This window comes from Enterobacter hormaechei ATCC 49162 (assembly GCF_001875655.1).
GTDB classification, from domain to species: Bacteria; Pseudomonadota; Gammaproteobacteria; order Enterobacterales; family Enterobacteriaceae; genus Enterobacter; species Enterobacter hormaechei.
The window spans coordinates 2807043-2864713 of the sequence record NZ_MKEQ01000001.1; the positions used below are offsets into that span (position 1 = coordinate 2807043).

58 protein-coding genes and 1 tRNA gene (2 of these 59 cut by a window edge) are annotated in these 57671 nt (G+C 52.9%); 30 read left to right on the forward strand and 29 right to left on the reverse strand.

Annotation, left to right across the window (positions count from 1 at the left end):
- Positions 1-1348: the 3' portion of an AsmA family protein gene (locus BH712_RS13990; RefSeq protein WP_006812440.1), read on the forward strand. The gene continues 347 nt to the left of window position 1, outside the view; only the last 1348 of its 1695 coding nucleotides appear in the window; the start codon falls outside the window, past its left edge; it ends in the stop codon at positions 1346-1348.
- Positions 1349-1432: 84 nt separating this feature from the next.
- Here BH712_RS13990 and yicI read toward each other — a convergent pair whose 3' ends face one another.
- Both yicI and BH712_RS14000 read right to left on the reverse strand, forming a co-directional pair.
- Entirely contained in the window at positions 1433-3751 is a 2319-nt protein-coding gene (yicI, locus tag BH712_RS13995; protein WP_006812441.1) for an alpha-xylosidase, read from the reverse strand.
- Positions 3752-3763: 12 nt separating this feature from the next.
- A complete protein-coding gene (locus BH712_RS14000) occupies positions 3764-5155 on the reverse strand; it encodes a glycoside-pentoside-hexuronide family transporter (RefSeq protein ID WP_006812442.1) in 1392 nt (463 codons plus the stop codon).
- Between the two features lie 287 nt (positions 5156-5442).
- Here BH712_RS14000 and BH712_RS14005 point away from each other — a divergent pair.
- The 3 genes from BH712_RS14005 to drt3b all read left to right on the forward strand — a co-directional run bounded on the left by BH712_RS14005 (position 5443) and on the right by drt3b (position 8868).
- A tRNA-Sec gene (locus BH712_RS14005) sits at positions 5443-5537 on the forward strand.
- A gap of 109 nt (positions 5538-5646) precedes the next feature.
- Positions 5647-6900 (forward strand): antiviral reverse transcriptase Drt3a, encoded by a 1254-nt coding sequence (gene drt3a, locus BH712_RS14010; RefSeq protein WP_071850051.1) that lies wholly within the window; start codon positions 5647-5649, stop codon positions 6898-6900.
- Positions 6901-8868: an antiviral reverse transcriptase Drt3b gene (gene drt3b, locus BH712_RS14015; RefSeq protein ID WP_006812444.1), complete on the forward strand. Its 1968-nt coding sequence runs from the start codon at positions 6901-6903 to the stop codon at positions 8866-8868. It abuts the gene before it with no gap.
- A gap of 275 nt (positions 8869-9143) precedes the next feature.
- Here drt3b and BH712_RS14020 read toward each other — a convergent pair whose 3' ends face one another.
- Positions 9144-9326, reverse strand: a complete 183-nt coding sequence (locus BH712_RS14020) for a toxin-antitoxin system HicB family antitoxin (protein WP_006812445.1) — start codon at positions 9324-9326, stop codon at positions 9144-9146.
- Between the two features lie 136 nt (positions 9327-9462).
- On the opposite strand from BH712_RS14020, the gene BH712_RS14025 reads away from it, so the two are divergent.
- A complete protein-coding gene (locus tag BH712_RS14025; protein ID WP_006812446.1) occupies positions 9463-9804 on the forward strand; it encodes a SymE family type I addiction module toxin in 342 nt (113 codons plus the stop codon).
- Between the two features lie 58 nt (positions 9805-9862).
- A complete protein-coding gene (locus tag BH712_RS14030; RefSeq protein ID WP_006812447.1) occupies positions 9863-10891 on the forward strand; it encodes a virulence RhuM family protein in 1029 nt (342 codons plus the stop codon).
- Here the strand turns inward: BH712_RS14030 and BH712_RS14035 are convergent.
- The 4 genes from BH712_RS14035 to BH712_RS14050 form a co-directional block, all read right to left on the reverse strand.
- Positions 10881-11336 (reverse strand): GNAT family N-acetyltransferase, encoded by a 456-nt coding sequence (locus tag BH712_RS14035; RefSeq protein WP_006812448.1) that lies wholly within the window; start codon positions 11334-11336, stop codon positions 10881-10883. The genes BH712_RS14030 and BH712_RS14035 overlap by 11 nt on opposite strands.
- 48 nt (positions 11337-11384) lie before the next feature.
- Positions 11385-12266 (reverse strand): GlxA family transcriptional regulator, encoded by an 882-nt coding sequence (locus BH712_RS14040; protein ID WP_032674171.1) that lies wholly within the window; start codon positions 12264-12266, stop codon positions 11385-11387.
- A 242-nt stretch (positions 12267-12508) separates the two neighbouring features.
- Positions 12509-12988, reverse strand: a complete 480-nt coding sequence (locus BH712_RS14045; protein ID WP_006812450.1) for a hypothetical protein — start codon at positions 12986-12988, stop codon at positions 12509-12511.
- Between the two features lies 1 nt (position 12989).
- Positions 12990-13778, reverse strand: coding sequence for a winged helix-turn-helix domain-containing protein (locus BH712_RS14050; RefSeq protein WP_006812451.1), 789 nt, complete (start codon positions 13776-13778; stop codon positions 12990-12992).
- An 835-nt stretch (positions 13779-14613) separates the two neighbouring features.
- Between BH712_RS14050 and BH712_RS14055 the strand changes: the two genes are divergently transcribed.
- Genes BH712_RS14055 through BH712_RS14080 form a run of 6 tightly spaced genes read left to right on the forward strand, consistent with a single transcriptional unit; the run spans position 14614 to position 20650 of the window.
- Entirely contained in the window at positions 14614-15216 is a 603-nt protein-coding gene (locus BH712_RS14055; RefSeq protein ID WP_032674172.1) for a helix-turn-helix domain-containing protein, read from the forward strand.
- Positions 15217-15269: 53 nt separating this feature from the next.
- Positions 15270-15854: a fimbrial protein gene (locus BH712_RS14060; RefSeq protein ID WP_006812453.1), complete on the forward strand. Its 585-nt coding sequence runs from the start codon at positions 15270-15272 to the stop codon at positions 15852-15854.
- A gap of 53 nt (positions 15855-15907) precedes the next feature.
- Positions 15908-16585 carry a fimbrial biogenesis chaperone gene (locus BH712_RS14065; RefSeq protein ID WP_006812454.1) on the forward strand — a complete coding sequence of 226 codons (678 nt, stop codon included), beginning with the start codon at positions 15908-15910 and terminating at the stop codon, positions 16583-16585.
- Between the two features lie 23 nt (positions 16586-16608).
- Complete coding sequence (locus tag BH712_RS14070; protein WP_006812455.1) at positions 16609-19134, forward strand: fimbria/pilus outer membrane usher protein; 2526 nt, start codon at positions 16609-16611, stop codon at positions 19132-19134.
- Positions 19125-19643, forward strand: coding sequence for a fimbrial protein (locus BH712_RS14075; RefSeq protein WP_006812456.1), 519 nt, complete (start codon positions 19125-19127; stop codon positions 19641-19643). Before BH712_RS14070 ends, BH712_RS14075 begins: the two co-directional genes overlap by 10 nt.
- Complete coding sequence (locus tag BH712_RS14080; protein WP_006812457.1) at positions 19643-20650, forward strand: fimbrial protein; 1008 nt, start codon at positions 19643-19645, stop codon at positions 20648-20650. Before BH712_RS14075 ends, BH712_RS14080 begins: the two co-directional genes overlap by 1 nt.
- Before the next feature lies 1 nt (position 20651).
- On the opposite strand, the gene BH712_RS14085 is transcribed toward BH712_RS14080, so the two are convergent.
- Positions 20652-21176, reverse strand: coding sequence for a lipocalin family protein (locus tag BH712_RS14085; RefSeq protein ID WP_003860954.1), 525 nt, complete (start codon positions 21174-21176; stop codon positions 20652-20654).
- A gap of 117 nt (positions 21177-21293) precedes the next feature.
- On the opposite strand from BH712_RS14085, the gene BH712_RS14090 reads away from it, so the two are divergent.
- From BH712_RS14090 to BH712_RS14105, 4 genes are all read left to right on the forward strand, one after another.
- Positions 21294-22019: a MerR family transcriptional regulator gene (locus BH712_RS14090; protein ID WP_006812459.1), complete on the forward strand. Its 726-nt coding sequence runs from the start codon at positions 21294-21296 to the stop codon at positions 22017-22019.
- A gap of 99 nt (positions 22020-22118) precedes the next feature.
- A complete protein-coding gene (gene uraH / locus BH712_RS14095; protein ID WP_006812460.1) occupies positions 22119-22529 on the forward strand; it encodes a hydroxyisourate hydrolase in 411 nt (136 codons plus the stop codon).
- Positions 22530-22631: 102 nt separating this feature from the next.
- Complete coding sequence (locus tag BH712_RS14100; protein WP_006812461.1) at positions 22632-23591, forward strand: YbgA family protein; 960 nt, start codon at positions 22632-22634, stop codon at positions 23589-23591.
- 146 nt (positions 23592-23737) lie between these two features.
- Positions 23738-24826, forward strand: coding sequence for an AAA family ATPase (locus BH712_RS14105; RefSeq protein ID WP_006812462.1), 1089 nt, complete (start codon positions 23738-23740; stop codon positions 24824-24826).
- A gap of 28 nt (positions 24827-24854) precedes the next feature.
- Here the strand turns inward: BH712_RS14105 and BH712_RS14110 are convergent, their stop codons facing one another.
- The 14 genes from BH712_RS14110 to BH712_RS14175 all read right to left on the reverse strand — a co-directional run bounded on the left by BH712_RS14110 (position 24855) and on the right by BH712_RS14175 (position 39059).
- Positions 24855-25808 (reverse strand): GlxA family transcriptional regulator, encoded by a 954-nt coding sequence (locus tag BH712_RS14110; RefSeq protein ID WP_006812463.1) that lies wholly within the window; start codon positions 25806-25808, stop codon positions 24855-24857.
- A 25-nt stretch (positions 25809-25833) separates the two neighbouring features.
- On the reverse strand, positions 25834-26613 hold the full coding sequence (locus tag BH712_RS14115) for an MBL fold metallo-hydrolase (RefSeq protein WP_006812464.1): 780 nt from the start codon (positions 26611-26613) through the stop codon (positions 25834-25836).
- Positions 26614-26702: 89 nt separating this feature from the next.
- Positions 26703-27953 carry an HlyD family secretion protein gene (locus tag BH712_RS14120; RefSeq protein ID WP_006812465.1) on the reverse strand — a complete coding sequence of 417 codons (1251 nt, stop codon included), beginning with the start codon at positions 27951-27953 and terminating at the stop codon, positions 26703-26705.
- A gap of 6 nt (positions 27954-27959) precedes the next feature.
- On the reverse strand, positions 27960-28709 hold the full coding sequence (locus BH712_RS14125; RefSeq protein WP_006812466.1) for a hypothetical protein: 750 nt from the start codon (positions 28707-28709) through the stop codon (positions 27960-27962).
- Positions 28706-30802 (reverse strand): peptidase domain-containing ABC transporter, encoded by a 2097-nt coding sequence (locus tag BH712_RS14130; protein ID WP_006812467.1) that lies wholly within the window; start codon positions 30800-30802, stop codon positions 28706-28708. Before BH712_RS14130 ends, BH712_RS14125 begins: the two co-directional genes overlap by 4 nt.
- 67 nt (positions 30803-30869) lie before the next feature.
- Positions 30870-31055 (reverse strand): hypothetical protein, encoded by a 186-nt coding sequence (locus tag BH712_RS14135; RefSeq protein ID WP_001196016.1) that lies wholly within the window; start codon positions 31053-31055, stop codon positions 30870-30872.
- Positions 31056-31078: 23 nt separating this feature from the next.
- Positions 31079-31273 carry a hypothetical protein gene (locus BH712_RS14140; protein WP_000644465.1) on the reverse strand — a complete coding sequence of 65 codons (195 nt, stop codon included), beginning with the start codon at positions 31271-31273 and terminating at the stop codon, positions 31079-31081.
- 73 nt (positions 31274-31346) lie between these two features.
- The gene (locus BH712_RS14145; protein ID WP_006812468.1) at positions 31347-32000 is read right to left on the reverse strand and encodes a hypothetical protein; all 654 of its coding nucleotides are present in this window, start codon (positions 31998-32000) and stop codon (positions 31347-31349) included.
- A gap of 6 nt (positions 32001-32006) precedes the next feature.
- Positions 32007-33605 carry a hypothetical protein gene (locus BH712_RS14150; protein WP_006812469.1) on the reverse strand — a complete coding sequence of 533 codons (1599 nt, stop codon included), beginning with the start codon at positions 33603-33605 and terminating at the stop codon, positions 32007-32009.
- A complete protein-coding gene (locus BH712_RS14155) occupies positions 33583-36177 on the reverse strand; it encodes a CS1-pili formation C-terminal domain-containing protein (protein WP_006812470.1) in 2595 nt (864 codons plus the stop codon). The genes BH712_RS14150 and BH712_RS14155 overlap by 23 nt, the downstream gene beginning before the upstream one ends.
- Before the next feature lie 6 nt (positions 36178-36183).
- A complete protein-coding gene (locus tag BH712_RS14160) occupies positions 36184-36861 on the reverse strand; it encodes an EcpB family pilus assembly chaperone (protein ID WP_006812471.1) in 678 nt (225 codons plus the stop codon).
- 45 nt (positions 36862-36906) lie between these two features.
- On the reverse strand, positions 36907-37530 hold the full coding sequence (locus BH712_RS14165; protein WP_006812472.1) for a common pilus major fimbrillin subunit EcpA: 624 nt from the start codon (positions 37528-37530) through the stop codon (positions 36907-36909).
- Positions 37531-37757: 227 nt separating this feature from the next.
- Positions 37758-38243, reverse strand: coding sequence for a hypothetical protein (locus BH712_RS14170; RefSeq protein ID WP_234450150.1), 486 nt, complete (start codon positions 38241-38243; stop codon positions 37758-37760).
- 3 nt (positions 38244-38246) lie between these two features.
- Positions 38247-39059: a winged helix-turn-helix domain-containing protein gene (locus BH712_RS14175; RefSeq protein WP_006812474.1), complete on the reverse strand. Its 813-nt coding sequence runs from the start codon at positions 39057-39059 to the stop codon at positions 38247-38249.
- A gap of 374 nt (positions 39060-39433) precedes the next feature.
- On the opposite strand from BH712_RS14175, the gene BH712_RS14180 reads away from it, so the two are divergent.
- Genes BH712_RS14180 through BH712_RS14195 form a run of 4 tightly spaced genes read left to right on the forward strand, consistent with a single transcriptional unit; the run spans position 39434 to position 44351 of the window.
- Entirely contained in the window at positions 39434-40018 is a 585-nt protein-coding gene (locus tag BH712_RS14180) for a fimbrial protein (RefSeq protein ID WP_032674173.1), read from the forward strand.
- 52 nt (positions 40019-40070) lie between these two features.
- Positions 40071-40763, forward strand: a complete 693-nt coding sequence (locus tag BH712_RS14185) for a fimbrial biogenesis chaperone (protein ID WP_006812476.1) — start codon at positions 40071-40073, stop codon at positions 40761-40763.
- Between the two features lie 15 nt (positions 40764-40778).
- Positions 40779-43271 (forward strand): fimbria/pilus outer membrane usher protein, encoded by a 2493-nt coding sequence (locus BH712_RS14190; protein ID WP_006812477.1) that lies wholly within the window; start codon positions 40779-40781, stop codon positions 43269-43271.
- A gap of 15 nt (positions 43272-43286) precedes the next feature.
- A complete protein-coding gene (locus BH712_RS14195; protein WP_006812478.1) occupies positions 43287-44351 on the forward strand; it encodes a fimbrial protein in 1065 nt (354 codons plus the stop codon).
- A gap of 6 nt (positions 44352-44357) precedes the next feature.
- Here BH712_RS14195 and BH712_RS14200 read toward each other — a convergent pair whose 3' ends face one another.
- Positions 44358-44993, reverse strand: coding sequence for a LuxR C-terminal-related transcriptional regulator (locus tag BH712_RS14200; RefSeq protein ID WP_032674174.1), 636 nt, complete (start codon positions 44991-44993; stop codon positions 44358-44360).
- Positions 44994-45563: 570 nt separating this feature from the next.
- Here BH712_RS14200 and BH712_RS14205 point away from each other — a divergent pair.
- A complete protein-coding gene (locus BH712_RS14205; RefSeq protein WP_006812480.1) occupies positions 45564-46184 on the forward strand; it encodes a LuxR C-terminal-related transcriptional regulator in 621 nt (206 codons plus the stop codon).
- A gap of 75 nt (positions 46185-46259) precedes the next feature.
- Positions 46260-46940 carry an EAL domain-containing protein gene (locus BH712_RS14210; RefSeq protein ID WP_000288876.1) on the forward strand — a complete coding sequence of 227 codons (681 nt, stop codon included), beginning with the start codon at positions 46260-46262 and terminating at the stop codon, positions 46938-46940.
- Between the two features lie 33 nt (positions 46941-46973).
- Here the strand turns inward: BH712_RS14210 and nlpA are convergent, their stop codons facing one another.
- Entirely contained in the window at positions 46974-47774 is an 801-nt protein-coding gene (nlpA, locus tag BH712_RS14215) for a lipoprotein NlpA (RefSeq protein ID WP_032674175.1), read from the reverse strand.
- Positions 47775-48155: 381 nt separating this feature from the next.
- Between nlpA and BH712_RS14220 the strand changes: the two genes are divergently transcribed.
- Positions 48156-48629, forward strand: a complete 474-nt coding sequence (locus tag BH712_RS14220) for a hypothetical protein (protein ID WP_032674176.1) — start codon at positions 48156-48158, stop codon at positions 48627-48629.
- A gap of 68 nt (positions 48630-48697) precedes the next feature.
- Here the strand turns inward: BH712_RS14220 and BH712_RS14225 are convergent, their stop codons facing one another.
- The 3 genes from BH712_RS14225 to BH712_RS14235 all read right to left on the reverse strand — a co-directional run bounded on the left by BH712_RS14225 (position 48698) and on the right by BH712_RS14235 (position 50971).
- Entirely contained in the window at positions 48698-49090 is a 393-nt protein-coding gene (locus BH712_RS14225) for a type II toxin-antitoxin system VapC family toxin (protein WP_006812483.1), read from the reverse strand.
- A gap of 3 nt (positions 49091-49093) precedes the next feature.
- Complete coding sequence (locus tag BH712_RS14230) at positions 49094-49354, reverse strand: antitoxin (protein WP_006812484.1); 261 nt, start codon at positions 49352-49354, stop codon at positions 49094-49096.
- A 117-nt stretch (positions 49355-49471) separates the two neighbouring features.
- Positions 49472-50971, reverse strand: coding sequence for an MDR family MFS transporter (locus tag BH712_RS14235; protein WP_006812485.1), 1500 nt, complete (start codon positions 50969-50971; stop codon positions 49472-49474).
- A 78-nt stretch (positions 50972-51049) separates the two neighbouring features.
- On the opposite strand from BH712_RS14235, the gene BH712_RS14240 reads away from it, so the two are divergent.
- Complete coding sequence (locus tag BH712_RS14240) at positions 51050-51697, forward strand: TetR/AcrR family transcriptional regulator (protein ID WP_006812486.1); 648 nt, start codon at positions 51050-51052, stop codon at positions 51695-51697.
- On the opposite strand, the gene BH712_RS14245 is transcribed toward BH712_RS14240, so the two are convergent.
- Positions 51694-52113, reverse strand: coding sequence for a GNAT family N-acetyltransferase (locus tag BH712_RS14245; RefSeq protein ID WP_006812487.1), 420 nt, complete (start codon positions 52111-52113; stop codon positions 51694-51696). The two genes, BH712_RS14240 and BH712_RS14245, sit on opposite strands and share 4 nt — an antisense overlap.
- A gap of 137 nt (positions 52114-52250) precedes the next feature.
- Here BH712_RS14245 and BH712_RS14250 point away from each other — a divergent pair, with 137 nt between their 5' ends.
- Complete coding sequence (locus BH712_RS14250; RefSeq protein ID WP_003861030.1) at positions 52251-52547, forward strand: YicS family protein; 297 nt, start codon at positions 52251-52253, stop codon at positions 52545-52547.
- A 47-nt stretch (positions 52548-52594) separates the two neighbouring features.
- Here BH712_RS14250 and BH712_RS14255 read toward each other — a convergent pair whose 3' ends face one another.
- Entirely contained in the window at positions 52595-53545 is a 951-nt protein-coding gene (locus BH712_RS14255; protein WP_006812489.1) for a LacI family DNA-binding transcriptional regulator, read from the reverse strand.
- 293 nt (positions 53546-53838) lie between these two features.
- Here BH712_RS14255 and BH712_RS14260 point away from each other — a divergent pair, with 293 nt between their 5' ends.
- The 5 genes from BH712_RS14260 to BH712_RS14280 form a co-directional block, all read left to right on the forward strand.
- Positions 53839-54153 (forward strand): PTS sugar transporter subunit IIB, encoded by a 315-nt coding sequence (locus BH712_RS14260; protein WP_006812490.1) that lies wholly within the window; start codon positions 53839-53841, stop codon positions 54151-54153.
- 11 nt (positions 54154-54164) lie between these two features.
- Positions 54165-55490 carry a PTS cellobiose transporter subunit IIC gene (locus tag BH712_RS14265; protein ID WP_006812491.1) on the forward strand — a complete coding sequence of 442 codons (1326 nt, stop codon included), beginning with the start codon at positions 54165-54167 and terminating at the stop codon, positions 55488-55490.
- Positions 55491-55507: 17 nt separating this feature from the next.
- Positions 55508-56884, forward strand: a complete 1377-nt coding sequence (locus BH712_RS14270; protein ID WP_032674177.1) for a glycoside hydrolase family 1 protein — start codon at positions 55508-55510, stop codon at positions 56882-56884.
- A gap of 5 nt (positions 56885-56889) precedes the next feature.
- The gene (locus BH712_RS14275; protein ID WP_074166029.1) at positions 56890-57192 is read left to right on the forward strand and encodes a PTS lactose/cellobiose transporter subunit IIA; all 303 of its coding nucleotides are present in this window, start codon (positions 56890-56892) and stop codon (positions 57190-57192) included.
- Positions 57193-57328: 136 nt separating this feature from the next.
- On the forward strand, positions 57329-57671 hold the start of the coding sequence (locus BH712_RS14280) for a carbohydrate porin (protein WP_006812494.1). Its footprint extends 1037 nt past the window's final position; 343 of the gene's 1380 nt are visible here — the first part of the coding sequence; it begins with the start codon at positions 57329-57331; its stop codon lies off the right edge, out of view.

Below are 57671 nucleotides of genomic sequence, written 5' to 3' on the forward strand. Positions count from 1 at the left end.
GCTGCCGTTCCAGGCCGACCGTCTGCAACTCAATAACATGGCCTTTAACAGCCCGAACACGGCGTGGGATCTCAGTGCGCAAAAGGTGACCGGCGGCGTCAGCCCGTGGCAGCCCGAGGCGGGGAACGTGCTGGGGAAAAATGCGCAAATCCAGATGAGCGCCGGGTCGCTCACGCTCAACGGCATACCGGCCAACAACGTGCTGATTCAGGGACAACTCAACGGCAAAGAGGTGGTGCTGAACACCATCGGTGCCGATATGGCGCGCGGCTCGCTTACGGGTTCGGCCCTGCGTAATGCCGACGGTGGCTGGGTTATCGACACCCTGCGGCTGAATGAGATCCGCCTGCAAAGCGACAAATCGCTGCTGGATTTCTTCGCCCCTCTCTCCACGCTGCCTTCGTTACAGATTGGGCGGCTGGAAGTGACCGATGCCCGTCTACAGGGGCCAGACTGGGCGGTAACCGACCTTGATCTCAGCCTGCGTAACCTCACCCTGAGTAAAGGTGACTGGCAAAGCCAGGAGGGACGGTTATCCATGAACGCCAGCGAGTTTATCTACGGCTCGCTGCATCTGTTTGACCCTATCCTGAATGCGGAATTCTCCCCACAGGGCATTGCGCTGCGTCAGTTCACCTCCCGCTGGGAAGGGGGCATGGTGCGCACCTCCGGCAACTGGCTGCGCGAGGGTCAGGCACTGGTGCTGGACGACGTTGCCATTGCCGGGCTGGAATATACGCTTCCGGAAAACTGGAAAACGCTGTGGATGGATCCGCTCCCGGCATGGCTGAACAGTGTGACGCTGAAAAAATTCGGCCTGAGCCGCAACCTGGTGATCGACATCGATCCTGCTTTCCCGTGGCAGATCACCTCCCTCGACGGTTATGGCGCTAATCTGCGGCTGGCGCAAGACCACAAGTGGGGCGTGTGGGGCGGTAACGCAACCCTGAACGGGGCGGCAGCAACCTTTAACCGCGTCGACGTGCGACGCCCGTCGCTGGCGCTGAATGCCAACGCCGCGACGGTAAATATTACCGATCTGAGCGCCTTTACCGAGAAAGGGATCCTGGAAGCGACCGCCACCGTTTCGCAACTGCCACAGCGACAAACCACCGTGAGCCTGAACGGGCGCGGCGTACCGCTCAACGTCTTGCAGCAGTGGGGCTGGCCAGCGCTGCCGATTGCGGGCGACGGCAATATTCAGCTCACCGCCAGCGGCAGCGTACAGGCGAATGCCCCGTTGAAGCCAACGGTGAACGGCAAGCTGAGCGCGGTGAATATGGATAAACAGCAGGTACAGCAGACCATGACGGGCGGAGTGGTGTCGACGATGGCTCCGGCACAGTAAACAGCCGGGTGGCGGCTATGCCTTACCCGGCCTACGATCCCCTGTAGGCCCGGTAAGCGAAGCGCCACCGGGCATTTTTCCAGCTCAGAGGTGAACCACCACCTCACCCCCCTGCGCTTTCACCACCACGCCCCACTCACTGCCCGTATGTGAACCGCCTTTTACGCCGCTCACCTTCTGCACGTTGCGCAAGCAGACGGACCAGTTACGTGCTTCCCCGTCGCCGGTAAGGGTCACGATGTCGCCCTGACGTGACGCTTTCAGCGTAAACACAACGGAACCGTCCGCCGCAGGCACTTCGCTCACCGCCGTTGCGCCGTCGTCCAGGTTAAATAGCTGGAAGGCTGTCCCCTCGTGCCACGCGTAGTCCGGCTTCTGGTTGTTGTTGCCCAACGCCAGCAGGGTGTTGTCGCGCACGTAGACCGGCAGGCTCATGAAATCGTGCTGCTGCTTATGCCAGCGGCTGCCCTCGATTTCGTCGTTGTGCCACAGATGCGTCCAGCGCCCTTCCGGCAGGTAGAACTGCACGTCGCCCGCCTCGGAGAACACCGGGGCCACCATCACTGAATCCCCGAGCATGTACTGGCGGTCGAGATAATCGCACGCCGGATCGTCCGGGAACTCCAGCATCATCGCGCGCAGCATCGGCGTACCGAACTCGCGGGCCAGCGCCGCCTGACGATACAGGTACGGCATCAGCTGACATTTCAACTGAGTGAAGTGGCGCACCACGTCGCAGGACTCATCATCGTACGCCCACGGCACGCGGTAGGATTTGCTGCCGTGCAGACGGCTGTGGCTTGAGAACAGCCCGAACGCGCACCAGCGCTTGTAGACGTGCGCCGGGGCGGTGTTTTCGAACCCGCCGATATCGTGGCTCCAGAACCCGAAGCCGGACAGCCCAATCGACAGCCCACCGCGCAGGCTTTCGGCCATCGACTCATAGTTGGCGTAGCAGTCGCCGCCCCAGTGCACCGGGAACTGTTGCGCCCCCACGGAGGCAGAACGGGCAAACAGCACCGCCTCTTCTTCCCCCACCGTCTCTTTCAGCACGTTCCACACCAGCTCGTTATAGATGTAGGCATAGTGGTTGTGCATCTTCTGCGGATCGGACCCGTCGAACCACTGAACGTCGGTCGGGATACGCTCGCCAAAGTCAGTCTTGAAGCAGTCCACCCCGATCTCCACCAGGCCTTTCAGCTTGTCGGCATACCACCGACACGCGTCCGGGTTGGTGAAGTCGTAGATCGCCAGCCCCGGCTGCCATTTGTCCCACTGCCACAGGGAGCCGTCCGGGCGTTTGAGCAGGTAGCCCTTCTCTTTCAGTTCCCGGAAGATCGGCGATTTCTGGCCGATGTACGGGTTGATCCACACGCAGACCTTCAGCCCTTTTTCCTTCAGGCGGCGGATCATCCCTTCCGGATCCGGGAAGGTCACCGGGTCCCACTCAAAATCGCACCACTGGAAGGCCTTCATCCAGAAGCAGTCGAAGTGGAATACGTGCAGCGGCAGGTCGCGCTCGGCCATGCCGTCGATAAAGCTGTTTACCGTGGCTTCGTCGTAGTTGGTGGTGAACGAGGTGGTCAGCCACAGACCGAATGACCACGCAGGCGGCAGCGCCGGACGCCCGGTAAACTGCGTATAGCGGTTCAGCACGTCTTTCGGCGTCGGGCCGTCGATCACAAAGTACTCGAGATATTCCCCTTCCACGCTGAACTGCACTTTGGAGACTTTCTCGGAACCCACTTCAAACGAGACGTTCTCCGGGTGATTCACCAGCACGCCGTAGCCGCGGTTGGTCAGGTAGAACGGGATGTTTTTGTAGGACTGCTCGGTGCTGGTGCCCCCGTCGCGGTTCCAGGTTTCGACCGTCTGGCCGTTGCGCACCAGCGCGGTAAAGCGCTCGCCCAGACCGTAGACCGTTTCCCCCACGCCCAGATCCAGACGTTCAAACACATAGTTGCGATCGGTATTGCTGTCCTGCACGTAGCCGTTGTTTTTCAGCTGGCTGCCGGTAATACGCTGGCCGTTGCGCAGGAAATCCAGCGCCCAGAACTCGCCTTTGGTGACACGCACGCTGACGCTGCCGCTTTTCAGCTCGGCAAATTCGGCGTTGTTTTCAATCTCTACCTTCACGTCTTTCAGAACGTTCAGCGGATAGTGCGGGCCGTTATTCAGCGCGCCCTGGAAGTGCTCAATGCGCACCCCGATAATCCCCTCCTGCGGAGCAAACAGGCGCACCGTGAACATCAACGTGTCAAGCTGCCAGGTGCGTTCGCGCACGTCACGCGGCGCCACATACACCACCAGGTCATTGCCCTGCTGCTCCACGTCGAACACCTGCACCGGATACGTCACGTTAAGGCCCGGTTGGATAAGCCAGTTTCCATCACTGATTTTCATGCTTACGTCCTCTTAGTTCTGCAATTCTTTGCTGACTGGCAGGTTTTCAAACTCCTGCTGATTGCGGCGCGCGCCCTGCGCCAGCTCGCCCAGGATTTTGGTCAGGAAGGGGGTTTTCAGCGTGTAGTAGCGTTTGGCGATGATGGCGCTCAGCACGTAGCAGACCGCCGGTGCCAGGGTAAACAGGCCGATAATGATGCTGATGGTCGCGCTGTTCTGGGTTTTGGCTGCCGCGTCGTAGCCGCCGCCAGCCAGCATCCAGCCGATCATCGCCCCGCCCAGCGCGAGGCCGAGTTTCAGCACGAACAGCGTGCCCGCGAAGCTGATGCCGGTCAGACGTTTGCCGTTGGTCCATTCACCGTAGTCGACGGTATCGGACATCATCACCCACTGGATCGGCGTCACCAGCTGGTGCAGCACGCCGATCACGAAAATAAAGCCGAACATCAGTACGGTGGCATGCATCGGCACGAAGAACATCGCCACGCTAACCACCGCCAGCGCGGCGTTGGTCCACCAGAAGATGCTGACCTTGCACTTCCAGTCGGTGAGCGGTTTCGCCAGCGCGGAGCCAATCAGGTTGCCGACGCAGTAGGTGGTGAGGAACGCGACGAACACCTCCGGCGAGCCCATGATCCAGGTGCAGTAGTACATCATCGCCCCGCCGCGCACGCAGACGGCGAGAATGTTGAGGATGGTCAGCACGCCGACGATGCGCCACTGGTCGTTTTGCCAGATATCACGCAGATCTTCACGCATGGAGGTGGTGCTCGGCGGCACCTGGATGCGCTCTTTGGTGGTGAAGAAGCAGAATGCCAGCATCAGGAACGCGACCACCGACAGCACGGCGATCCCGCCCTGGAAGCCGAACGCTTTGTCGTCGCCGCCAATCAGGTTTACCAGCGGCATCATCAGCACCGTGGAGAGCATGCCGCCCGCCGTCGCCAGCACAAAGCGCCAGGACTGAAGAGAGATACGCTGCGTCGGGTCGTTGGTGATCACGCCGCCCAGCGCGCAGTAAGGGATGTTGACCACGGTATAGAGCAGGGTCAGCAGGGTGTAGGTAACGGCGGCGTAAACCATTTTGCCGTTGAGGCTGAGGTCCGGCGTGGTGTAGGCCAGCACGCAGACGATGCCGAACGGGATCGCACCGAACAAAATCCACGGGCGGAACTTGCCCCAGCGGCTGCGGGTGCGGTCGGCAATCAGCCCCATGCACGGGTCGGAGATCGCATCCAGCGCGCGGGCCAGCAGGAACATAGTGCCGACAAACCCGGCGGGAATACCAAAAATATCGGTGTAGAAAAACATCATGTACAACATGACGTTATCAAAAATGATATGGCTGGCGGCGTCTCCCATGCCGTAGCCAATCTTCTCTTTTACTGACAGGACTTCGCTCATATTTTTATCCTTCACGCTGTAGGGGGCGCTGAGACCGGTTACCGTTTTTTAAACCATTGTTTCAGGAGCGGGTATTGCGTTTTCTGGTTAAGAGATTACGTTTCTTGTTTTTTGTGATCGGGATAAAAGTTGGTGAGCACGAAATGCTAACCTGAGGATTTTCTTAAGAATTAACTGAAACAGGGGGATTCAGGTCAAAAGAGAGGTGAAAAAAGTGGTGTGGGGTATGTGGTAAATGCCTGAAAGTAGCTATAATGCGCCCCGCCTCCATGTAGCAATGCAGGCGCGGAAGATCGTCATCTCCGGTGAGGTGGCTGGACTTCAAATCCAGTTGGGGGCGCCAGCGTTCCCGGGCAGGTTCGACTCCTGTGATCTTCCGCCAAAATCATTCCACCCTATGTTATTTCTGACCGATAAAAGTAATTTAGATTGATTTAAGTGTCATTTTTTAGTACACAACATTTAATTAAGAATGTACTGAGATTAATGAAATGAATAAGCAATCATTTAGCGAAAAAAATTTAAAGAAAACTTTGCAAACAAGGCAGAGAAAAGCTCGTTCGTTAAAATCAAAACCCACAAAGAACTCTCTTTCTGTACTTTCAAAATCAATTACAGATAAATCATTCACTCTAAATGACTTCAATCATTATAATTTAAATAATAAAAAAATATATACAACTGCTATAGTTGATGATGACATAGTATTAGCCAAACTAAATTCCAACATCGCTAAAGCATATAATTTAAGGCAAAGTGATAGACATAGTATTGTAAAGCAAGTTATTTCTTTATTAAAGGAAGAAACACCGAAATACATATATAAATTCGACATTAGCGATTTTTATGAAAGCATAAACCCAGTCATTCACTGCTCAAAAATATTAGAAAATAATTTTTTATCCGCTGAGTCAAACTTTGTATTAACAGAGTACATCAGGGTTCTAGAAAAAATGATAATTAATGGAATGCCCAGAGGCATAGGACTAAGTTCTACAATTTCAGAATTAGTCATGAATTCTTTTGATAAAAAAATGAAAAGTAATCAAAAAATATATTTTTACACACGCTTTGTTGACGACATATTAATATTTTCAACAGAACGAATAAATATAAAAAATGAAATTATAAAATTCCTGCCAAATGGTCTAAAACTTAACTGGAAGAAGAATAAAGTAATTGCAGTCACACCTTGTAGATGCTATGAAAAATGCATCTGCTCAAAAGAAAAATGTGATTGCTTTAATAAATGCAAATGTAAAGCGGTTAACGCCCAGATACAAAACTTTGACTTCCTTGGTTACAACTTTGAATTCCCTGAGCTATCTTTTAGTAAATCAAGCGATAAATTGAAAGTGGGCTTATCTAGCAAAAAAACCTTAAAAATAAAAAATAGATTATACAAAAGCTTCAGAGATTATCATAATAATGGCAATTATAATTTACTAGAAAACAGAATCAAATTCTTAACGGGAAATCATTTCATTTCCAATGGAAAACATAAATCTGATAGAATGAAATCAGGTGTTTATTATAATTACATCCATTTAACATCATTAACCAGATATGAAGAACTTGATTTATACTTAAAAAAAATGATCCATACTAAAGTTTCCACTAAAATATCCCTAAATAACACGCATAAAAATTCACTAAATAAATATTCCTTTATTTCAGGTTTTAAATGTAAATTCACACAGACATTCAACGGAAACCAAATAAACAAAATAAAAGGATGCTGGTAAATGGATAAAATAATCATAAAAAAACATGACACCCTTCGTACATTGTTAACAGAAACACTACCATATGAGGTACCATTAATCTTTTCCAACATTGGTTTCTATAAATTCCTCAAAAAAAGGGACAAGGCTAACTATTTCTTTAAGGACCTTTTAATAGAAAACAAATCACCGATGATTCCATTCAACTACTTTATTACTAAAAATGAAAAATCAACAAGAAAAATCAGTATCCCACATCCAATAGTACAATATGAGATTGGCAATTTAATACATTCTAATGCAGAGTATATTACATATTTATGTTCTAAATCTAATTTTAGTATAAGAAAACCTACAGCAGTGGCAGCATATTATTACGAGTCTTCGCCATTCGATTCTCAATATCATTCAGAACTAAAGGATGACGATGTCGCTCAGCAAGACACAAATGAAGAGGAAAAATATTCATCTTCGTATTTCTCTTATGATGGTTACACTCTCCTTTATAAGTTTTTTAATTCATTAAAATTTCAATCTATAGAGAAAAAATTCTCATATTCTTTGCGCTTTGACATTGCTAAATGTTTTAGCAGTATTTATACACATAGTATAAGCTGGGCAATTAAAGGAAAGGGTTTCTCTAAGGAAAATATTTCTTCAAATTCTTTTGACAGCAAATTTGATCATTTGTTGATGAAGATGAATGATAACGAAACAAATGGAATATTAATTGGGCCGGAATTTTCTAGAGTTTTTGCAGAAATAATTTTACAAGCTATTGATGTAGCTGTTGAGCGAGATTTAGAAGAAAAAGGATATAGAAACAACCTTGATTATGTTGTAAAGAGGTATGTTGATGATTATTTTGTTTTTACAAAAAGTGAAAATATTGCCGATATAATTTATGAGTTATTTATTCATGAAATGTCTAAATTTAAGTTATATATTAATGAGTCTAAGGAACAGAGAGAAAGAAGACCATTCATTACTAAACTTACTATTGCGAAAACGCATGTATTAAGTGAGATCAGCGATTTTTTTAAATCAATTAAACGAGATAAAAACCATTTACCTAAAAATGAGTGGAAAACAATCCCAAGCATTGTATTTATCTACAAACCGTATACTCGCTCCAACACTCTAATTACAAAATTCAAATCCATTGTCAAGCAAAATGATACAAATTATGATGCCTTTAGTGGGTTAATGATGTCTGTACTTAGATCAAGATTACAACGAATAAATAATGAGATAATGTATATTTCTGATATAAAAACCTATAGCTCTACGTATCGTAATTTCATCATATTCAATATAGATTTCTTAAGTTTCTTGTTCGCAATGAATATAAAATCAAGAACAAGTCATTTAATGTCACAACTAATTGTGATTATTGGCGAAATTAATGCAAAATTAGTAAAATCAGATCAAGATGAAGTAATAAAAAAACTTAAAGACGAAACAAGAATATTGATCGACATTGCTGTTCAAAATGGTAAACCTAGAATAGAATTTATCAACTTTATGATCGCAGTACGCTCCATCTTTAAGGATGCAGTTTTGGATGAAGAATCTATCAAACATTTTTATAAAATAGATAACAATAAGACCTCTCATCTTGATTACTTTGAAACGTGCTCATGCTTACATCTTCTTTGTAACAAAAATAACAATAATAATCTTATTGAAAGTATATACCGTTCATTTCATGAGAAAATTAGCAATACAAACAATCCGCGAAATCACTCGGAGATAGCACATCTACTTTTAGATCTTGGAACCTTTCCACACATCCCCATTGACATTTATAAAGACGCATTGAAATTATATATTTCTAAAACTTATGGCATATCTCCAGCAGTTCAAGATGTTAATGCAATATACAATAAGATTCGCGAAAGAAAATTGTTTTTTATTGACTGGAATGAATCAATTAATATTAAGAAATTACTACAGAAAAAAGAAATGCAAAGAGGGTATGATTCATAATAATTTTGTGTTAGTGTGTTTTTGCCCCTGCGGATGTTGCATCATTGACATAGGGTGGGTTAGAATTAACCGGGCACGCAAATGCTTGGAAGCTTTCCCATCAGTTATTCGTCATTAGTCGAATACTTCATACTTCGGTTTGAAGGGCAAAAGACAGTGTAAACGGGTAGTGCCGTGGACGGAACGCGACTAACGTGATGTCCCTCTGTTTTTTGTTACATACACACCAGCAGGGGCACAAATCCTACCCTGAATATATTTCAAATATTCGATATTTAATCTAATTTTTTATTAGCTATTTCTTTGCGCCCTAAACTTTTAAGCCAATTCCCCAAACTCATCCCTTCAGCCTTCGCTGCCGCCTCAAACAGCGCCTTCAACTCCGGCGTAATACGAATCTGAAACGTCGGTGCTTTTCCGGATTTAGATTTGTTAGGGTCACGTTTAGCTGTTGACATGTACGTACCTATAAGAGCAAGATATCTTCATTGAGGTACGTACCTTAACATACGACGACCTCAGATTGAAACGCCCTCGCCAGGTGCTCGCAACACCGGACGAGAGCTAACCTCACCAACTATCAAGGAGTTGATTATGGCTGATTCGCATTCTACCCCAGACACCGACCAATCCGGAACCGAGCGTTCGTTAATTGTGGGATACCGCCCGAATGTTTACGACAAATCCACGCCGAAAATCATCCTTTCCGGCAAGTGGCTGCGCGCGGCGGGGTTTGATACCGGGCAGCAGGTCACGGTAAAGGTAATGAAAGGATGCATCGTTCTGGTGGCGTATAACGAGCAGGAGCAGCGGTTGCAGGACGATTATAAACGGACGAAGGCAAAGCTTATTGAGATAGAGGACGCGCTTGCAGCGATCCAAATTCCACATGCTGGAAAGCGCCTCGCAAAATCAAATACAAACCATCTGGCTTAGCAGCTGTTTCTGTCATACTACGAGCTTACAGACATTAACCTTATGAAGCGGAGGCAGCATGACATATGAGGAATTAATAAATTCGCCAGCCGGTGAGTTTGTCATGTTTGCCAGCAAGGATGGAAAAGTACGCATTGAATGCCGCTTCGAAAGCGATACGTTGTGGCTCTCACAGGCCACGATCTGTGAGTTATACGGCAAAGCCAAAGCTACGATCAGCGGGCATATCAAGAATATTTTTGATGAGGGTGAGCTGGTCGAAAATTCAGTTGTTCGGTTTTACCGAACAACTGCCAGCGATGGTAAAGTATATAACGTTCAATATTTTAGCCTGCCCGTCATTCTCGCCATCGGCTATCGCGTCCGATCCACGCGAGGTACACAGTTCCGGCAGTGGGCCACCCAAACGCTTCAGGAATACCTGGTTAAAGGCTTCGTTATGGACGACGAGCGCCTGAAAAATCCGCCTGTGGGATCTTCCGCCGTCCCTGACTATTTCGATGAAATGCTGGAACGCATTCGCGATATACGGGCCAGCGAACGCCGGGTCTATCTTCGCGTGAGGGAGATTTTCGCATTAGCCGCTGACTATCAGCCGTCGCTCAAAGAAACCACGCAATTCTTTCAGACCATCCAGAATAAACTGCATTTTGCCTGCACTGGGCAAACCGCTGCTGAGTTGATTCACCAGCGCGCGGACGCCACTCAACCGCATATGGGGCTGACCAGCTATAAAGGCGAAGAAGTCCGTAAAAGCGATGTCACCACTGCAAAAAATTATCTCTCTCAGGATGAGGTGAAAGAGCTTAATCGTGTCGTTAACATGTGGCTCGATTTTGCCGAAGATCAGGCCAAACGCCGCAAGCAGGTATTTTTACGAGACTGGCAAACCAAGCTCGATCAGTTCCTGCAATTCAACGATCGGGAAGTTTTAGAAGGCGCAGGAAAAATCAGTAAGAAAGCGGCTGATGAAAAGGCGTGCTCAGAATACATCGAATATGAAAAAAAGCAGCGCCTGCTGAAAGAGGCCGAAGGTGAGAAAGATATTGTCGGCTTATTAAAATGGGATAAGCAGGCTAAGCGCTAATCCCGGTATTCCTGCTCAGCTTCATATGCAACAACGGAAACGGATTCCCCTGCCCATCCAGTTCCGAACGCCTGACCTGCTCGAACCCCATATGACGATAAAACGCCACCCCCTGCGGATTCTGCTCATTCACATCCACTTCATTTACGCCAAATTCTGCGATGGCATATTGCAGCAGCATTTTCCCGATACCCTTCCCCCGGCTCGCATCATCCACAAACAGCATTTCAATGCGATTTTTATCCACGCCCAAAAAGCCGTGAATAATACCCGCGTCATCACGAGCAACCACAACCCTGAGATTAGGCAAATACGCGTTAAGCAATAACGGACGCAGCGCCGTAATATCGCTCTCCTGCAAAAAGAGATGCGTGGCGCGAACGGACGACTCCCAGACTGCGACGAGGCGTTCAAATTGTGCGGGGTGTGCGGCTTCTATTTTCATGGTGAAATTCCGGTTAAGTAAAGTTTCGGGGAGGCAATGCAATGATATTCAACTCTGCGACGTACGCCACACGCCAGGCGTACAACCATACTCCATCTGAAAATGACGAATAAAGTGCGCGCAGTCGCTGAACCCCATCCGCTGCGCAATATCCGTTACGCTTTGCTGTGAGTTCTTCAGTAGCCAGCAAGCATAACGCAGTCTGGCGCTGCGGATAAATTCGCGGGCCGTTTTGCCGAATTCTGCGTGGAACAGCCGGTTGAGCTGGCGTTCGCTCAATGCCACCTCTCGCGCAAGCCCGGCGGTGGTGAGCGGCCGGGTCAGGAACTGTTCTATCAGCATGACGGCGCGGCGCAACCGCGAGTCAGGGATAAGCGCAAGATTCGCCGGACGCGGGGTGGCGATTTCATGCGGAACCAGTGACAAACGCTGACAGGTGGTGCTGGCGATATCATCCCCGGCATGGGTGCGGATAAGCTCAGTTGCCAGCGTCAGGGTGGAAATACCGCCCGGGCAGGTCAGCACATCGCCATCATCAATGAAATCATACCCTTGCTCAGCATAGACCAGCGGGAAGGACTGACGAAATGTATCAAGGTGGAAAGGATGAATGGACGCTCGTCGTTCATTCAGCAGTCCTTCCTGTGCGAGGACAAAACTGCCGGTGCCTATACCGATGAGCGGAACCCCGGCATGGTGGGCATGCGTCAGATACGCTTTATCCCCCGGATGCCCTAAATCCAGATACTGCAATTCACCGCCAATCACAGCGATGTAGTTAAAACTGTCCGGCGGGGCATGAGGGGAGTCCGGTCTCATGATAATCCCCGCATTGCTGACAATCGGGATATCGGGGAATTCGCTTATCAGGCTGATTTTGAATGCTAATTTATCCTGAGCTTTCGCTGCATAACGCAGCGCCTCCAGCAACCCCGAGACGGCCAGGAGTGAATAGCGGGGCCATAATAACAACCCAATATGTAGACACTTTTCCGGTACTGATTTCTCCCCCTCGGGAGAGTCAAATACAGTTTTCATTTACTTGCCAGATTTAAAATTAATTACATTATCGCAACATGATCTGCCGCATTTTATATTTCTAAGATAATCCTGATATTTTAAATCAAGCATAAATGAGACGGGAGCAAAATATACTATTTTTCTCGTTTGTATCATTCTTTTTTTGAACCGCGACACACATATGTCGGTAATGTTCCTAAGGTAAAGATATAGTTACCATTATGTTGTTCATTAATGTGCATATAAATACTCTTACCCGGATACACGAAAAATTGGGGTTCATATTTTTCCAGCCAGCTGTCTTCGACATTATCGTCCGGGAACGTCATATTTTTTTCTGACGTCAGCAAATAGAGATGATCCTTTCTCTCCACCCGAAAGGAAATTTTCCTGTCGATGGTTTTACGCGGATCGCTCTTTGCCCGGCCATTCATGCTCAGGGTGCCGTATTTTCCGTCGAAGGTGTAATTCAGCCAGACCGTCAGCGTCTCATCTGGATGGTGCTGTACCAGATTGGCCTGGCATGAAAAAGGCTGAACGTAGGATCGGTGCCACAGGTAATAGCCCATCAGCACGCCTGCCGTGACGAGCCCCGTCACGATGATGTACAGCATCTGCCGAAAACGAGTCATGCTAGCTATCCTTCAGGAAATAATCAGATATACAGCGGTTCGGTTCTTTCATTGGCCGGTCGCAGCGAATAACCGACGCACGAGGGAGCAAAGCGTACCAGCTGATGTAAACCCAGGGGTATTGCACGCATTCAGCCTTAAATTGCTCCATGTAGGTCAGTGCGGAAGCGCGTTCTGCATGGGTCTGGATGTCGTCTGCAAGATAAACGCGACAGGCCCCGACGGATGCCGCAAAGCGGTAGTCCTCAACAAAACGGTTTTCTCTGGCGCTCATATACCCCGTCACGCCTGCCCCGGCCAGTATGATCAACAGCCCCAGGACAACGGCCAGCCAGCGCGTGTGCTTCCTGACAACGGGAGCTGCTGGCGCAGAGGATGTTGACGCCTCCTCGATCGTCGGCGCCTCCACACACGGTTCCTCTGCGGGTTGAGCCGCGACAGGCGAAGACTCTCTGACGGTTATTTGCGTATCGCTTGCCAGCGTCAACCCAATCCGGGGAATGGTAACGATTGGGTCAGTTTCAAAACCAATCTTTTTGAGCCCTTTGCGCAGGATTGAGATGTTCTGGTAATAGGTATTAGAGGAGACAAGCATGCCGCGGCTTTGCCAGACAATATCAAGGAACTCTTGCTGAGTGACAATCGACCCCGCTCTGTCGATTAATAACAACAGGCATCGGCCTGCTGGCGAATTTAACACAACCACACGGTCAGGATTGTTGATATCACGTAACGTGCTGGCCGCAGGATGAAATTCGACGATATTATTTATAATGTAATGCTTATGCATAGGGGCAGTATGAATTCTCCGGTTAACAGATGTTGAACCTGAGTCACCGCATGTATGTGATGACATTCGCGTCGGGATTAATGTGACTGATTAACGGCATGCTGTATATCTTCGCCATTGGCGAAAAATCTTATTTTATATTCCATCCCTTCAGCTTCACTGAACCTGCATAAGAACTCAACCCTTGTAGAATGCGGCTTACAGGGCCACTTCATCCCTACTTTCTCTCGTTATGATCTTTTATGAAGTGAATTTCCGCCCCTCAGAAGTTTCTGACTACCGGCTGAATCTCATTAAGCAGAGATCCTCCTTTTGGCTTACCCCTCACCTCTTGACATTGACAAAACTCTACATAAAAAAAGATTGTACGCCACGGACATGGGTGTCTGAAATATTCAGCGCCCTTAAGCCTTAACTTTTCTTAACCTGCCTGATATCAATAACATTGCTGCTTTTTGACTGCTTTTTAGTCACCTTTTCATCAGTTTTTATCGATGATAACATTCGTAAATTGTTATTCCCCGTCAGCAACTACACACCCGCACTGACACCCGCAGACAAACTCCTTACAAAACATTTATCAAAGCTAAATTTTCATTAAAAATTGAGGCTATCATAATTTACAGAAAGCGAAGCGGAATAAGACCAATCAGAGGGAAGCGTCGTAACCGGTCTCGATCTTAGTAATTAATACAATTTTAGATTAATTCAGATTACCTCTTTATTGGCCGACGTATAGTAGGCCTACACTATGCAATACGTCATTGCTTCGAGAATACTGGCGATAACCTTATAACTAATTCGCCTGATTACTATTATAAATCGAGGGAATAACATGACGAACAATACTCGAATAACACCGCATATTACTGTTGCATTGATGGGCGGCGATCATTATGCAAGAAACGGGATTAAAACGTTATTAAGCAGCGTCCGCAGCGACCTTCACATCAATATCATCGAGGGAGGTTATCAGGAGCTGGACAAGGTGCTGTCGTCTGTTCGTATCGATATCTTATTTATCTCTGGCGCAGAGAAATACCATACCGGGTATGACTCGCTGAAATATTTAAAAAAAATCAAAGCCGCGCATCCTGAGGTGATTATCTGCCTGTACTCAACCTCTGCCCATTCCCTTTTGTGGGTGCGGGAAGATATTGATGCCTATATCTCGCTACAGAACACGGTTTATCAGTGGCGGGTAAAGCTAGCAAAAATGGTCGATAGCCATTATCGGCCCCAAAAGCAGCCAGCGGCGTTATCGCTGACGCCTGGAGAAAGGAGGGTATTAAAGGAACTCAGGAACGGACTGGATATACGTTACATCGCAGAACTGGAGAAACTGTCTTATCGCCGCGTGAGCGCCATAAAAAGCTCAGCGATAAGAAAACTCGGGCTCAGGAATAAGACAGATTTGCTGGTCTTTTTAACCAGTTAGACCTGCCGCTTTCAGAGCAAATCTCGTAATAAAAAAAACTAAGGAACCATGAAATGAAAGCACGCCTTACTTGCCATTCTCTGCTGGCATTCAGCATTGCCGCCCTGCTGCCAGCTGGCTCAGCACTGGCCGCCACCACCAGCGGCGGGACGGTTAACTTCAGCGGTAAAGTGGTGACCTCCGCCTGTGCCATCAGCGCCGGTAGCGCCAATATCGACGTCGACATGGGTGAAGTGCGTACCGCTACGCTGGCTGCCGCAGGCAGTGAATCCAGTACCGCAAAAGCCTTCTCCATCACGCTGGAAGATTGCGAAATCGCCGATACCTCCGCGTCCACGGAAGATAACCCTATTGCCGCAACGACCGTGGCTATCACCTTCACCGGTACGCCGGACAGCACCGATGTGAATAGTCTGGCCGCGGGAGTAAACGGCGGCGCCGCCTCGGCGCAGCATGTCGCGATTCGTCTTTATGACGAACAGGGCAACGTCGTCAGGCTGGGTGAACCGGCAGCAGCGATCCCCCTGCGTGCAGGGGAAAACACCCTGAACTTCAGCGCGAAATATTACTCCCCACTGGGCAACGCCACGGCGGGTGATGCCAGCGCGGTCGCCACCTACACCGTGACCTATTCGTAACCTCAAGGCCCGGTCTGCTGGCCGGGTCTGACTCAGCTTTCAGGAGACGCACAATGCGCGTAAACACATGGATTTGTCTGGCTGGCACGTTATGTTCATCCGCCGTGTACGCAGGCGGCGTGGGGTTAGGCGCAACGCGGCTGATCTACGCAGGCGCAACGACGCAGACGATGATGCAGGTAAGAAATACCCATCCTGATGCCACATTTCTGATCCAGTCATGGATGGAAGACGAGAAAGGGAGCCGTACCAACGACTTCGTCATCACACCGCCGCTGTACGTCATGAAGCCCGCCAGCGAAAGCGCGGTGAAAATCATGTTCAGCGGCAACGCCCTGCCAGCTGATCGCGAAACGCTGTACTGGATGACGGTCAAAGCGATCCCACAGCAGGTGAAAAACGGTTCCGGCAATTCACTGCAATTCGCCTCTGCCAACCGCATCAAGGTCTTTTATCGCCCGGAGGGGCTGAGGAATGGCGCAGGGGAGGCATGGAAAAACCTTGCCGGTGCCTGCCGCGCGGGGAAGGTCACGCTGACCAACCCAACGCCGTATTACCTCACCACCATTAACCTGAAAATTGATGGCAGTCCGGTGCCGCCCGTTATGGTGCCACCGAAAGCCAGCGTAACGCTGGCAGACACCTTCAGCCATGCGAGCAGCATGAGCTACCAGACGATTAACGATTATGGGGCCTGGACGCCCGTCACCCGCACGACGTTATCCCAATAATAAAAACAGTAAGGCGTGACCACATGAAAACCAAAATCCTGTGCGCCACGGTGATCGCCCTGGTGATTCGGCACGCCGTGGCTGCCGAAAGCGAGCTGCAATTTAACCCTGCGTTTCTCAACGGCGAGCGCGCCAACAGCGCCGATCTCGCCTGGGTCAACGCCGGGAGCGCGTTGCCGCCGGGCGAGTACAATCTTAACGTGTATATCAACACCCAGTTCGCGTTCACAGGTAACGTCACGTTCCGCGTCGCTGAAAACACGCCCGGTGAAGCCCTGCCGTGCCTGACGCCTGCGCAATTCGCCGCACTTGGCATCGACAGCCGTCAGGCTAAAGGGGGTGAGTTGCCGCCTGCGCAGCGCTGCATTTTTTTAACCCAGTCATTCGCTGATACGCAGTTTGATTTTGACCAGAGGACGCTTACCCTCAACTTCACCGTACCGCAAAGTGCGATGCGCGCTGTGCCGCGCGGGTACGTCAGCCCGGAGAGCTGGGAGTCCGGCATTCCTGCCGCGTGGCTGAACTATGTGGTTAATGGCGCGAATAATGACTACCGGGGCGAGACGCGCACGCGGGAACAACAGCTGTTTGTGAGCCTCAACAGCGGCGCCAACCTGGGCGCGTGGCGGCTGCGTGATTTCACCACGTGGACCAAAGAGAGTAACGAACTCACCCACGTCCAGACCTGGCTACAGCGGGATATCCGCGCCCTGCGTGCCCAGGTTTACGCCGGTGAAACGTTCACCTCCTCGCAGGTGTTTGACGCCGTTGGCCTGCGTGGAATTGCCCTGAAGACCGATGACAATATGTTGCCTGCCAGCCTGAGCGGTTACGCGCCTGAGGTACGCGGCATCGCGCGCAGCAACGCCACGGTGACGGTTCGCCAGAACGGTAACGTCATCTATCAAACCTCCGTTCCGCCGGGGGCGTTTGTGCTGAAAGATCTCTATCCGACCTCTTCCGGCGGCGATCTCGCGGTCACCATTCAGGAGAGCGACGGCAGCCAGACGCAATACACCCTGCCCTTTGCCAGCGTGCCGAATCTGGTGCGTAACGGTCAGGTGAAGTACGCCCTGGCGGCGGGGAAATACCGCCCTGCGAGCAATCAGATCTTCCCCTCCTTCGCGCAGGGCGAGCTGTTCCTGGGCTGGCGATACGGCCTCACGTTTTATGGCGGGGCGCAGTTTTCCGATCGCTACAGCGGCCTGGCCTTCGGTATCGGGCAGAATCTCGGGCGCTTTGGCGCCTACTCCCTCGACCTTACCCATGCCCGGAGCCAGCTGGCTGATAATCAGCACTACACCGGTGATTCGGTGCGCCTGCGGTACAGCAAGCTGCTGAACGATTTCGGTACGCGGGTCAATTTCTTCTCGCTGCGTTACTCAACGCAAGGGTTTTATACCCTCAGCGATACCACCTACAAAGGCATGGCGGGTGGAGCGCCAGAACAGACCGTGGAAGACGATGGCACCGTCACCACCCACTACGACACGGTTTACAACCTGCATATGTCGCGTAAGGCAAAAAATCAGCTGCTGTTGTCGCAGCCGATGGGCGAATACGGCGCGCTGTCGCTGTCATGGGATCAACAAACCTACTGGAATACGTCAAAAACCACGCAAAGTTTGCAGTTCGCGTGGAACGCGACGTTTCGTAACCTGTCGCTTGGCATCAGCGCCCAGCGTAGCTCAAGCCTGTATGACAACAAAAAAGACAATATCCTTGCACTGTCTCTGTCGGTGCCGCTGGGTAACCCGGCGCTGTCGACCCGTCTCCGTTTTACCGCTACCCATGCGGATCCCGCTGGCACCACCGCCAGTACCGGTTTAAGTGGCTATCTGCCGGGACAGGAAAATCTTTTCTATAGCGTCAACCAGCGCTACAGCGCGCAGCAGCACTACGGCGGCGATGCCGCGCTGCAATACGAGGGCGCGTGGGGAGACTATAACCTGGGCTACAGCTACGCCGGTGGCTCCCGCAACCTCAGCTACGGGATGAGCGGCGGGGCGGTGCTGCATGAGGATGGTTTGACGCTAAGCCAGCCGCTCGGGAACACCAATATTCTGGTGAAAGCCCCGGGCGCCAGCCATGTCGCCGTGCTCAACCACAAGGGCATCAAAACCGACAGCCGGGGCTATGCGGTGATCCCGTACGCCACGCCATATCGCGTTAATCAGGTTGCGCTGGATGTCACCACCGTGGGCAATGACGTGGAACTTGAGAACGCCATCGCCAATAAAATCCCCACCGACGGGGCACTGGTTCGCGCCACCCTCACCACGCGTCAGGGGGCAAAAGCGATGTTTATCGTGCGTCACGCTAAAGACGTGCTCCCCTTCGGCACGCTGGTCTCGTCAGCGGATGACAAAGCCAGCGGTATCGTCGGCGATGGCGGCAGCGTGTATCTGACCGGCCTGTCAGCGAAGGGAACCTTGCATGCCGTATGGGGACGCAACAGCACCCAGCGCTGCACGATCCGCTATGCGCTGAATTCGCAGAATTATCACGCCCGCACCGGGCTTTATTCCCAGGAGGTCACATGTCAGTAACCATCCGGTTTCTCCCCCTGATCCTGCTGATGTTCATCACTGTCCCCGTACGCGGCTATGACGTCCTGGTTTCCGTGACCGGCAATGTGATCGGCAATACCTGCATTGTCTCGGAAGATTCAAAGGAGCAAAACGTGCCGCTGGGCACCCTCGGCATAAAGCAATTTAGCGAGGCGGGGGCGGTCAGCAATATCAAAACGCCCTTCACGATCACCCTTGAAGCGTGCGGCCCCACCTTTGCTGGCGTGAAAATCCGCTTCAGCGGTACGCCGGATGACGAAAACCCGCAGCTTCTGAAAGTCGCTGACGGCGGCGCAACCGGCGTCGCGGTGCAGATTCTGGATAAAGACAGCGTACTTATCCCGCTGGACACCCAAACCGCAGCCTACGGCGCGGCGGGGGATGAGAGCGTAAAAATGACCTTCTATGCGCGACTGGCCGCCACGGGTGCGCCAGTCACTGCCGGAGACGTTTCGGCAGTGGCGACCTGGACGACGGAGTATCAATAATGCGTTTACTGTTTTTAGCCCTGTTTTTCATGACCTCTCAGGCCTTTGCCCTCTCCTGGACTTCGGATATCACCCTTTCGCCAACGCCCATGTCGTGGTCCGGCCCGGCAGATTCCATCGTGCCTGGAAAGACGATCGGCTCTGAATGGAGCGCCACTGCGAGCGTCTCGGAAGTGTTCTGGTGTGGCCTGGTTTTTACCTGCTCCAAAGGGACGCTGGAGCCGAGCGGCAGCGTAACGGCCACCGGCATCACGGTGATTCTCGATGGCGCAACTTACAGGGTATTTGAAACGGGCGTGCCCGGCATCGGCTTCATTCTTGGGCTTAAAGATTATAACGGCACCACCTATGTCCCGATGCAGACGGGCATTACGCAGAGCTATCCGGCCGACGGGACAAACGGGTACGCCACCGGACTGGGCTGGTCGGCAAAGGTGACGTTTATCAAGACCGGCGTTCCGCTGAAATCCGGCGTGTACCAGACCCCGACCATTAACGCGGCGATCCTGACGGCGTATAACAACGAAGTGAAAACCGCGCAGGTGATCATCAACCCGACCACCATCACGGTGACGGCAAGCGGCTGCACGGTGGGCACGAAAAGCGCCAACGTCGACCTGGGCAACATAGATATCCACACGCTGCCTGCCGTGGGCAGCACCTCGCCGTCCGGCGAGTTTAACGTCAGCCTGACCTGCGATGAGAACGTGGCGGTTAACGCTGTGATGACCGATCAGACCACGCCGTCAAATACCTCGTCGGTCGTGACGCTGACCGGAGACTCCACGGCCTCCGGCATTGGCGTGCAGTTTTTCTATAACGGCACCGGGCCGCTGATGATGGGGCCGGACAGCTCGGCCGCAGGTACGACGGGACAGTTTTTCATCCAGACCACCAGCTCGGCACAAACGCTGTCGCTGCCGTTTCAGGCGCAGTACATCCGAACCGGAGAGCTGGTCCCCGGCTCGGCCAACGCCCTGGCAAGCATCACCTTTTCGTATCAGTAGGTTAGTGCTTCACCCACACCAGCTGATCGACCCGGAAGCCCAGACCGCGTGCGGTGTTCAGGTAGTCCTGTTTTACCGCATCCGGGATGGTCGGCGTGCGCGATAAAATCCACAGGTAGTCGCGGTTCGGGCCGCTGACCAGCGCGTACTGGTACTTATCGTCCAGCTTGATCACGTTATAGCCGCCGTAGAACGGACCGAAGAACGATACCTTCAGCGCTGCCGTGGTCGGTTCGCCGGTAAAGTACGCCTTCCCTTCGCTCTCATTCCATTTGTTCTTCACCGGATCGTAGCCGCGGTTCAGTACGCTGATACCGCCGTCGCTGCGCTTGCCGTACGTCGCAGTGACCTGCTCCAGACCGCGCTCGAAGCGGTTTTCCAGTCGGGCGACTTCATACCATTTGCCGAGATAGCGGCTGGCATCAAAGCCGGTAATGGGCTGCACACCTTTCGGCGGCGTGGGAGATTTACAGGCAACCAGCGTCAGCGCAATGGCGACACCGGTAACTACAGGCCATAGCCTCATGAGAACTCCTTTCATTTACGCGGTTGGACGTTAAGTGTAGCGCACCCGTGCGGCGCTTCATCCCGTCGGGGAATATTCGTAGTATATTGAGACAACTCCTTCTCATCGGATGCAGACATGGCTTACTCCATCGGCGAATTCGCCAGACTCAGCGGCATCACCGCCACCACGCTGCGGGCGTGGCAGCGACGCTATGGCTTGCTCAAACCCGAGCGTACGGACGGCGGTCACCGCCTGTACAGCGATGAGGACGTTCAGCAGGCGCTGAAAATCCTCGACTGGGTAAAAAAAGGCGTACCCATCGGTCAGGTTAAATCACTGCTGGACCGCCCCGCGCCCCGCCGCGCCAATAACTGGCAAACCCTGCAACAGGCCATGCTGCAAAAGTTGCAGGAGGGGAAAATTGAATCCCTGCGTCAGATGATTTACGACGCCGGGCGCGAATACCCGCGTCCAGAGCTGGTCACTCACGTGCTGCGTCCGTTGCGCAGCCAGATATCGGCCAACGTCGCCGCCGCCATGACGCTGCGTGAGATCCTCGACGGCATCCTCATCGCCTACACCTCGTTTTGCCTGGAGGGCGATAAAAAAGCGCCGGGCGATAACATCCTCATCAGCGGCTGGTATCTGAACGACCCGTGTGAGATCTGGCTTGAAGCCCTGACGCGCACCGGCCAGGGGCACCGCATCGACATACTGCCGGTTCCCCCTGCCGCGCTGGCCCCGGAAATTTTCCCGGACCGCAAATGGCTGCTGGTCACCAGCGGTAAACTTACCGCCGCACGGAAAAAGCAGGTTGCGCAGTGGCAGCAGCAGGTTTCCCTTGAGGTGATTATCCTCTGATTATTTTCTGCTGTGGCAATCTTCACGAAAAGTTGAATATTTTTTCGCGCAGCGAGTGCTAACGTTTTCCTGTCAACGATAACTCAACAGGAAAACACGATGAAAAAGACACTCCCTCTGATGATGCTGGCTGCAATGGCTTTCGCGCCTGCCGCGTTCAGCGCCCCGGCAGGCACCCTCAGCGTCCACGTTCTGGACCAGCAAACCGGTATGCCGCCAGCGGATGTGGCCGTCACGCTGGAGAAACAGGAGCAGAACAAGTGGACCCCGATTGCCAGCGGTAAAACCGACCACGACGGGCGCATCAAATCGCTCTATCCGCAGGATCAGGATATGGCGCCTGGCGTGTATAAAGTGACCTTCAAAACCGCAGATTATTTCCACGGCAAAAAGCTGGAATCCTTCTTCCCGGAAGTGCCGGTGCTGTTCACCGTCACCCGCACCAATGAAAAACTGCACATCCCGCTTCTGCTCAGCCAGTACGGTTACTCGACCTACAAGGGCAGCTGATTAACATTGATTTTAAAGATGATTTAAAAATAACTCCGCCAATACTTGGACAAATACGCATTGTTGTGTAACTTTTAGATATGCGATCGGGAGGTGCACACCATGACAACAAAACCTGTGCTGGGTATTAGCGGATGTTTGACCGGCTCCACCGTGCGCTTTGACGGCGGGCATAAGCGTATGGGCTTTGTGATGGATGAGCTGGCTCAGTGGGTGACGTTTCGCCCGGTGTGCCCTGAAATGGCGATCGGCCTGCCTACGCCACGTCCGGCGCTGCGTCTGGTGATGACCACCCGCGGTGAGACAGAAATGCGTTTCAGCAAAGCGCCGCACGATGACGTCACCGAGAAAATGGCCGAATTTACCGCCAATTATCTGCCGAAAATCGGCGATCTGTCTGGTTTTATCGTCTGTGCAAAATCGCCAAGCTGCGGCATGGAGCGCGTGCGGCTGTATGACGAAAACGGCAACCGGGGCCGCAAGGAGGGTGTCGGGCTGTTCACCGCCGCCCTCCTTGAAACCTACCCATGGCTACCCGTCGAAGAAGACGGTCGCCTGCACGATCCGGTACTGCGGGAAAACTTTGTCGAGCGCGTATTCGCCCTCCACGAACTGAACGTCATGCGTAAAAATGGCCTGACGCGCCGTGCTCTGCTGGACTTTCACAGCCGCTATAAGCTTCAGCTTCTGGCGCACCACCAGGCAGGCTATCGTGAGATTGGCCCGTTCGTGGCATCGCTGCACGAGTGGGACGATCTGGAAGCGTTTTTCGTGGCGTATCGCGAAAAGCTAATGACTATCCTGAAAAAACCCGCTTCGCGGAAGAATCATACGAATGTGCTGATGCACATTCAGGGCTATTTCCGTAACCAGCTTAACAGCCGCCAGCGCGGAGAACTGCGTGATGTGATCCTGCATTACCGGGACGGGCTGCTGCCGATCCTCGCGCCGCTGACGCTGCTGAAGCATTATCTGGCTGAATACCCTGACCGGTATCTGATGACGCAAAACTACTTTGATCCCTATCCTGATGATTTGGGTCTGCGTCTGGCCGTGACCTGATAAGAAAGAAGCGAAGGCCCCATTGACCCACAGAGGCCCAAAGCTGTACCCCGTTTAGACGACACCCTCACTGTCGTCTTTTTTTTGCGCTTAGCGTAAAATACTGTAATTCTGTACAGGTTAAGCGTGCACAGCGGAGTCCCCCGATGATCAAAAATCTGCATATTCAGAACTACCGCTCGATTCGCGATATGTCGCTTGAGCTGGAACAGCTCAACATCGTGTTCGGCCCCAACGGAACGGGAAAATCCAATATTTATAAAGCGATTTACCTGATGCACAGCGCGGCGCAGGGGCAATTCTCCCAGGCGCTGGCGAACGAGGGGGGAATATTGAAAGTGTTCTGGGCGGGCAAAACCCGCAGCGACCAGCTGCGGCGCATGAACCTGGCGGTGGAAACGGAAACCTATGAATATGAGCTTCAGGTCGGATTCGTGGAAAAGCTGCCCTATCCCTCACAGTTTCAGCTCGATCCGGTGATCAAAGAAGAATCTATCTGGCTTAGCGGACAGCACCGTCGCCCGTCGTCACAGCTGATGAAGCGTAAGAATCAGGCGGTTTTCCTGAACAACGTGCATCACGAAAAAGTGACCCACAGCGGTACGCTGTATGAGAACGAATCGGTGTTCGGTCAACTCGGTGAACCGCACCTCTACCCCGAAGTGTCGCAGATGCGCGAGTCCCTGCGTAACTGGCGCTTTTATCATGAGTTTTCCGTTTCATCCGGCTCGGCGATCCGTGCGCCGCAGGTGGGCTTTCGCTCCCCGGTACTGGCCAGCGACGGCGCGAACCTGGCCGCCGCGTTTCAGACCATTGTCGAAATTGGCGACGAGCTGCTGCTGATGCGCATTCTCGACCAGGCCTTCCCCGGCTGCGTGTTTTACAGCGACAACACCGGCGGGCGCTTCCGCATGATGATGCAGCGCGAGGGGCTGAGCAGGCCGCTGGAACCGGCAGAGTTCTCCGACGGCACGCTGCGTTTTCTGTGCCTGGCAGTGGCGCTGTTAAGCCCGCGCCCTCCCGCCTTCATCGCCCTCAACGAACCGGAAAACAGCCTGCACCCGCAGATGCTGCCCGCCCTGGCAAGCCTGATTGCCGAGGCCAGCCGCTACTCGCAGATCTGGCTCACCAGCCACTCGCCGGAGCTGGCGCATTTGATTGAGAAGCACCGATCGTTTTCGCTGTATCAGCTGTCGATGGCGGAGGGGGAGACGAGGATGGAGAGGCTGGGGTAATTGCCAGGTGGCGCTACGCTTACCTGGCCTACTGGCGAGTACGAAACGTCTTGCGCCACTCCGCCGGGCTGACGCCAAAGCGCGCCTTAAACTGCTGCCGATACGTCACCGCTGATAAAAAACCCACCTGCCCGGCGACGTTTTCGATTGGCAGGTTGCCGGACTCCAGCAGGATCTGGCTGCGCCGCAGGCGCTCGGCGGTAAGCCAGTCGGCAACGCTCATGCCCGTCGCCTTGAAAAAATGGCGGGTCAGCGTGCGCCGGCTCATCGACACCACTTCCGCAAGAGAGTCCAGGTTATGTGGTTCGGAAATATGCTGCTGAAGGTAGTCAATCAGACAGTTGATCCGCCCATCACGGGTATCTTTCGGTACAGGTTGCGCAATAAACTGCGCCTGCCCGCCCTCTCGGTGCGGCGGGACGATCATCCGGCGGGCAATCTGATTGGCGACGACGCTGCCAAAGCGCTGGCGGATAATGTACAAACAGCAGTCGAGCGCGGCGGCGGTACCCGCCGAGGTAATCATATTACCGTCATCCACGTAGAGGGCGTTGATATCCAGTCGGACGTCCGGAAATAGCGACTGGAACTGGCGTTCAAACTCCCAGTGGGTGGCGGCCCGTTTGCCGCTGAGTATGCCCGCATAGCCCAGCACAAACGATCCCAGACACAGCCCAACAATTTCCGCCCCGTTGTCTCTGGCCTGAACCAGGCTGTCGAGCAGCGTCTGAGGCGGGCGCTCCAGAACGTGCTGCCAGTAGGGTACAACCACAATTTCAGCCGATGCGATCGCGGAAAAATCCTGCGTCGCATGCAGGGCAAAACCGTCTTTCGAGTTCAGGAATCCCGGTTTTTCAGCGCAGATCGTGACGTTAAAGCGCTTTTCCCCGGATACCGTGTCGCCAAACAGGATGCAGGGGACGGAGTAGTGGAACGGGCTAAACCCGTCCACCGCGACAATGGCAACGTTAATAAGCGGCATCGGTCTCTCCTTTCCCCTTTAACAGTCAGAATATAACGGTTTCGCCGTCCTGGGGAATGCTCACCGCGTCACCTGCCTCGTTGGCATCAACATACTCGCGCAGCGCGCGGCGGGTCAGCAGGCAGTGGTTAAGAGCTTCCATATGGGTCGCCACGATTTTGGCCTGTGGCAGCAGGAAATGCACGTTAAGCAGATCTTCTTCCCCCATGATAATCGGCCCAAACCCAATGACATGAGCGTAACCGGCGTTGAGCACGACGATATCCGGCTGGTGCTTTTGCAGATCGGCCGCCACCGCATCGCGCCAGATGGTATCCCCTGCGATATAAAGCGTCTTTTCATCGGGATGACGGAACACCACGCCGCAGGCTTCCCCCAGAAACTCTGCCAGCTCCGGCACGGCGTAAGCGCGGTCAGTACCGTGCTGGCCGCCGTGGGTTTTCACTATCCGGATATCGCCGTACGTTGTTTCCCCGGTCATGATCGTCAGGTTGGTAAATCCCTGGCTGCGCAGCAGCGCGGCATCGCTATCATTTTGCACGTAGATCAGCTTGTCTTTGGCGATCAGCTCAACGGCGTACTGATCCCAGTGATCGGCATGAGTATGGGTAACGATCACTGCGTCAGCATCCAGAAGCGTTTGAACGTCAACGGGAAGCTCGACCATCGGGTTGCGAATGTCAGCCCGCGCCGTGCCGGGAAAACCCGGATAAGTGCCTTTTGGCGCCAGCATTGGGTCGATTAAAAAGCGTTTTCCCGCGTAAGTGATCAGTTGGGTGGCATTGCGAATTTGCGTAATGTTCATGGGCTATCCTCCGGTTGGTATAAGAAGGAGAATAGCCCCAAGGTGCCGTTAAGAATGTGGGCTAAAGGGCGATGATCGATGAAATCGGGTCAATCGATAAACCGCTTGCGCACCCTTTCCAGCGGCGCAATCAGCAGATTGATAAGCGGCTTACGATCGATAACGATATCGGCGTTCACCGTCATTCCGCCCATCAGCATGCGCTTTTTCTTGTCCGGGTCGGTAAACCAGGAGGGGACGCGCACTTTAGCCAGGTAATAGTTCTGCCCTTCCTGGAGCGGGATCAGCGCCGAATGGGCATCAATGTTTACCTCATAGAAATCGGACAGTGTTGCCTCCACGGAACCGTATTTATCCACGGGCCAGGAGTCGAAGCGCAGCTTGACCTTATCGCCCTTCGCCACGCGTCCCACCCCCGTGGCGGGCACATACAGATACCCCTCCATCGTCGCCGCGGTATTTTTACGGATCACCACCACCACCTCGCTGTTTTGCGTAATGGCCCGGCCAGGCGGGAAGTTAATCGCCACCACGTAGCCATCCGAAGGGGCCAGCATCGCCATGGTGGAACTTCCCCGGCTGGACAGGTTGCGATCGATTTCGCTGATGCGGTTTTTCACGTACAGCTGCTCTTCGCTCAGAGAGTCAATTTGCGACTGGGTACTGTCGGTCAGGCTGGTTTTGCGTGCCTCAAGTTCAAGGATAGTGCTCTCCTCCAGCGTCAGGTTGAGCTGCGCATTGAGCACATCGTTGTGGCTTTTATCGAGATCCACTTTGGAGACATAGCCCTTCCCGGAGACGGATTTCCACGCCTCATAGGTATCGGTGCTGTTTTTAAGCAGCGCACGCAGCTTCTTCACCTTATCGCGGGACACGGCTATCTGCTTGTCGGTGAGCGTCAGCTGCTGCGCCAGATTTTTGCGGTACGACGCAATCGAGTCCTCAATGGCCTGAATGCGCTGCTCGCTGCGCTTTTTCTCCGCTTCCATCTGCTGGCGGTCAAACTGCACCACCGAGCCCTGCTTGCCGCCATAGTCCTGCGACACGGTAAACAGCGGATCGTTTTCCTTCACGTACTGGCCAGGCCGTACGGCAAAATCCACAAGCGTACCGGACTCTCTGGCGCGGACTTCCACATCGCCCTGCGCCGGGATCAGCACCCCGCGTGCCAGCGTGGTTTCCGAAAAATTAAAGACAATCGCAAAGACCAGCAGGCAGAGAAAAAAGGCGATGAACAAGGTCAGCACGGTTTTCAGCCGTGGCGCGTTGATGTGATAGCTTTTTGAGAAGTGATGCGGGATCAGCGCCCGCCGCTGTCGGCTTCGGTTTTTTAATTTCACGATATGTCATCCATGATAAATCACTGAAAGATCGTCCCATGCACTCCAGAGCGTGGGGGTTTTGCGCAGCGCGTTCAGCGTGTCGGTAGCGGCCAGACGGTAATCCTCTGGCGCATACGCCTGACTCTCCAGCCCAAACTCCGCCGCGTGCAGCGAACAGACCGGCAGCAACGTTCGGACGCTGTAGCCATAGCGCGATAAAAACCGCGTTGAGACATCCGTTAACCACGCCTTTTGATCGCCTGCCTGAGTGGGGAACAGCGGCGCCTCCGGCAGACGTTCGTCCACCAGCAGCACCGTCACCAGGCGATGAGGGGCGAAAAAAGAGCTGGCGCGCCGGCCTTCGTGCGCGGCCATCAGCTTATGCAACGCAGGGTAACGGGTAATAAACTGAAAGCGCACATCGTCTGGCGCGGTGGCGAGCAGCGCATCCATCATCAGGCCAAAGCCCGCCCAGCGCATGCCCAGTAGCAGGGTGCGAGACGAGCTGTAAAATGCCTGCTCCTGCGTCCACTGCGCCACGTACCCGTGAAGATCGAAAAGAACGTTGCGCGCCCACAGCGCGGGCGGAAAGATCTGCTCCACGAAGTTAAACCCGCTCAGCTCATGGGCGTTCTGATGCAGAAAATCAGCCGGGACATCGGCCTCCGGGCAGCGCATAAACTGGCTGTAGTTTTGCGTGATCCGGTTTGCCAGCAGCGTGCGTCCGGCCTGACGCGCGCAGAGACGGGCATAGAGACGCGGCAGAAGCATCATGGCGCATTCTCCCGCAGAGTGCCGTTTTCCATGGTATAGAGACGCCCATGGCAACCCACCACGTCCGGCGAGTGGGTGACAAACACCAGGCCAATCCCCAGGCTTCGCAGGTTCGCCAGCACCTTTTGCGCGGTCGTCTTATCCAGGTTCGCCGTCACTTCGTCACACAGTAGCAGCTTAGGCTGGCTGTACAAGGCGCGCGCCAGAACCAGACGCTGCATCTCCCCGGCCGAGAAAAAGGTGTTCCCCGGCAGCATCTCCGTTTCGTAACCGTGCGGCAGCCGGGCGACGACGTGGTCCACTTCCGCCAGTCGGCACGCGGCAATGACCTGCTCTTTATCCGGCGCGCTGTCAAAGCAGGCGATGTTGTCCAGAATCGAGCCGGTGAAGAGAATATCGTCCGCATGGACGATGCGGATGTGCTGGCGCAGCGAGGAGAGATCGCACTCCTCAATGGGGATCTTATTGATCCGCAGCGTGCCAGACGATGCCAGCAGCATGCCGGAGATCAGACGCAGCAGCGTGGTTTTTCCCGACCCGCTCTGGCCAACAATCACCGCCTCTTCGCCCTGCTTCAGGGTCATATTGATATGCTGTAGCGTGGCCTCCCGGCCAGGATAGGCAAATGAGACATCCTCAAATTGCAGACAGACCGGCGAGGTGACAATCCGCTTCCCAAACTGGCTGGTTTCAGAGGGGGCAAACAGCAGATCGCCCACGCGATCCAGCGGCCCCTTGAGGGCATTTTTGTCCAGCAGCTTCTGCGCCACCTGGACCATGGCATCGGAAAAATAGCGCTTGTAGCTGATATAGGCGTACAGCATCCCGATACTCATCTGCCCTTCCAGGATCAGCCACGCGCCAAAGCAGACCACCAGCAACTGCTCGGCATTGATCACCAGCAGCGACGCCACATCAAAGCGCGCCAGTAACCGCTCTTTACGCATCAGCCCGGCGATGTGTTCGCGCTGGGATTTGTCCATCACCGCATCCCGGGCCTGCTCCATGTTGTTCGCCTTGAGCGTGATGATCCCTTTCTGCGTCTCCACCAGCAGGGATTCATACTGGGCGGTGCGCTCGATGGAGTCATCCACGGCACGCTGATAGGGGCCAATCAGCGAAAAGCGGATCAGGAAAAACACGCCCATCAGCAGCATCGTCAGCAGCGCAATTTTGACGTTATACAGCAGCATAAACAGCAGGCTGGTGACGGCGATCAGGCTGGAAAAGAGAATTTGCACGTAGCCATTGCTGATGAACTCCGCGCAGGCGTGGAGCGATTTCTCGATGGCCAGTACGATGCCCGGCGGGCGCGAGCGGAACCAGCTGGTCTGGGTGCGTAGCATGTAGTGGCGCACGGACTGGCTTAAATCGTCATAGGCAATGTTACGCATCAGGATCTCAAGCAGCTGCTTGAGGAATTTACCGATGACTTCAAAGATAAAGACGATAGCGAAGATGGCGGTGAGCAGGATCACCAGATCGCTGTCGCTGCGGGCAATGGCCTCATCCATAATCAGCTGCACGTAGGTGGGGCTAGCCAGCATGGTAATGAGGGTAAAAATACAGAGCACAAACAGCAGCAGCTGGCGCTGGAACAGGCTCGGGGATTTATTGGCTAACCGGCCAAGCGTGAGTTTTTCATCCGGGGATTTCTTTTCGAAGCACGGCGTGGGCTTAAGCTCAAGCACATAGCCGGAAAAGAGTTTTTCCGCCTCTTTCAGGCGGTAACGACGCACGCCGCTGGCGGGATCGTGTACGGTCACGCTACGGCTGTCGATCTTCACGATAACCACGAAATGGTTGCCGCGCCAGAAGGCGATGAGCGGCAGCTCAGACGTATCTATTTCAGTGATTTCGCCTTTAAGCACCCGGCCAGACATATTTTTATCGCTGGCGAGGGTCATTAATTCCGCCATTGAGGTTCCCGCATCGGCGGAAACGGCAATCTCCCGGCGCAGCTGGCTGACGGAGACATGGTGGTCGTAATGCCCCAACACCATCGCCAGGCAGGCCAGTCCACATTCGGTAAATTCATGCTGGCGTATAACAGGGGTCTTCCCCTGTTTTTTATACTGAAAGAGCGAAAACATAATGATCCGTGGCTGAAATAAAAAAATGGCCCGGCAATGCGGGCCATGCGTACAACGTGCTTCTCGCTTATGCGCTGAAGAAACCACCGATGAAGCCGCCCACCAGGCCGAATACGCCGCCGATGGTGCCGCCCAGCGCGCCTAACATCTGGCTGCCCGCGTTATAGCCTGCGCTTGCGCCCTGAATAGCGGCAGCAAACGGATCCCAGCCACCGATGATGGCCTGTGCTTTTTTGAAATCGATAACTTGCATGAGTCTTTTCCTGTTAACGTGAATTAGTTGTAGCTACCAACCAGCGCGCCCAGGAAGCCCATTGCGCCACCCAGAACTCCGCCAACCACACCGCCAACCATGCCCATGATGCTGGCACCGGTGTCGTAACCCAGCTGTGCACCTTTAACCAGACCAGCGAACGGGTTTAACGCGCCGCCAATAATGTCTTTCGCTTCTGTGAATGAAATCGCTTTCATTTTTTTCTCCTGTTGTGATGGATCTTTAGCGTATTGCTAAAGGCTAATTTCCTTTTATGAAGGAAAGCGGTTGCTACGGGCAGGTGGTCAGCGGAATGATTTTATTGCCATAAATAATCATTCGCCTTGCAGCCTGCCCGGCATTATCTATTTCCAGCCGTTGTCCCGGTGGAATATATTTTGAATTGTTGTATTGCGTACTGCACCCGACCGAGGAAACATATTTAAAATAGGTGTTCCCGGTATTACTCACCACCCCGTTGCTAAACGCATAATCAAAATGTCGTGTCCATGGGCGGACAATCAAAATCGCCTCAAGCGAGACCACCACATCCGACTGGATGCGTTGGCCTTTGCGCGTGATAACCTTTGCCTGGAGCGGCGTCTCGGTGAATTTTACGCGATAATATCGCTCTTTGTTGTCATGCGGGCCGGTATAGTAAAATTTAAAACCCGCGCGCTCACCGCTCCCCAGCGTTAATTGCTTAGGCGAATACATGACTTCGCCGTCTTTTATTTCGGTTTCTTTTCCCTTCTCTTTAGGAACGTCTACCTGAATAAGCGATACAGTATAATTCTGACGTTCACTGGTATCGTTTTTAATAGGCTGAAAAACAACTTCTCTTTCGGGCAGAAAATCAATATTCAGACTTTCGATAATTAAAGCATTTGCCCCTGTGGAAATGAAGCAATTTATTGCAAAAATAGCCAGGAATTTTCCAGTCATGGTTGATTAATTCCAGGATGCACTAACATCTATTCTTCCCTGCGCGGTCACTTCGCCAAACCAGCTATTTCCGTCATAGGTGGTTTTCGATACCGGGTTATCCATAACGAACTGTAAGATCAGCGGGGTTTTCCAGAGCCACATATCGGTCACGCCGGAACTCATTTTGTCCCACTCTTCCGCATGGGTGGCCGGTGCCGGGATCGACAGCACGTCGCCTTTACAGTTGTGCGCCATCAGCGTCTGGCTTTTCCCCACCAGCACGTTGCCCGGAATGGGAACCGTAAAGCCGTTGCCGCTGAAGGCGCAGTAGTCCACCCCATTCAGGCTTTGGGTAGGCCCGGTGACTTTTACCGTGACCGCAATCGCCGCATCTTTTTGCGCCCCGCTGTAGGTGATGGTGTAGGGGATCTCAATGGGCGCTTCGCCGATAATGCCTTTCCCGGAGCCGCCCAGACCGTCAGGATCGAGGGTGTAATCCGGGTTGTCGGGCACAATCTCCAGCCCCGGCTCGATAGGGTTAATCACCAGGCCGCCTCCCGGCTGGAAGCAGAAATCCGCTGCCAGCGAGCTGTTGCCGGGCGTCAGACACAGGCTGACGATATTGCCAATGTTGCTGCCGTCCCCCGCCTGCGCCACGCTCAGAATCAACGCTTTCGGCAAAAAGATTTTAAGGGACGCTTTGCCGCCGTTTTTCTGCGGCGCTGCGAGGAACGTGTTCGCCAGGACGCGCGTATCGCTCAGGATACCGCCGGAGATGCTGTACCAGGTGTTTTCATCGAAGGTCAGCTCGGCGGCAAGGCCGGTGCCGCCGCTCATGTGCGATTGCAGCACGCTGTTGACGCGGGAAGAGGTGAGCGCCAGCCCCCCGTTGTAACCGGAGATATCTTCCCCGACAAACGTGTATTCGAGCAGATCGCATAGCACGCCAGAGACCGTGTTGCGGGTGTATTTCGTGCAGGTGGCCCCCGTTGATCCATCGACAATCGTCACTTCGCCGCTGATCGGGTCAATCCCCAGATTAAGCGCCCTGGCGTTGGTCATGGTCAGCGTGCCCACCTTATGAAGCGTATTGGTGGTGGTCACCTTGTTGATGGAGCTGATTTGCGGCGTGGAGGTGATGGTCACTTCATCCCCTGGCGCGGCGTTGAGCAGATAGTTAAAGAACGGATCGCCCAGTACCCAGCGTCCGTATGACGTGCCAGGCTCCATCACCGGGGGCTTAACCACCATCGACGTGTCGGTATAGCTGGTCGTCGGGGTGTACCCCGTGTTGCCGCAGGACGAAGAACACGCCGTCCCTTTAAAGAACGGCGAGGCGCTGGAGCCGGTCACCGAAAAGTCGATGGTCAGCGCGCTGCCTGCCGGACCGCTGTAGCTGTTGTCCGGGATATAGGTGGCGATACCGTTATTCGCTTTCGCACTCAGGGTCGGCCATTCGCGCGAACCGTGTAAAAACGCCGTGGACGTGCTGTTGAGACTAAACAGTCCCGCGCTGTTTCCCGTACCGTTATTGTCCGGGTTATTAATGGCGAAATAGGGCAGTTCCTGCGCCTGGGCCGCCGCGCTCATCAGCAGCAAATTAAGAGCGAATATCTTTTTCATCGTCACGTTCCTGCGTTCCTTTTGCTTCCTGCCAGACGAAATCGCCTTTGTCGCAGGAGATGTCCCCGAGCCACAGCGCACCGCGGTTAGACTCAATATCCAGGCGCACTTCGCAGACGCTGTCGTCCGGCGTGGCGATACTCAGGACAGGGTTGTTCTTATCAACGTCGATCACAAAGCGGCCGTCGTTTTCCGTCCGGGTCAGCCCGACGTGGTTTTTGATCTGCATGGCGCCAATCGGGGCACCGTTTGCATCCACAAGACGACCAAACAGGGTGACGATTTTCTTCACCTGCGGCTTCATCACCACGGTGTTGCCCGGATAAACGGTGATATGGCGACGTGCATTCGCGCCAATCTCATAGCTTTCCGTACCGGTTTCACTGTTCATCACCTCCAGGTCATAGGCCTGGTAAGCCGGTAGCGACAGCCAGGTTTTATCCCCTTTGATGCGTTCCGCCCGGCCATTAAGCTTCAGGGTCAGCGCTTCATCAGATTTGAGGCCGGTACTGACAATCACCCCTGCGCTTTCGGTCCCTTTCCCGGCGGCGATGGCCTCTTTGGACCAGCCCACGCTGCCGTCACTGGTCAGCGTGGAGTTCCAGCCTTTGCTCATGCCGCTCTGGACGCTAAGGATGTTGCTGTTCCACGGCGTGTCGAAATTCACGCTGCCGCCGCCGCTTACGCTGCGATCCTGGCGGCTGTTAAAGGCTTTCGACACGTTGGCGGTGGCCGACTTCAGGTAGTCGCCCTCAAACTGGCGGCTGGCGCTGACGTTCAATGCTGTGCCGGTATCGCGATTGTGGGAAACGCCAACCGACACGGTATTGCCGAGCGGGATGGCAAAATCGAGCATCACATAGCGATCTTTCTCTTCGTAATACCCGTCGTATTTGTTACGCGACATTCCCACCCGCAGGCGCGCCGTGCCGTAGCGACCGGCGTATAACCCCTGCGAGTAGTCCAGCTGATAACGTTTATAGCGATAGAGGTCATCCTCCTGACGCATCAGGCTCAGGTTGCCCGCCGAGGGCAGACCAAACGACGGCAGGCTAAATGAGGCGCCCCAGGTGTTGCCCTTGCTCTCATAGATATCCAGGAACTTGCCGCTGGAGAGCTGTTCATGGGAGTACCACACCGAACCGATCTGCCACGGCAGGCTAAGATTCGCACCATAGTTGGCGCGGTACGTTCCGTCGGAGGCGGCCATGGTCTGGGTATTCACCGAGAAAGAGTCCGTCAGGCTCAGGGAGGCCCACAGCTCGCTGACGATGTGTTCCCGCATCATGTAGGTGGAGGCATTCCAGTCGACCATCCCGCTGCGCTTGCTGAACGAGGCTCCCACCAGCGACATGGTGTCTTTATGTTTGGTGTCGTAATCGTAGTAGTAGGTGTTGTCCTGCTCGTTTTTGCGTTTCGCGTATTTTTTATAATTGACGACGGATTTATCGCGGCTATACATCCCGCCCCACATCTGCCAGCGCAGCGTTTCCGACACGTTGCTGGAGAAGGGCTTATTCACGGTGTACATGCTGCGCGACACGGTACGGCTTCCGCTCACCACTTCGACTTCGATGCTGTAGATCCCGTAGGGCAGGCTGCTGGTGTCGATCTCATGGTTACCGACGTCAAAGCGCTGAATGCCGATAAGCTGCCCGTCACGACGAATACGGGCCTCGCCCGCCGTGGGGAAATAGACCACCACCGGCGTCAGAGAGAGCGTGTTATCGCGCTTGCGGGAGTTGGCCTGGTTGCCCATGGAAACGCCGTAGACTTCCCCGCCGGAAATCCCGCTGACGCTTGCCAGAGACTGCATCGCCCAGCCGTTCAGCATGCCCGCGGCGTAGCGCATCCCCTGATAGTCACGCTCCCACATGACCGCGTTCATCTGGGTATCGCTACTGCTCTTGTTGACGTAGCCAGAGCCGTCGATCAGCACATGATCAACGCCCATCGAGATCCAGTTTCTCGCGTTCAGATAGCCTGACGACCAGCTGTCGCCGTAGCCGCTCTCGGTGTGATACGCCCCAAGATTGTAGGAGAACGTGCCGCTCAGGTCGTCAGACTCCGGCGCATCAATGTCCACCTCACGCGGGCGAATATTCACCCCGTAATCGCTCCGGGAGAGATTCAGCAACAGGCGCATTTTTTTCTGATCCAGCTCGAACGCGGACCCCGCACTCACCGGAATGCGCATCTGGTCATCAAACTGCTTGTCGTTAATGCTCTGCAATAACGTTCGCATCTCTTTTGACAGACGAATGCCGTTATCAGACTCCTGGACCTGGACGTCCCTTAGCCCCAGCTTCAGATCTTTGGCAAAGAGCGTCACGTCACCGATACGAACATATTTGCTCGCCGTGCCTTCGCGGTTCCCTTGTTGTGCTGAATGTGGACGCGTATTCACCAGATAGACGGGAATTTTGATCCCCTGCTCCAGCAGTGCATAAAGCGAGTCGGGAAAACGGTAATTAGCGATAACCACGGAGCTTGAGGCTGCATGCGCAAGCGCGGGCAGCGTGCCGGATGCGCAAGCCATCATCACCGGCAACACTAATTTATTTTTCACCATGCATCCTTACTTAACAGGAATGAACTGTTTCAGGTCCCATATTCCGAGATGAAAATGGTTATCCGTAACGTTGATATCCTCGATAGCGCGCGAGGTTTCTGGCATCAGGTAGAAGTTTTTGCTACACGGCGTGGTGGGTGATTCCGGATTCGGCTTCAGGCAGGTTCCGGTCGCATTGACGCGAAACGAGGTGTTCCCTTTATTGGTTATTTTTCCCGCCACATAGACGAAATCAATCTTCTTATCACGGGGCTGAACCACCAGAATGGTGCTCACCACCGCGCGCGTCATCCCGGTGCCGTTTTTTGGCGAACCGCTGTCCACCTCTTCGCTCACCCCCTCATCCGTGAAGGTAATGCGGTAGTAACGCTCTTTGTTATCGGCGTTACCGTGATAGTAAAATTTGACAATATTGCTGGTACCGGCAGGCATCACCATGCGCGTGGGCGTCAGCAACAGCTCGTCCACTTTCTCCGGATTAATGACGATCCCTTCATCCATCGGGCTGCTGATCCGCTGTGCGCGAACAGAAACAATACGCACGCTGTCTGCTTCGTTTTTTATTTCCTTGGCGGTGGAGTCAGCATCCGCAGGAATAATGGTGGTGACTTTTCCCACATTAATGGCCAGCGCGGAGGAAGAAATAAATAATAAAAATAAGAAGGCGGATTTGAGGTTAAACATGCTATTTCCCTAAACAGGGGCTTGCGCCCCTGGATCGATCAGGCCTTAGCCCCAGGTTGCGCGGAACGCAACAGACACGGTCCCTTCCCACAGGCTGTTGGTCAGGTCTTTGAACTCTTTCGCTGTACCCGCGTTGTCCTGAGCGGAGTCAACGTAGAAGACGAATTTGTCCTGGCCGGTAATTTCGGTATCAGCCACAGCGCCAGCGCTGGTGGTCAGGTTCCACAGGCCAGAAGAGACGCCGGTGTTAGAAGAGGAATCCACCAGCGTGGTCCATGCGGTTGATTTCGCTCCCACGGTGCCACCGATAGAGCCCAGGTCGTTACCGCCCCAACGTGCACCCACTTTCAGCTTGGTCGCTTCACCGCCCACGCTGAACAGCGTGTTGTTGGAATCGTCGAGGATGGCTTCGAGTTTGAAGCTGGTCGCCGTCGAGTGATCGCCACGGATAGCCACATCAAACAGACCGGTATCGGTGTTGAAAGATTTGGTATTGGCGCTGTAAACAAAGTTCAAAGCACGTGTTGGCGTAACAACCAGATCGGATTCGCTGTCTTTGGTTGCGGTTGCCTGCCAGGTGGCAGACGCCGTCGTTTCTGCTGCATTAACTGCGCTCAGGGCAGAAACAGACAGCAGGGAGCCCAGAACGATAGCGTTCAGTTTGTTCATTTATTTAGTCCTTCAAAAAAGAATCCACGTGTATAAAAAGGGGAGCCCCTTTTTCGAGGCGGAGTATAGACAGCCGCAAAATAACGAGGCAATACAGAAAAATTCACTCGACGTTGAGCAACAATAAAAATATAAATAAATTTTCCGTATCTTATTGTTACATATTGAGTAAATCACTCAATTTCTCGAGTAATAGATAAATATCGATTTTTCAATTGAGAGAAATATCAGGACGTCGGGACAGCCACACACATCATTACAGGCAATACCAGCCCCTTAATTAACCACGCATGTTCTTTTACGCTGGTAATATAGAAGAAGTTGATATTATCAAGTAACATTTCGTTTACAACGCCATCCGGCGCCGCATCATCCTCAGATTTATTCAGCTTTTTATCCTTAATATAAAAGATATTGCTGCCGTCGACTTTTTCCACGCTGAGCGTGTAATTTCTGTCAATCAGGTAGCTTTTACCCTCTTTCTTGAGTACGCCTTTATGGATAACCGTCACAATATCTTTGTTGTTAAACAGGAAGAGCGTGGTTAGCGACATATCGGTTGACTCACCCGTGGAATAGGTTTTCCAGGAAATGGTATCTGACTGGCAGCCAAACCCCTCATCCTGCGTTCTGGTAAAATAAACCCATAACAACACAATGACAGACAGCACCAGTACGATACTGAACATTACACTCATTTTAGTCCTTGACATATTTTAACTCCCGGTCAGGCTTCTGTAAGAAATGCAGTTCTTATAATCGTCGATACTGTCCTGCTGATAACAGATAGCCAGGAAATAATTTTCTATCTGCGACTTTTTAAACCTGGAATAGTAAGCATCTGCAACCTGGTGTTGACAGTCGATATGCTGACTGGCAATGACCTCTTTTACGTGATTAAAGTAGTGCTGTCGCGGCTGATACATATTCTTATCGATCAGGTATACCGTACACCGGTCCACTTTACCGAGCAGATGCATATCAGAATCTTTCAGGCTCTCGGCATAGGAGTCCCTTTGGTGCAACAGTAAAACAGCGGTGCCGATAACGGTAATCAGTAATAACGTGCAGAGAGAAATAAAGAGCGTATGCAGCGAGAGTATTCGTTTAGGCGGATCGGCATCTTTCTTATGCGCTACCGTAGCGAATGCTTCAGCGGCAGAGTGTTCGCCAGGCGTTGAAACAACCGGCGGCCTGACCGTGTGATGTTCAATATGCGCGGCAAGGCTAAATCCCTTGCCACGTATCGTTTTTATCAGTAAAGGGTCGCATCCTAATGTACGAAATGCTTTTCTGATTTCACTTACGGCAACATTCAGGCTCACCGAGGAACCGGAAAAACCATGATCCTCCCAGACCTTCTTTATCAGGTCGTCTCTGTCGAGTGTTTTACCATTATTGATGATAAGTTCATAAAGCAGACGGCCCGCCTGGTTAGATAACTTAATGGATGACTCTTCCTCTCCATTAATCATGATCATACCGGTGTCCACTTCATAAAGCATTGTGAGATCAATGAGATACTTCATATTATTATTACGCCATTGTTAAATTTTTGTGCATTTGCCAGGCAATAATAAGTCTAAAGTTTGTGTGGTCAAGTCGCGTGATATTAATTAAGAGATGAATTCATAAAGCTTCATTAATTAACGATTATTAAATCATTAATAAAAAACTTCTAAGTTCCGCATTTAGGTTAAAACATTAAAAAAAACGCCAGCACAAGATTATAATCTTAAATTTTAGAATTTGTTGGAATAATGTTTTGATATGTACTTTTTTAGTGCAACATAATATCGTCAGAGCACTCTCCCGCGTCGCCATGCGTCTAGCCGGTACATCAGGGACATGTGTAGCCGATTAACATTCATTTTAAATAACACAAATCTTTATGGAGTTTATCATGTTCAAATCGATCATGACCGTATCACTGCTGGCCGCCGCTATTGCCTCTACCAGCGCAGTGGCCGCAGACAATTCGGCGGGTGGTATCATTAACTTTACCGGCGCAATTACCGATACAACCTGTACCATTAACGGCGGTAAAAGCGCAGACTTTACCGTTGCGCTTTCCCCTATTTCGGTAAAAGATGCAGGCACCACGGTTGGCCTGATCACTAAGAATAAAAAATCTATTGCGCTGACCTTCTCGGGTTGTACGCCAGCCGCAGGCACGACCGGTACTCCGCTGAAAGTCTATTTCTCCAGCGCGGATAATATCTCCACTGACGGTAAATACCTGGTGAATAACAGCGTGAACGAAAACGATGCCAGCGTGGCGCGTAATGTCGGCTTTGCGTTAGTGGAACCAGGTTCGTCTACGCCGATTACCCTGAATCAGGCTTACACGACAAATATTATGGGTACCGCGACCGCGCCAGATTCCGAAACGCTGACGCTGGATGTTTATTACTATAAAACCAACGCCGCTGCCGCCACGGTGGGCGAGTTAAGCTCTAACGTAACATATACCATTTCCTACCTGTAATAATGATTATTCAGGCTCTGTTTTCGCAGAGCCTGCATTTAAGGTTGCAATCATGCGCAAGGCAATTTTGCTGGCAGGCTTACTGTTAAGCACAGGTCACTCATGGGCCAATATTGTCATTAATGGCACCCGTGTCCTTTATCCTGAAAATAATAAAGAGGTGATCGTCCAGTTAATGAATACGGGTGATGCGCCCGCTCTGGTGCAATCCTGGATAGATGACGGTGATATTAACTCCACGCCGGAAACAGCCAATGTGCCGTTTCTGCTGTCACCGCCGGTGATAAAGGTCGATGAACATAATGGCCAACAGCTTCGTATTAAAAAGCTGCCGTCCAGTTTGCCTGCGGATCGGGAATCCGTCTTTTTCCTGAATGTCCTCGACATTCCGCCAAAGCCTGAAAATCTGCAAAACCAAAATACCGTTCAGCTGGCGATTAAATCCCGTATCAAACTTTTTTATCGGCCCGCAGCGCTGAAAGGCACCCTGGATGACGCGGTGGCGAAACTGACGCTCGCCGCCGACGGCGATCGCTTTCGCATTACAAATAACAGTCCGTTCCATATTACGGTCGCCAATATTTCGCTGGGTAAAACGAAATTACTTCAGGAGTCCCCGATGGTTTCCCCGTTTGGGCAGCTGACGGTCGCCACAAAAAATACGGTTAAGCACGGGCAGACCTTCCAGCTGATGTATGTGGACGATCTTGGCGCGTATAAAACCCGGACTTTCACCAGTCAGTGATCGGAAAGACTCACCATGAAAATGAAACAAAACAGACTCTGTCTGCTGGCAGTCTGCACGCTTCTGCTTTCGCATAAATCAGGGGCCGTCTCGTTTGATCCCTCCCTGCTTGCTGGCGCATCCGGTGAGTCCGATCTGTCTCGCTTTTCCGAAAACAACGTCATGCCTGCCGGCAGTCAGGAGATGGATATCTACGTAAACGGCAGCTGGAAGGGACGTTATACCGTCATCTACGGCGAGCAGCGTGACGACATCCGCCTTGCCTGGAAAGATGCTCAGTCGCTTGGCATTAATACCGCGTCCGTTCCTGCCCCCGCCATTGCGCATGGGCAGGTCCAGCTGCGCGATCTGGTGCAGGGCGGTGAAGTCAAAACCGATACCAGTACCCTGAGTCTGGCGCTTACCGTTCCGCAGGCGGCCGTATTACGTACTGAAGAAGGTTATATTGCCCCCCAGTTCTGGAACGAGGGGATCCCGGCGCTGATGCTCTCCTGGAACACGACCTGGTATAACACCCATTCAAAAGGCACCGCGAAAGATACAAACGATGATTTTTATGCCGGGCTGGATTCCGGCGCCAACCTGTTCGGCTGGCAGTTTCGTGACAGCAGCGCCTGGCGCAAATCGGCCAGCGGGGAGAGCCAGTGGCAGAATAATACCCGCTATCTGCGCCGTCCCCTGGCCTCGCTGAAATCCAACCTGACGCTGGGTGACTTTTATATTCCGGGCGATCTGTTTGATTCCCTGCGCGTGCGCGGCGTGTCGCTGGCGTCGGACATGAAGATGCGCCCGAATTCACAGCAGGGTTTTTCACCGGTGATCCACGGCGTGGCGCGGACGAACGCCCTGGTAAAGGTTATCCAGAATGGCAACGTGATCTACCAGGAGAACGTGCCGCCGGGCCAGTTTACGCTCGACAGCATTCAGCCCACCGGCTCCGCGGGCGATCTGCTGGTGGTGGTGCGTGAGGCGGACGGTTCACAGCAGTCCTTCACGGTGCCGTTTTCCGCCGTGCCCGGCATGTTAAAAGAGGGGGTAAGCCAGTACAGCGTGGTGGCGGGTAAAGTACACCAGAACACGCTCGACGCCGAACCGGCATTCATGCAGGCCACGCTGCGCTACGGATTTAATAACCTCATCACCGGCTATACCGGGACGATTATTAGCGATAACTACCAGGCCGGGCTTGTCGGTACCGGGTGGAACCTTCCCTTTGGCGCGGTCTCGTTTGATGTCACCCACGCCAAAACCACCCTACAGGATCGCACCAGCAGCGGTCAGAGTTATCGCGTGTCGTACAGCAAATTTATCGATACCACCGCCACCAACTTCACGCTGGCGGCCTATCGCTATTCGACTAAAGGCTATTACAGCTTCAGCGACGCGCTCTATTCACGCGAAGGGTATCAGCGCCTGAGAGCGCAGTACGACGACTATGAAGATCGGTTTGGCGTGGCGCCCGATATGTCGCTAAGCACCTGGGATGCTCTGCGCGCGGCGCAGCCCAAAAATACCTTTACGCTTAACCTTAACCAGCGCCTGCTCAATAACTGGGGCACGGTGTTTGTCTCCGGCACACAGCGCGATTACTGGAACTCACAGCAAACCACGCGCGAATATCAGATGGGTTATTCCAACGCCATTGGCCGCGCCAGCTATACCCTGTCGGCCAGTCGGGTACGAAATAAGGACAGTGAAGAAGAGACGCGCCTTTATCTCTCCCTTAGCCTGCCGTTCTCCCTGTTTGATAATAATGCGTGGATCACCTCCAGCCTGACGGCCAGCGATTCGCATTATGAGCAGAGCAATATCAGCATGAGCGGGAATGCGCTGGCGTCGAACCGCCTGAGCTATACCCTCTCCGGCAGTAATGCGCGGGGGGGTAAAAATGCGGCTAGCGTTAACGCGGCGTACCGTTCGAACTTTGCCACACTCGGTGGCTCTTACAGCGAATCTTCCGACTACCGCCAGACCGGGCTAAGCGGACGGGGAAGCCTGGTGGCCTACCCGTGGCACGTTCTCGCCTCAAACGAAACCGGCACAACCATGACCATCGTCGATGCGCCTAAGGCAGAGGGACTGATGGTGAACGGCGATGAAAGCATTATGACGAACCGCGATGGCGTGGCGCTGGTGCCTTACGCCACCCCGTATCGCAAAAACGCGATTACGTTAACTCAAACGGAAAACAGCGCTGGCGCGGAGGTGATCGGCAACATGGCTAACGTGGCTCCTTACGACGGGGCGGTGAGCTATATCCGCTTTGAAACCGACAAACGCCAGTCGTGGGTGCTTCATGCAACCCGTGCCGACGGCAAACCGCTGCCCTTTGGCACCGAAGTGCTTGATGAACACGGTGGATCTGTCGGGTATGTCGGCCAGGCCAGCGTACTGTATATCCGCGCTGAACAGCCGCCGCGCGCGCTTAACGTGCATTTCCGCGGCGGGAAGTGCGAAATCTCCGCCCCGGCCTGGGGGCTGAACAGCCCCTCATCGGTTTGCCATTAATTACGGATTATCAAAATGTTACGATCATTCATTTTCCTGCTCCTCACCAGCATTAGCGGGATGAGCTATGCCACCTGCTCCGGCAGCAGCATCGTTTATGGCACACCGATTACCATTGATTTATCGGATAAGCTTAGCCCCGCCACGCCCACCTGGACCGGCAGCTTCACCACCCAGTACAGCGGCTCGTTCAACTGCACGACGGGTAACAGTGAATTTTCTTACACGCCGATCCTCTCGACCGACAGCAAATACGCGACCATTCTCGGGTTCAGCAATAACAAGTATATGGTGCGGGCGGAGATCACCAATCCCCCGGCCAATAAAACCCTGTCTGCCAGCGGTAGCCATACGGCGTCTGAACTGAACACACCGTTTACGGTTCGCTTCACCCTCGTTAACCAGAGCGGCACCACCCTGACGGGGGATACGGCGAACATGAGTGACGTTCTGTTCGTCAGCGACATGAGCGGATTGTCGATTTTGGAAATCATCCTCTGGCCAATTAATCAGGTCATCAAAATCGCCCAGTGGTTATTCAGCGGGTTCAAGTGGCCTTACGACAACCGCGATATGTTTGGACAGCCGATGATCATCAAATACGCGCCAAAACTGACCACCTGTTCCTTTGATAACGCGGGGCTGACCGTGGCGCTGCCGACGCTCGGCATTCCCCAGCTCAGTGCATCCTCACAGCCGGGGCTGACGCCTTTTTCACTGAACATGAGCTGTCAGAACGTCGGGGTTAACGGCAATTCCGATCGGGCAATTGAGATGTTCCTGTCCAGTACGCAACTGCTCTCAACCGACAGCTCGGTGCTGATCGACAGCAGCAGTAGCGCGGCGCAGGGCGTGGGGCTACGGCTGATAAAACGTGACGCCCCGCAAACGCCAGTGACCTTCTCAACCTCGACCACCAACCGTGGCAACGCCACGATGATTTTCAGCGTGGCGGCTGGCGCGGCGCTGGACGAACATTTCACCCTTCCGATGGCGGCGTACTATTACGTGTGGGCACCCGACCAGGTTAGCCAGGGTAAGATCAATACATCGGCTACGCTGAATATTATCTACCCCTGATGCGAACTATTCCTCCATCTTTCCAACCGTTTGCACATACTTAATCAGTTCGCTGTGGTTGGAAAGATTCAGCTTTTTCATCGCATTGTGCTTCTGCGTCGCAATGGTACTGACCGAACGGTTTCGATGACGGGCAATCTCCGTCGTTGAAAATCCTTCCACGATAAGATGAAGCACCTCCCACTCTCGGGCCGAGAGGATGGACCGCGCCCGGGAGCCGGATCGCATGACCCGCCTGAGCCACGACGAGACCGACGGTTTTTGCCCGTCTGCCATGAGCAGCGCGGGTAATTCCTTTTTCAGTTCAGTTAATTCATCCTGCTGGCTGATGGTTAATTCAAATTTCATCTCCAGAACTTTTTTTAACAGCCCGTAAGGCAGCTCGGGCACCAACAGAACACGCCTGACGTGATGGGTTTTACATAAAGAGGTGAAACGGCTGCTGACCTCCGCACTCCACTCTTTATGATTAAGCAGATAATTAAATTCAGTGAAGAAAACATCCACATTATTATCCGCCACCGCCGCCAGCGCCTGTTCAGTAGAATCGACCTGAGTAATGTTCAGTACGTAATCGGGTAAAAGATCCTGGAGCGCCCGGAATATTATCTCTTTAAATATATTTATTTTGTAAAACACCATTACCCTTACGATACGTTCAGTATTATTCATGTCTTTTCTAAATTCTCGTGACCGGAGGAAAAGGATAATAGTTTATGTACTCACCACTCACAACCTCTTCACGCCAGGATTTTATCCTTCTCAGGCCTAAAAATCTGAACAAGGACATTAAATTTATAGAAAAAATTCTATTTTATTCTGCACGCCGTCTCCCCCCGCAGATAAAGGGATGTAGATAATCCTGCCACGATCACATCTTTTCTCACAGAAGCAGCAATAATCTACTGATAAAACAATGGATTAACGCCATTAACCCACTACCTGATGCTTATTATCCACTCATTTACAGAATAAAAAGCTGTCATAAATATTATTCGAAGATTAAAACAATTACATATACCATTAAAACCATTTTTCAATTTTATCTTTCTCTAACAATTGGCATCAGCTTTACTCGACGGTTTGTATTGGCTTACATTGATGCCATCGCATCGCGTTATTTAAATAAGTGCTCGCTATTCTTTTAATAAGAGAGTGCGATCCGCCATTTTCTCTTATATGGACTGTTTACTCAGCGAAAGGAGAATGCCAATGCAAAATAAAAAAACAATTCACGTTGCCGTTATTGACAGCTGCGAATTCACCATGATTGGCCTGCAATCGCTTGGAAAGCGTGAGCCTGATGAAAAGCACGACGTCATTTTCCATGGATTTACCCATATCGAAGAGCTTGCTATGAGTGAACAGCCCTTTGATATTATCATTTATGATCCGTTGAATACGCGTCATTTCCGGGTGACGACGAATGACGATATTCTCTGTATTAAACAGAAGCAAGCGACGGCGAAGATCTATATCTATTCGTTATCCGCTGGCTATTTGAAATTCAAACATGTTGATGGGGTAATCAGCAAAAGAGTCTCCCTGGGAGATATCAAAGCGCTGTGGCAAATACTGATGAGCCAGACGCCGCAAGAATCTGGCCGTTACAACGTGGGCATGACTACCCGCTTACGCACCCCGGCGAGGCTGTCCAGCGAGGAGGCCAGCGTATTGCGCGGCTATTCCTGTAACCTCAAAACCAAGCAAATCGCCCGCCAGCTGGGGTGTAACGTCAGGCTGGTTTATTTCTATAAGAACAACGCCATGAACAAGCTTAAAGCCGTGCGTGGTCCTTCGTTTTATCAGAGTATTCGCTGGATCCTGAATTAAGAATTTGACCGTGTGTCGTTTGCCTTTTGTTCCCGTGTCCGCGGGAACCTTTTTTCTTTTCCTGAAGGCTGTTCCATGTATACCGTTCTTCCCTCTCCCCTGTTGCAACGTATCTCCGGGCTGCGATTCCAGCCGCTTGTCGATCTTCATTCGGGCCAGGTGTTCGCGCATGAAGTTCTCGTGGAAATCCATAACGTCAATCTTGAGGTGTTGTTTGCCTCGCTGCCCTCGCGCAGCGCGCTGCAAATCTTCTTCTGGCAGGCCAACACCCTGTTACAGATCCCCGGCCGGGACGCTTACTGGCTTAACCTCCCGGCGGAACACCTTCTCGACGAACGCGCTATTCGGTTGTTGCTGGCGTTACGCCATCAGCAACGGTTAACGATTGAAATTCAGGATCCCCTCACCATCACACGGCTGAGTGAAGCTGAGCAATGTCGTCTTCATGCCACGCTTGTTCGGTTAAAAGAGGCGGGATGGCAAATCTGGCTGGACGATTTAACCCGGGAACTGGCTGAGACGTTCACGCGGCTTGCGCTGCCGCTGGACGGGGTGAAAATTGACCGTTCAGCGCTGCGCGAGCGCGCGCCGCTTGCCCCGTTTGTGCGGGAGATCAGGGCGGGCATCGCTCAATCAATCCTCACAGAAGGCATTGAGAACTCGCGGGATCTGGCCCGCGCCCGCGCGTCCGGCGCACAATCTGGTCAGGGTTTTCTGTGGCCCGAAAGCCGAACCGATGCCCGCGTAACGCTTTGACGGCCAGCGGATCGCTGGCCTTTTTACCGTGGCTTACCAGCCCGGCACCGCGCCGCCGTTAAAAATGGTCTCTGCCGCTTCCGCCACTTCCGGCGACTGATAGGACTGGATAAATTCCTTCACGTTTTCCGCATCTTTATTGTCTTCACGCGTGACCACAATATTCACGTAGGGCGAGTTTTTGTCTTCGATAAAGACGCTGTCATGCACCGGAGACAGCCCCGTTTGCTGGAGATAGGTGGTGCTGATGATGGCTACATCCACCTTCGGATCGTCCAGCACGCGCGGCAGCTGCGCCCCTTCCAGCTCCATAATCTGTACGTTTTTCGGATTCGCGGTAATATCCAGCACCGTTGGCAGCAGGCCAACGCCTGGTTTCAGGGTAATCAGCTGCTCTTTTTGCAGCAGCAACAGCGCGCGGCCCAGGTTAGTGGGGTCGTTTGGAATCGCAATGGTTGCGCCGTCCTTCAGCTCTGACACTGCTTTGATCTTTCGGGAGTACCCCGCCATCGGGAAGACGAAGGTATTGGCCACGGCGACCAGCTTGTAATTGTGCGCCTTGTTGTCCTGGGCGAGGAACGGGCGATGCTGGAAGACGTTGGCGTCCAGTTCACCCTGGTTAGTGGCATCGTTGGGTAGCAGCGAGCCGCTAAAGCCCACCAGTTCAACATCCAGACCGTACTTCTCCTTTGCCACCTTTTTGGCGACTTCCGCCACGTCCTGCTCTGCGCCATTAATCACGCCGACTTTAATGTGTCTGGCATCATTGCCGCTCTGGTCACAGCCCGCGAGCAGCAGGCCAGTCAGGAGAAGCGCACCCAGTTGAAGTTTCACGAGACAGTTCCTTTTGATAGACGTTTTGAAGACTATATCGACAACGAGACGGCAGGCTAAAAAACGAAAAGGAATCAGTAAGACGGTTAAGTTATATGAAAAGCGCAGAACAGCCAAACAAATTGCCAGCATGAATAAATAACAAAACACACAAAAAGCCAATGAATAAAAAGCAAATATAATAATTTAGCGAAAAAATACAATGTCGCTTATGAATTCGATACACAAATAGATCAATGAACATCCTGATCAAAAATAGCAATACTAGATAGCAAATTGATATAACTCAATCTTTTTGCGCCCATTTAAATTAATCTACGCATCGAACACCTCATTTGAAAATTCATTATGAAACAGTTAAATTGGCTTAAGGAAGTTGAAATGAAAGATCAAGGCATCAATGATTTTATTTCTATATGTGATGTAGTGAAAAAGCGAGGAAGAAAAGGAGGGCGGCAACCATACAGTAACAAATTAAGTATATCACAAACATGCCGTCGCATTAATGATCAACAGGTACGCTTTATGAATATAAATATCCCTGAGGATATAATGTCAAAAGCTCGACTCAAAAAAGGAGATCGTATAGATATTGCATTTACAGCAAATGGGATGAAATGGAGGTTAAAGGTAGTGCCTAATGGAGAGCAAGGTTACAGCATAACGACTCCTTCAACAAATTCAAAACGTGGACAAATCAGATTAACTTGGTGCGAAGGTATACCAATCATAGGTGGAGATGAAGCAATTCGTAAGGCGCGAGCAATTGCAGTTGAGGAAACAATGAGAGTATCTCCTGCGGAGTTAATCTTCGAGCTTGGAGAGATATCAGTCGAAGCCAAGCGCGAATCTTAATATTAAGTAAAAGTTGTTTATTTTTTTGAAGGCGACCTGTTCATGTAGAAAGGTCGCTTCTTATTGATTTATTGAGTCCAGTCCTCAACCGTAAGATCCTGTACCATCCCGAACGCATGATCGTTCGTGACAATCGTCGTGCCCCGGCTGATAGCATGTGCTGCAATCAACTGATCGAGATCCCCCATCACTTTCCCTTTCTTTTCCATTGCCGCACGCAGTTCACCGTAGGTGGCTGCGGCTTCGCTATCCCAGGCGCAGATAGTGATGGTTTTAAGAAATTCCATTATGGTTTCGTGCAGCTTGTTGTTTTGCTTTTTGGCTACGCCGTAAAGCAATTCCGCTTCCGTTACGCTTGAAATACACATCTTTTCAGGCGTAATTTGCGAATATCGGTTTACTACTTCAGGATGCTGCCTCACCAGATGGCTTACGATGTTAGTGTCCAGCATATGCAGCATCTTCTACAGCCCTTCCAGAGGATTTCTTGTCGTATAGCTCTGATTGCGCTCCTCTTTACTTAGAAAGGTATCAGGCACATGCGTTTGTCTTAGCATGCGCAAAAAGTTATCTCTGTGTCGTTCTTTCTCGGACCTTGCCGTCAAAACCACATTCCCCTCGTCATCCCGGCGGATATAAACACTCTCCGTTTCAAATGCAAATTCCGCAGGCAAGACCACGGCCTGGTTTCGTCCTTTTTTAAATAGTTTCGCTGTGCGTTCCATGGCAACCTCTGTCGGTTTATTGACCAGCCCACAGCATGCGCTAACGCCCGGGAAAGCGACAAGCGAGACAGTTAAAATTCAGAAAGCGACTCGCAATAAATAGCAGAACCGCTAACCTCACGCCTGTCGACGCAGTGGCGCTTCGCGCAAAAACCACGACAGCACAAACGCCAGCACCATAATCCCCGCCGCCAGCATGAACACCGCATGGATCGCCGAGCCGAACGCATCCAGGTAGTCCAGACGCAGAGCATCAGGCAGATGGTGAATGGCAACGGGATTCAGTTCGCGCGGCAGTTGCGCCCCTTCCGGTAGTCTGTCGATCAGGCCTGATTGCAGAATATGGGTGAACACCGCGCCAAACAGCGCAACGCCAATCGCCCCGCCAATGGAACGGAACAGCGTTACCCCAGACGTCGCGACACCGTATTGATCGGCAGACACGCTGTTCTGGACGGCCAGTACCAGCACCTGCATTACCAGACCCAGCCCCATGCCAAGCACGCCGGTAAACAGGTACAGCTGCCAGGTTGGGGAGGTAATTGAAATGCGCGTCAGTAAAACCATCCCCACCACGCCGAGCAGCGTGCCGAGGATCGGGAACAGGCGATATTTCCCGGTGCGGCTGATGATGCGCCCGCTGATGATAGAGGTGAGCAACAGCCCGCCCATCAGGGGGATCAGCTGCAAACCGGCCTGGGTCGGCGTGGCGTCTTTTACCACCTGCAAATAGAGTGGCAGGAAAGTGACAGATCCAAACAGCGACATGCCGATAATAAAACCAATCAGGCTACAGAGCAGGAAGCTGCGGTCGCGGAAGAGCGACAGCGGAATAATCGGCTCCCACGCCAGCCGCTCTTCGTAGATAAACCCGGCGATCCCCGTCAGGCCGAAGGCCAGAATGCACCACAGCTGCGGGTCGCTCCATTGGCGGATCGTCCCCCCCTCGGTGGTAAACAGAATGATGCACAGCAGCGCCATGCTGAGGTAAATCGCCCCCAGGTAGTCAATTTCATGCTTGCTGCGCCGCGCGCTGCCGTGGAATACCGCGCCAATCACCAGCAGCGCAAACAGCCCCAGCGGCAGGTTGATGTAGAAAATCCAGCGCCAGGAGGCGTGCTGAACGATAAACCCGCCGATCAGCGGCCCTATCACCGTCGCCAGGCCAAACACGCCGCCAAACAACCCCTGATAGCGACCCCGATCGGCAGGCGGGATCACGTCCGCCACGGCCGCCATGCTGATCACCATCAGACCGCCGCCCCCCAGCCCTTGCAGGGCGCGCATCAGCACCAGCTGAGTCATGTTCTGCGCCAGGCCACACAGCGCGGACCCCACAAGAAACAGCACAATCGCGATTTGCAGAACGATTTTTCGGCCAAACAGATCCCCGAATTTGCCGTAGAGCGGCACCACGATGGTCGAACTCAGGATATAGGCCGTGACCACCCACGAGAGCTTATCCAGCCCGCCCAGCTCACCCACGATAGTCGGCAGCGCGGTGGAAACAATGGTCTGATCCAGCGCCGAGAGCAGCATCACCAGCAGGAGTGCGCTGAACAGCAGCTTAATCGACGGCGCGTTTTTCGCAGGTTGAGTCATTACGTCGGACTCCATGAGACATCACTTGAAATTAATTAATCGTATAATTAATATTTGTGGAAGTGATGAATAAGATCAAGAGATACGGTGACCATGCCAGCACAAAAGGACAATTCTGAACCCCGCCGCCCCGGTCGGCCACGCGGCGGCAAGCGCGTTACCGCCAGCCGTGAACAGCTGCTGGACATCGCCCTGAACCTCTTTTCCCGGCAGGGGATCGCCAATACGTCGTTGAACGCCATCGCCCGCGAAGCAGGCGTGACGCCCGCCATGCTGCACTACTACTTCAACTCCAGAGAACAGTTACTGGATGCGATGATTGAGGAGCGCTTCCTGCCGTTACGCGAGCGGATCGGGGCGATTTTCGCCGACAACCGGGATTCGCCGGTGGATGCCCTGACGGAAATGGTCAGGGTGCTGGCCGAACTGGCGGAAAAGTATCGCTGGTTTGCCCCGCTGTGGATGCAGGAGGTGATTGGCGAGATGCCGGTACTGCGCACCCATTTGCAGGCACGCTTTGGCGATGAGAAATATCACACCACGCTGGCAACCATCAAAAGCTGGCAGCAGGAGGGAAAGCTGAATCCGGCGCTGGCCCCCGAACTGCTGTTCACTACGCTGCTGAGCCTGGTGCTGGTGCCGTTCTCCCGCATGCGCAATGACGAGAGGCTTAGCGCCCTCTCGCCGGAGATCGTGGTGCGCCACGTGTTAGCCGTAATTGGCACCGGGATCGGCGGTTAAAGATTTTTGGTCAGATAGTGTCTCTGCATTCCCTGATAAGGGTAATCCTGCAAGGACATCTGCACCTGATAGCCCTGTTTTTCATAGAACGGACGCGCCTGGAAGCTGACCGTATCCACCAGCGCGTGACGACAGCCTTTGCGACGGGCCTCCTCTTCAGCCGTTTTGATAAGCTGGCTTCCCACGCCCGTTCCCCGCACGCTGTCGCTGACCCACAGATAGTCGATGTTCAGCCAGTCGCCTTTCCGTACGCCGATTAACCCGCCCAGCATGACGCCATTGTCGTCTCGCATATATACGCCAATATCGCCGCCAAACGTCGCCAAATCTAAAAACTGCGCGTTATAGGCTCTTAGCCCCGTTAATAATTCTTCTTTTTCCTGGAGGGTGACGTTCTCCGTCGTGATCAGATGCATAGCGTTCTCCTTGTTTTTGTGCAGTTTAACTATCGCACAGCTGCATGGCAGGGAAAATTCATACTTTTGACCGGGGCCACGTCGCTGAAAATAACCCTACATTTCAGGGAAAGCCTGTGACTTTATCGGAGGTTTCGATGAAATCTGCACACCTGGTTTGCCTGCTCGTTTGTCTGATTTTCGCTGCGTTTGTTCACGCGCAGGAGAAGAGCGCTCCGGAGAAAGAGGCCCAGATAAAACAGCAGGTCCTGAAAGATGTGAAGAAAACCTGTACCCCGCAGAAAAAGCAGAGCGATAAGGCCTGGCAGGCGATGATTTTGTCGTCTGAGGCGAACCAGCTGCTGATCAAAAACGCCATCACCGCCGTGAAGCGTGACAACCTGGACGCCTACTGGGATGCGGTAAGTCAGGTGGATTGTATGGAGGATTACTAGGGTTGAGCGCCGGGTGGCGCTGCGCCTTACCCGGCCTGGAAAACATTTTAACGCTTCCGCACATCCGGAATAATCAAATCCCCGCGCAGCACGTAAGACCCCAGCATCTGCGTTTTCTCCGTCAGCCAGGTGACGATGCGCGCCGCCATGGCGTCCATAGAATATTCAATGGCCGGGATCACCGGAATACCCGGCAGATGCAGCGAACCGCCGAGGCTGAAGACCATGATGTCTTCCGGTACCGATTTATTAAACGCCTGAAGCTGCGGGATCACCCGCTGGGCTTCCTGCTCGTCCGCCACCAGCAGCGCGTTGAAGTTCAGCGTGGTCGCGTTGTTGAGTAATTCCTGAAGCGCAACGGACGATGAAGTCGCGTCCATAAACACGAGGTTGCGATTAAAGGGCAGGAAGTTTTTCTCCAGCGCATGTTTGTAACCCAGCAGCACCTGATCGGCAAAGCCGCTGCCGTGCGGGTGGATGAGCGCTATCTGGCGACGTCCCTGGCTGGTGAGGTAGTTACAGGCCGTTTCAGCCGCGAAGGCGTGGTCGAACTGAATGCTGTTGGCGTTATCGGCTTCCATACAGTCGACCAGAATGACGTTGTCCATGTCCACGTCCAGCGGGAAACGCGCGCCAATCACCAGAATGTCATCACATAAGCCACAGGAGAGTTCTTCAAGGGCATTCATCACTTCTGTTTTCGTGTGTGCGAAACGCAGCAGCAGATGTTTTTGATGCTGGCTGAGGTGTTTTTCCAGCGCATACAGGTAACCAGTGGTCTGGTTGATGTTCTCCTGCGCGCAAATCACCCCAATGCAGCCCGTCGACTGGCTGAGCAGCGACTGGGCAATCACGTTGGGACGATAGTTCAACTCATCCACCGCTTTCAGAACAGCCTGACGGCTGGCTTCTTTAACGCCACGCGACCCGCTCAACACCCGTGATACCGTGGCTTTGGACACCCCGGCCAGACGTGATACATCGTTGATTGTAGACATCTCTCTCCCCTGTCAGACGCAACTGGCGTCTGTAATTTCCATCACCGCTACGGCTCACATTATAGCCAGAACGGAGTATATCCGTTTCCGTTTTCCATGGAAACCGATTTTCCGTTTCCACTCAATTTGATGTCAAAACAGCCAAATTATGTGACCCACATCCAGTTAATTAGCCTCATAAGCAAGGGATATTGATGGTTGTCACACTTCTGTCTTTTATCAATGGAAACCGGTTTCCGTATCATGTCCAATCATCCTCGCAATAACTTTTTACATTTTGAGGATGGTTGTCGATGTTCAAGATTATGCTGTGCTGCTCTGCCGGGATGTCCACCAGCCTGCTGGTCAGCAAAATGGTCGATGTTGCAAAAGAACGGGGCTTGCCCGTGAAGATTGATGCGTATGGCGTATCCGAATTTGATACCCAGTTTCCGCACTATCAGGTGGTGCTTCTCGGACCGCAAGTGAAATACATGTTAAAGACACTCTCAGAAAAGGCAGCGACGCAAGGCATTCCGGTACAGCCCATCGACATGATGGACTACGGCATGCAGCGTGGCGATAAAGTACTGGACTATGCTCTGTCGCTCATCGAAGCGGCACACTAAAAGGTGTTCACATGAGTTCGTTATATCAATCCATGGTCGCGGTGATTGAGCAGTCAATTACCCCGCTGGCCGCTAAGCTGGGTCAGCAAAAGTATGTGATTGCCATCCGCGACGGCTTTACCGCCGCGCTGCCGTTTATGATCATCGGCTCGTTTATGCTGGTGTTTATCTTCCCGCCGTTCTCGGCGGATACCACCAACAGCTTCGCCCGCGGCTGGCTGGATTTCTCCGAGACCTACCGCGAACAGCTGATGCTGCCGTTTAACCTCAGCATGGGCGTGATGACCTTCTTCATCTCGGTAGGAATCGGGGCGAGCCTGGGACGTCAGTTTAACCTCGACCCGGTGATGTCCGGCCTGCTGGCCTTTATGGCCTTCCTGCTGGTCGCCGCGCCGTATGCCGATGGCAAAATCTCGACCCAGTATCTCTCTGGTCAGGGCATCTTCACTGCGCTGATCACCGCCATCTACTCCACCCGCGTCTATGCGTGGCTAAAGCAGAATAACGTCACCATCCGCCTGCCGAAGGAAGTGCCGACCGGCGTGGCGCGTTCGTTTGAGATCCTGATCCCGGTGATGGTGGTGATCGGTACGCTGCACCCGCTGAACCTGTTCATTGAAGCGCAAACCGGGATGATTATCCCGCAGGCGATCATGCACCTGCTGGAGCCGCTGGTGTCCGCGTCTGACTCCCTGCCCGCGATCCTGCTCTCCGTGCTGCTGTGCCAGATCTTCTGGTTTGCCGGTATCCACGGGTCGCTGATTGTCACCGGCATCATGAACCCGTTCTGGATGGCGAACCTCTCCGCAAACCAGGCGGCGCTGGCGGCGGGCGCGGCGTTGCCGCACGTTTATCTGCAAGGCTTCTGGGATCACTACCTGCTGATTGGCGGTGTCGGCTCGACCCTGCCGCTGGCGTTCCTGCTGCTGCGCAGCCGCGCCACGCACCTGCGCACCATCGGCAAAATGGGCATTGTGCCGAGCTTCTTTAACATCAACGAACCGATTCTGTTCGGCGCGCCGATCATCATGAACCCGATGCTGTTTATCCCGTTCGTGTTTGTTCCGCTGGTCAACGCCTGCCTGGCGTACGGCGCAACGAAGCTCGGCTGGCTGGCTCAGGTGGTGTCATTAACCCCGTGGACCACCCCGGCGCCGATTGGTGCCTCGTGGGCGGCGAACTGGGCGCTCAGTCCGGTGATCATGTGCCTGGTCTGTATGGTGATGTCCGCGCTGATGTACCTGCCGTTCCTGCGCGCCTATGAGCGCACGTTAATGAAAAACGAAGAGCAGAAAGCCCAGGCAACCGTCGGTAACGCTGAAGCCGCAAGCAATTAAGTCAAAGAGGAATGGTCATGAAATACGCATTTCCCGATAACTTCTGGTGGGGCAGCGCAAGCTCCGCTCTCCAGACCGAAGGGACACGAGAGGGTGAAACCACATGGGATTACTGGTTTGCCCGCGAGCCGAACCGTTTTCACAACGGCGTGGGGCCGCAGCACACCTCCACGTTTTATCAGCACTGGAAAACGGACATTCAGCTGTTAAAGCAGCTGAACCACAACAGCTTTCGTACCTCAATTAGCTGGGCGCGCCTGATCCCCGACGGTATCGGTGAAGTGAACCCGGACGCGGTCGATTTTTATAATCAGATCATTGATGAGCTGAATGAACAGGGCATCACGCCGTTTATCACTCTGTTCCATTTCGACATGCCGATGGCGATGCAGGAGATTGGCGGCTGGGAAAACCGTGACGTGGTGGAGGCGTACGCCCGCTATGCGCAGATCTGCTTCGAGCTGTTTGGCGATCGTGTGCTGCACTGGTTTACCTTCAACGAGCCGATTGTCCCGGTGGAAGGCGGTTATCTGTACGACTTCCACTACCCGAACGTGGTGGATTTTCGTCGGGCGGCCACCGTGGCGTATCACACCGTGCTGGCCCATGCGAAGGCGGTTCAGGCCTACCGCGCCGGGCATTATGCGGGGGAGATCGGCATCGTGCTGAACCTGACGCCGTCCTACCCGCGTTCGCAGAACCCGGCGGACGTGAAGGCGGCGCACATTGCGGATCTGATGTTTAACCGCAGCTTCCTCGACCCGGTCCTGCGCGGCGAATACCCGGCGGACCTGGTGGCGCTGCTGAAATCCTACGATCAGCTGCCCGCCTGTAAACCGGAAGATGGTTTCCTGATCGCGGAAGGGAAAATCGACCTCCTCGGCGTGAACTACTATCAGCCGCGTCGCGTGAAGTGTCGCGACAGCGCGGTGAACCCGCAGGCGCCGTTTATGCCGGAGTTGTTCTTTGATAACTACGAGATGCCGGGCCGCAAGATGAACCCGTACCGCGGCTGGGAAATCTACGCGCCGGGTATTTACGATATTCTGGTTAACCTGCGCGACAATTACGGCAATCCACGCTGCTTTATTTCTGAAAACGGCATGGGCGTCGAAAATGAACAGCGCTTTATTGAAAATGGCCAGATAAACGATCAATACCGCATCGAGTTTATTTCCGAACATTTAGCCTGGCTGCATAAGGGTATTAGCGAAGGGTGTAATTGTCTTGGCTACCATATGTGGACGTTTATTGATAACTGGTCGTGGTGTAATGCCTATAAAAACCGCTACGGTTTTATTCAGCTCGATATAGAGACGCAGCAGCGCACCATTAAGAAAAGCGGAGAGTGGTTTGCCGCCACCGCCTTAAATAACAGCTTTGATAAAGAGTAAAGATGATGATCGCATTAGAAGAAGCCGTAATGGAAATTATCGTCAACGCCGGACAGTCCCGCAGCCTGTGCTTTGAAGCCCTGCACGCGGCGCGCCAGGGCAACCTTGACGAGGCCAAAAGCCTGCTGCGCGAAGCCGATGGCTACGCGCGCCAGGCGCACAAGATGCAAACCAAACTGATCGAGCAGGATGCGGGCGAAGGCCGCCAGCCGATGACGTTAATCATGGTGCACGCGCAGGATCATTTAATGAATTCCTTATTAGCGCGTGAGTTATCCGAAGAAATTATTCATTTATATCAGAGATAGTCTATGGCGAAATAATTACGGTAATACCTCTGCACCCTAAATAAAGATCCACTTGTTCTGATGATAGCGACATACTCTGTCAGATCGGAGCGGGATGGTTATTGTCTGAATAAAATTAAACTATATTGAGATAACCATGAATACGATTAAAAAACTTCCATTAACCATGGCGGTTATCGCCGCGCTTTGCCCAATTTCCGTGCTCGCACAAGAGTTCACCCAGGAGCAAATCGACGCCATTGTGGCGAAAGCGGTAGATAAAGCCCTCGCCGAACGTCAGGCGAAAATGGATGCGGCGGTGGCGAAAAAAGCGGACGTAGTGACCGAACCGCAAAGCGCAGCGCAATCCCCGGATATGGCGATCCCGTTCGGGGTGAAATTTACCGGCTACGCCCGCTACGGCGCCCACTTCCAGGCCGCCGATCAGAAATACGTGGCTGTCGATGGCTCCTACAACGGCGCGTCCGCCATTGGTCGTC

Bases quoted from the DNA above. Each gene is read 5' to 3' on its own strand.
- yicI (WP_006812441.1), bottom strand. From the start codon at position 3,751: ATGAAAATCAGTGATGGAAACTGGCTTATCCAACCGGGCCTTAACGTG.
- BH712_RS14000 (WP_006812442.1), bottom strand. From the start codon at position 5,155: ATGAGCGAAGTCCTGTCAGTAAAAGAGAAGATTGGCTACGGCATGGGA.
- drt3a (WP_071850051.1), top strand. From the start codon at position 5,647: ATGAATAAGCAATCATTTAGCGAAAAAAATTTAAAGAAAACTTTGCAA.
- drt3b (WP_006812444.1), top strand. From the start codon at position 6,901: ATGGATAAAATAATCATAAAAAAACATGACACCCTTCGTACATTGTTA.
- BH712_RS14020 (WP_006812445.1), bottom strand. From the start codon at position 9,326: ATGTCAACAGCTAAACGTGACCCTAACAAATCTAAATCCGGAAAAGCA.
- BH712_RS14025 (WP_006812446.1), top strand. From the start codon at position 9,463: ATGGCTGATTCGCATTCTACCCCAGACACCGACCAATCCGGAACCGAG.
- BH712_RS14030 (WP_006812447.1), top strand. From the start codon at position 9,863: ATGACATATGAGGAATTAATAAATTCGCCAGCCGGTGAGTTTGTCATG.
- BH712_RS14035 (WP_006812448.1), bottom strand. From the start codon at position 11,336: ATGAAAATAGAAGCCGCACACCCCGCACAATTTGAACGCCTCGTCGCA.
- BH712_RS14045 (WP_006812450.1), bottom strand. From the start codon at position 12,988: ATGACTCGTTTTCGGCAGATGCTGTACATCATCGTGACGGGGCTCGTC.
- BH712_RS14050 (WP_006812451.1), bottom strand. From the start codon at position 13,778: ATGCATAAGCATTACATTATAAATAATATCGTCGAATTTCATCCTGCG.
- BH712_RS14055 (WP_032674172.1), top strand. From the start codon at position 14,614: ATGACGAACAATACTCGAATAACACCGCATATTACTGTTGCATTGATG.
- BH712_RS14060 (WP_006812453.1), top strand. From the start codon at position 15,270: ATGAAAGCACGCCTTACTTGCCATTCTCTGCTGGCATTCAGCATTGCC.
- BH712_RS14065 (WP_006812454.1), top strand. From the start codon at position 15,908: ATGCGCGTAAACACATGGATTTGTCTGGCTGGCACGTTATGTTCATCC.
- BH712_RS14070 (WP_006812455.1), top strand. From the start codon at position 16,609: ATGAAAACCAAAATCCTGTGCGCCACGGTGATCGCCCTGGTGATTCGG.
- BH712_RS14075 (WP_006812456.1), top strand. From the start codon at position 19,125: ATGTCAGTAACCATCCGGTTTCTCCCCCTGATCCTGCTGATGTTCATC.
- BH712_RS14080 (WP_006812457.1), top strand. From the start codon at position 19,643: ATGCGTTTACTGTTTTTAGCCCTGTTTTTCATGACCTCTCAGGCCTTT.
- BH712_RS14085 (WP_003860954.1), bottom strand. From the start codon at position 21,176: ATGAGGCTATGGCCTGTAGTTACCGGTGTCGCCATTGCGCTGACGCTG.
- BH712_RS14090 (WP_006812459.1), top strand. From the start codon at position 21,294: ATGGCTTACTCCATCGGCGAATTCGCCAGACTCAGCGGCATCACCGCC.
- uraH (WP_006812460.1), top strand. From the start codon at position 22,119: ATGAAAAAGACACTCCCTCTGATGATGCTGGCTGCAATGGCTTTCGCG.
- BH712_RS14100 (WP_006812461.1), top strand. From the start codon at position 22,632: ATGACAACAAAACCTGTGCTGGGTATTAGCGGATGTTTGACCGGCTCC.
- BH712_RS14105 (WP_006812462.1), top strand. From the start codon at position 23,738: ATGATCAAAAATCTGCATATTCAGAACTACCGCTCGATTCGCGATATG.
- BH712_RS14110 (WP_006812463.1), bottom strand. From the start codon at position 25,808: ATGCCGCTTATTAACGTTGCCATTGTCGCGGTGGACGGGTTTAGCCCG.
- BH712_RS14115 (WP_006812464.1), bottom strand. From the start codon at position 26,613: ATGAACATTACGCAAATTCGCAATGCCACCCAACTGATCACTTACGCG.
- BH712_RS14125 (WP_006812466.1), bottom strand. From the start codon at position 28,709: ATGATGCTTCTGCCGCGTCTCTATGCCCGTCTCTGCGCGCGTCAGGCC.
- BH712_RS14130 (WP_006812467.1), bottom strand. From the start codon at position 30,802: ATGTTTTCGCTCTTTCAGTATAAAAAACAGGGGAAGACCCCTGTTATA.
- BH712_RS14135 (WP_001196016.1), bottom strand. From the start codon at position 31,055: ATGCAAGTTATCGATTTCAAAAAAGCACAGGCCATCATCGGTGGCTGG.
- BH712_RS14140 (WP_000644465.1), bottom strand. From the start codon at position 31,273: ATGAAAGCGATTTCATTCACAGAAGCGAAAGACATTATTGGCGGCGCG.
- BH712_RS14145 (WP_006812468.1), bottom strand. From the start codon at position 32,000: ATGACTGGAAAATTCCTGGCTATTTTTGCAATAAATTGCTTCATTTCC.
- BH712_RS14150 (WP_006812469.1), bottom strand. From the start codon at position 33,605: ATGAAAAAGATATTCGCTCTTAATTTGCTGCTGATGAGCGCGGCGGCC.
- BH712_RS14155 (WP_006812470.1), bottom strand. From the start codon at position 36,177: ATGGTGAAAAATAAATTAGTGTTGCCGGTGATGATGGCTTGCGCATCC.
- BH712_RS14160 (WP_006812471.1), bottom strand. From the start codon at position 36,861: ATGTTTAACCTCAAATCCGCCTTCTTATTTTTATTATTTATTTCTTCC.
- BH712_RS14165 (WP_006812472.1), bottom strand. From the start codon at position 37,530: ATGAACAAACTGAACGCTATCGTTCTGGGCTCCCTGCTGTCTGTTTCT.
- BH712_RS14170 (WP_234450150.1), bottom strand. From the start codon at position 38,243: ATGTCAAGGACTAAAATGAGTGTAATGTTCAGTATCGTACTGGTGCTG.
- BH712_RS14175 (WP_006812474.1), bottom strand. From the start codon at position 39,059: ATGAAGTATCTCATTGATCTCACAATGCTTTATGAAGTGGACACCGGT.
- BH712_RS14180 (WP_032674173.1), top strand. From the start codon at position 39,434: ATGTTCAAATCGATCATGACCGTATCACTGCTGGCCGCCGCTATTGCC.
- BH712_RS14185 (WP_006812476.1), top strand. From the start codon at position 40,071: ATGCGCAAGGCAATTTTGCTGGCAGGCTTACTGTTAAGCACAGGTCAC.
- BH712_RS14190 (WP_006812477.1), top strand. From the start codon at position 40,779: ATGAAAATGAAACAAAACAGACTCTGTCTGCTGGCAGTCTGCACGCTT.
- BH712_RS14195 (WP_006812478.1), top strand. From the start codon at position 43,287: ATGTTACGATCATTCATTTTCCTGCTCCTCACCAGCATTAGCGGGATG.
- BH712_RS14200 (WP_032674174.1), bottom strand. From the start codon at position 44,993: ATGGTGTTTTACAAAATAAATATATTTAAAGAGATAATATTCCGGGCG.
- BH712_RS14205 (WP_006812480.1), top strand. From the start codon at position 45,564: ATGCAAAATAAAAAAACAATTCACGTTGCCGTTATTGACAGCTGCGAA.
- BH712_RS14210 (WP_000288876.1), top strand. From the start codon at position 46,260: ATGTATACCGTTCTTCCCTCTCCCCTGTTGCAACGTATCTCCGGGCTG.
- BH712_RS14220 (WP_032674176.1), top strand. From the start codon at position 48,156: ATGAAAGATCAAGGCATCAATGATTTTATTTCTATATGTGATGTAGTG.
- BH712_RS14225 (WP_006812483.1), bottom strand. From the start codon at position 49,090: ATGCTGCATATGCTGGACACTAACATCGTAAGCCATCTGGTGAGGCAG.
- BH712_RS14230 (WP_006812484.1), bottom strand. From the start codon at position 49,354: ATGGAACGCACAGCGAAACTATTTAAAAAAGGACGAAACCAGGCCGTG.
- BH712_RS14235 (WP_006812485.1), bottom strand. From the start codon at position 50,971: ATGGAGTCCGACGTAATGACTCAACCTGCGAAAAACGCGCCGTCGATT.
- BH712_RS14240 (WP_006812486.1), top strand. From the start codon at position 51,050: ATGCCAGCACAAAAGGACAATTCTGAACCCCGCCGCCCCGGTCGGCCA.
- BH712_RS14245 (WP_006812487.1), bottom strand. From the start codon at position 52,113: ATGCATCTGATCACGACGGAGAACGTCACCCTCCAGGAAAAAGAAGAA.
- BH712_RS14250 (WP_003861030.1), top strand. From the start codon at position 52,251: ATGAAATCTGCACACCTGGTTTGCCTGCTCGTTTGTCTGATTTTCGCT.
- BH712_RS14255 (WP_006812489.1), bottom strand. From the start codon at position 53,545: ATGTCTACAATCAACGATGTATCACGTCTGGCCGGGGTGTCCAAAGCC.
- BH712_RS14260 (WP_006812490.1), top strand. From the start codon at position 53,839: ATGTTCAAGATTATGCTGTGCTGCTCTGCCGGGATGTCCACCAGCCTG.
- BH712_RS14265 (WP_006812491.1), top strand. From the start codon at position 54,165: ATGAGTTCGTTATATCAATCCATGGTCGCGGTGATTGAGCAGTCAATT.
- BH712_RS14270 (WP_032674177.1), top strand. From the start codon at position 55,508: ATGAAATACGCATTTCCCGATAACTTCTGGTGGGGCAGCGCAAGCTCC.
- BH712_RS14275 (WP_074166029.1), top strand. From the start codon at position 56,890: ATGATCGCATTAGAAGAAGCCGTAATGGAAATTATCGTCAACGCCGGA.